Source organism: Pseudoalteromonas sp. HM-SA03 (genome assembly GCF_002289345.1).
Classification (GTDB): Bacteria; Pseudomonadota; Gammaproteobacteria; order Enterobacterales; family Alteromonadaceae; genus Pseudoalteromonas.
Genome location: NZ_NSDG01000076.1, coordinates 1 through 57,671 on the forward strand (window position 1 = coordinate 1; position 57,671 = coordinate 57,671).

The window sequence follows — 57,671 nt, forward strand, 5'->3', positions numbered from 1 at the left end:
ATTGAGATCAGAGCTGTACTTTATAGGCTGAGCGTATTCAGTAGCTAGGTGTGGTTCAGGCGACGCTTACAGTACTCTGTTCTTTTTTCTGAGTGATGACGTAAATTCTGCGTGATAAATAACATATTTTGCAAAGAGGGGGATGCTGTTAGATCTTTTATCTGTGACCATAAATTGCGCGCTGAGACTCTGGCAAAGTTTAAAGTTTTGTTTTTTAATTCAATTGGAGAAAAAGTAAACGCTAGCATTCCGCTTTCTGGATGCCTCACTTTATTCAGTTTTATATCTCTTCTTTTTAAATAAGAAGACATAACTGATCTACTAGGAAAACCGCACATCTCCCATACATCAGTAACAAATAAATCATTACCTTCGGTTAGACTGGGAAAAAAATCATGCTCTCCTTTCAGGCATTCGACAATTGTTTCTCTGACTGGTTGAAGCCCATTCTTAGCAGTATTAAGCCCCTTCTGCAATATGGGAACCTGTGACTCTGCAATATCTTTTGTACGGTAGCCACCTCCTTTTCTCGCCTTATAAGTCAATTCATGAACTTTAAACGTCTGCGTATAACCTGTTAAAACATTTACTTCTTCAACTTCTTTTTCTTTTAGGCAGTCAACTTCTAATGTTATTAGCTCATCAAACCTCAATCCTGTAGCAAACATAATTTCTGCCATTGACTGGAAGATCTCATCATCCTGATTCATCTCTGTATTAGATAATGTAGCTAGAGCTATTAGGCTTTGCTTACTAGGAAGCTTTTTATTTCTGATAGTCACAGATTCTGTATCAATTCTACTGTCACTATTACTATGGTTATCACTTCTTTTGGCTGTTTTTTTGTATTTAGTACGTTGATATATTGTAATAAAGACACCCATAATTATTTGTCATCAAAGCCGCACTATCCATACACAACCTAATACGATTTGCATTGGCTTAATCGCAAAACAAAAATGATTTCTGTCCAGAAGTGAGTTACAACGAGTATGATACTTTAATATTCAGTTGTAGCTTGATTCGGACTTGATAGTAGCAATTAGTATAAAACTTTATTCCTCTCTCACATGTTTTCTGTGGCTTAGGATGAGGCTATATTCCTAAGTCACACAATAATTGCAACGGCTTTTTTGCTGGCATTTTGGCCTAATAGTGTCTAATTTGGATAGCCGTCTAACCTAATGCGTCGCGAACTTTGGGCATGATCCTGCGACTAACTGGGACTTCGTCACCTGTCGATAAATGTAAAATGCCAGTTCCTGATGCGCTTCTGGATAATGATGTTATGAACTGAGTATTCACTATATACGAGCGATGAACCCGTAAAAAAGTGGCAGGAAGTGTACTTTCGAGTTCAGACAAGCTGTTGTGGTGCAATACACTTCCCCTATTATTAATAACCAGTTCAACATAATCTCTTGCCCCCTTACAAAAACAAATTTCTTCGCAAGATATAAAGTCTGTTTTTCCAGCATGGCTGATTTTTATTTTAGTTGGCTGTTCCCGTTCTTTATGTTCGTCCAATATGCGCTGTAATCGATCTGCCCGATCTTGCTCAAACCGCTTTTTTCCTGTTCTTTTTTATAATCAATAGCATGTTGAGCAAAAAAGAAGACGAAAAGCAAAGCAATACAATAGTAGTAGTAAATATCCAAAAACTGGTCTGGGCTACTAGCAGTCAATAGAACAAACGCAAACAGTGCAACGCTATGTGGCAGAGCACCAAACAATACTGACAGCCACTACTATTTGCTTACCATGGTTATGGTAGTTTCGACTTAGCATTGTGCAAGGTTGTTCATTATTCGTATCAAAAGCGCTTCTAAAATAAGGTAGCTGTTGGTGTTTGCTTATTTTTCGACACTAAAACTAGTGTATCACGCACGACAAGGGCGCTGTAATTTGCACAGCTTGAGGGGTTATCGCTAAAGGCGTTATTTGGTTAAGCCAGCAAACGAGCACAATTTGCTAGATTTGTGCGCCGTCGTTTTTTAAGGGTTCCACAATAAGCTGTGAGTACTTGCTCTCGACCCACCGCGCCGTGGAAAACCCGAGAAAATTGTGTAGTGAGCTTCATCCAGTTATCAGGTTCGATGTTTAGTCGAGACAGAATAGGTTGAGACTCAAAGATGGCACCGCTTTTGTCGGTGCGAATACATTGACCGGTAAGCTCAACTAATTCTATATAAAACTTGAGTTCAAAAGGCAGCCCTTTTGGCATATGTTTTCGGGGGCTTCCTGCAAACCGTAATAGGCTTTTTGGTTGCTTCCCTTGCCTTGCATGGTCGATACGCTTTTTGATACTGGTAAATTCAGAGGTTTCAGGTGTTGGGGCTAATTTAGCTCGAATAGGGTTTAAGTCAACGTATGCCATACAAGCAGCTAATGCCGCTTCGTCCAACAAGGGCTGAGATTTAAATCGTCCTTCCCAGAACCGGCCTGTACACTCATCCTCTTTATTTGTTCTACGGGCAATATCCTCGTTGAGTACCCGCATAAACCAACTAATATCAGCCAGTCTTTGTCTGTATTTGGTAACATATTCACTGAGTATCAACTGCTCCGACTCGCTTAGAGGCTCTTCCTCGATAAACTTCCAAGTTACCCAATTACCTTTAAACAGCTTGTGCCAGCGTATTAAAACGGCTTTATCTGATAAGCGCTTGGCCTTTTTATCATCAACGTGCAGAACAAGGTGAGTGTGGTTACTCATCACCGCATAAGCACAGACGTCAATACAGAAGGCAGCTGCCAACATCAGGAGCTTTTCTTCAACCCAATCACGGCGATGTTCATAGGATTTTCCGGTCAATTTATCTTCACCGCATAAAAACGCGCGCCTCACGCATCGGGAGATACAGTGGTAATATTTGGTGTCGGTTAAGCTGATTTGGTTTTTACGGGCAGTAGCCATCCTTTGTTTTCCTCAATCCTTTGAGTGCAGAATTAGAGCGTAGACGACTTTTAAAAAAGGCACAAATTAGTGGTGGGTGTCTTTGGTTTATTTTTATATGGATATGATTTTGAAAAAGACAGTAGCAGTAAGTTTGATTGGTACTCAGCTCGATTTTGTTGGTAAGCGAGTGGATAGGTGGGCGCGTTGGCGGCCCAATGTAAGCCTATGTAGCCAACCTGATCTGGTCATTGATGAATTGCATTTATTACACGACAATCACAGTACACGGCTGGCCAACAATGTGGCCGTTGATATTGAAAGTGTGTCGCCAGAGTCGACAGTCACATTGCACAACCTCAACTTCAGTAACCCATGGGACTTTGAGGAGATGTATGCCAAACTTTTTGATTGGTGCCAAGCTCAAGCATTCGATACCGACAACTGTGAGTACCTGTTTCATATCACCACAGGTACTCATGTGGTACAGATCTGCAGCTTTTTATTGACTGAGAGCCGTCATTTTCCTGGCCGCTTGGTGCAAACCTCTCCTGACAACAGCAATAAAAACAAATCGGTTGGGCAAGTTCAAATAATCGATTTAGACCTATCCAAATACGACCAGCTAGCTACTCGATTCGACAGTGAGCACCTAGAGGGTAAAGCATTTTTAAAAGGTGGGATCCAAACTAAAAATGAGGCATTTAACCAGCTGATCACGCAAGTTGAAAAGGTGGCGATACGCGCTAAAGATCCCATGTTGCTAACAGGACCGACTGGTGCAGGGAAAAGCCAGTTGGCAACACGTATTTTTCAATTAAAGAAAAAGCGGGCGATGCTGGCCGGAGGACTTGTTTCGGTAAATTGCGCTACGCTCAAGGGCGAAAATGCCATGGCAGCATTGTTTGGTCATACCAAAGGTGCGTTCACAGGGGTACAACAAGCGCGAGACGGGTATTTACGCACAGCTAACCAAGGCGTGTTGTTTTTAGATGAAATCGGTGAGTTAGGTCTTGAAGAGCAGGCCATGCTATTGCATGCAATAGAAAATAAGTCGTTTCACCCAGTCGGTAGCGATCAACCCGTAACCAGTGACTTTCAGTTAATCGCAGGAACCAATCGCGACTTGTTTAAAGAGGTCAGCAAAGGCCGATTTCGAGAAGACCTGCTCGCACGGATCAATCTATGGACGTATCGATTACCAGCGCTAAAAGACCGTAAGGAAGATATTCCGGCTAATATAGATTACGAGATAGATTTGTACGCGCAAAAAATGGGTGAAAGGGTGCGCTTTAATAAAGAAGCAAAAACGTTATTTGAACGTTTTGCCTTGTCGGAGCGAGCCTTGTGGTCGGGAAACTTTCGTGATTTAAGTTCAGCTATCACGCGTTTATGCACTTTGGCGGATTCCTCTCGGATAGCGGTTAGCGACGTACAGGAAGAAATTCAACGACTTGAGCAAAATTGGTATGCAGGAGAGCAAGTTTCGGGAGATAAAAATCTAGATAGGTATTTATCCAAAGCACAACTTGCCGATTTGGATACGTTTGATATAAACCAGTTAAATTATGTACTTACTATCTGTGTTCGCCACTCAAGTATGGCGGCTGCGGGCAGAGAGTTGTTTAACGTGAGCCGCACCAAAAAGTCACAGGTGAATGACTCCACAAGACTGCAAAAATATCTCGCTAAATTTGGTTTAAGTTGGCGTCAAATACATAGTTAACGCTGAGCGCTTCTATCATTGCTTATGAAGAAGCGCTTAACTTGTTAAAAGTGCAAATTAAAGCGGTTTGATGGCAATAATATCCACCGCTTTTGCCAACCATCCTTGATACAGTGTAAATACCCGTTTGGTGTAAGCTTGCTGGTGATGAAAATCGAACGCGGCTTGATCGACGAAGCGCTCAACTAAGGTAAGCTGGGTGCGGTTTTCACTTTCATAAAGTTCAAAGCGTAAACATCCTGCTTCTGCTCGAGTGGCTGGCAAGATCTCTTGGATTGCGTTAATACAATCTTGATAGTGCTCGGTTTTAGGTGTGATATGGGCGATAAAGTTGACGTTATTGTGGCTGTTGGCCATGGTATTTCTCCATAATGCGTTTAGTAACGGCGGTAACTGGGGCTGATAAAACATAGGAGGCGATGAACGAGGCCGGCCAAGCATTGGCAAAGGCATGCGCCCATCGCGTAGTAAAGTCTGCCACTAATCCTAAATTGATGTACGTGACCCATCCAGACACCATAAACGACAGGCACAATGACAGCAGTAATGTAAAAATGAGTTTTTGCATGTTTCCTCCTCTGGCTGTTGGTATGATTGTAGGGAGTTGCCAGCCGATCAGAATGGCAAAAATGGAAAGCTAAGATTGCGGAGATAACCATGCTAGATGACTTACGACTCTTTGTTGAGGTAAGCCGCCGAGGAAGTTTTGCCAAGGCGGCAGAAGACCTTGGCATAGGCGCGCCGACCTTATCTAAGCGGATGTTAGCGCTGGAAGACAAACTCGGTTACCCGCTCTTACTGCGTAGCGCCAGAGGACTTACATTAACGAATCATGGTCAGGCGGTGGTGGATAAAATGGCGGAGTCTTTGCTCGCCTTGCAAGCGCAAAGTGAGGCGCTATCAACACTAGAAGCCTCCACTTTTCACCTGTTATGTCCGCAAAACTTAATGATTGGTCCTTTGTATAATGCGCTGCAATCGTTTCAGGCCCAGCATCCTGAGATCCAATTGCATGTGGAGCCTGCTAATAGTGTGGCCTTACTCAGCCAAAAGCGGTTTGATTTAACCGTCCGAGTTGGGGAGCTGGATGATTCAAGCGTCTATCAAAAGCGGCTGGGGCAAATTGCGGTAAGAGCGGTGGTCGCCAAGGAAATTGCGACTACACAAACCCTGTTTTTGCCCTTTAAAGCATCGCAACTGCCCGCAACCGATGCGTGGCGAGCACTGCTGGCACAGTTTAGTCACGTCTCTTATGTGGGTGATATTACCTTAGTGCGTAAATTGGTAGGCTCGGCTAACGGTGCTGGTGTCTTGCCGATGACAGAAATTGCAGCGTTGGCAGCGCAATCTGAAACCGCATTTAGCTATATCGGTGACTGCCAATTTATTCGCAGCATCTACGCACTTTGGCCAAATCAACGAACTCCACCGACTCATACCAGAGATTTTATTGAGTTACTGCAAATGCGGTGTCAGGAGCTTGATTATCTGCAAGGGGCAGCGATAGCTCTGTAATGAACACCGCACAACCGCATTTTATCCTAAGCTCAGATTGCGCTCAAAATGCACGATATCGACATCAGGCTTTAGCTTATAGAGCTGTGCTAAACGTCCGCCTGACTTGACCTTTTCATCCAGTGCTTCAAACATGTTTGAGGCTTCAATGCGTCTTACCAAGCTCTTGCGCTGAATGGGTTTGGCGATAATAGCCTCGATGGCGGTTTTGAGTTGTCCAATGGTAAATTGATCTGGCAAACAATAAACCGGGATCATGGAATATAACGCCTTTTGCTGCAGCCTTGCCTTGGCCTTTTCAATAATATGCTTATGATCAAAAGCCACGGCAAGATCTGGGATCTCGCTAAGATCCACCCATCTCACATCATCTACCGAGTCTATTTGCGTTGCCACTTGCTGAGGTGAAATCAAGGCGTAATAAACCAAGGTGACACTAAAGCCTCGCGGATCACGGTTGATCCCAGAAAAGGCCTGAAGTTGCTCTAGATATTGTGGGGCAACACTGGTTTTCTCTTTGATCTTACGCAGTGCGCTCATATCCGTGTTGTCATCCAGCTCAACATCAACAAACCCTCCAGGTAATCCCCAGCGGCCTTTAAAGGGAGCGTTAGCGCGTTTCACCAGCAGCACTTTTAAGCTGTCCTGCAAAATTGTAAATAACACGCTGTCTACCGTGAACAGTGGGTTTTGGTATTGGGTTAAATCGTAATCAGGGCTCATGATATTTTTAGTTTGTGTCTTTTAGACACAATAAACAATTGTAGTCAGTATGGCAAATATACTGAATATCCTCATGTTAAAAATAAACATTAAATGTCTTTTAGACATAAAGTTATTGATTGATCAAAAAATGTTTGATACCTTATTTGTGTCTTAGGGACATTATTAAGGAAAGGTTATGAAAGTCACGAGTTATGAATTCTCTGGAAACAAAAAAGATGTTCAATATGAAGCATTTACCTTCTCTGGTGGGGAGGAGCATATTCGTTTCAAGGCATTTGATTTCCGTGATTGCGAAAAAGTTCAAATCACAGCCAGAGTGACCAATTCTTCTCATATCATGCGTTTACTGATGGCGGTGGATGCATTGAAGCGACTTTGTTTGGCGCGGACGCCAATAGAATTAGTGTTACCCTATTTCCCCTACGCGCGCCAAGATAGAGTATGTGTAACGGGTGAGGCGCTAGGTGCAAAAGTGATGGCGTCACTTATCAATCAACTGGCGCTAGACAAAGTCACCGTGTGGGATGCACATAGCGACGTTGTACCTGCACTCCTTGAGCGAGTGGAGAATGTTGAGCAAACGACATTGATATCGCAGTGTCCGGCTTTACAGCAACAGTTGCAGTGCGGTGCACTCAGTTTAGTTTCACCAGACGCTGGAGCGAGTAAAAAAACACTGAAAATTGCGCAGCATTTTGGTGGTGAGGTTGAGGTTATCCAAGCACAAAAAGTACGAAATCTTAAAACGGGTGAAATTGTACAAACGCAGGTACTTGGTGAGGTAAAAGGTAAAGATTTACTGATCGTTGATGATATTTGCGATGGTGGTAGAACCTTCACCGAACTTGCTAAGGTACTAAAAGCACAAGGCGCTAACTCAATTGCGCTTTACGTAACACACGGTATTTTCTCTCAAGGATTAGGCGTTTTTAGTGGACTGATAGATACCGTTTACACGACTAATTCGTGCCGTGATCAAGACGACTTGGTCGAACACCACGATGTGCAACTCAACATGATTGAATTATAAGGAATATAGCCATGACAATTACCGCAGCAAGTATGCAAAAAGACGTGTACAAAGAATTTCACAGCCGCGCATATCACCCTGAAGTGACAGAGGTTTATGCAAACTTTACCTCGCGCAGCGGCAAACTAAGCAATGTTGCAAATAACGATAAAGTGGCTTTTGTGGGGCTGCAGTATTTTATCAAAAGTTACTTACAAGAAGAGTGGCAAGACTTTTTCGCAGCAGACAAGCACACCGCTGTGGCAAATCATAGACGGATCATGACAGCAATGTTGGGCTATCCGGTGGATGTGGGTTATCTCGAGGCGCTACACGACTTAGGCTATTTACCGCTGAGGATTAAAGCGCTGCCAGAAGGGACTTTAGTGCCGTATCAGGTGCCGCCCATCACTGTGGTCAATACCAAGCCTGGATTTGAATGGCTAACCAATATGATTGAGACGGTATTAAGCTGCGAAAACTGGCCAATCCAAACGAGCGCTACCACCTCAGTTGCATATTTAAAAGTGTTTCGAGAGTTTGCTCAACAAACCGGTTTACCTCAGGAGATCGTGCCGTTTCAGGGTCATGATTTTAGTTTTCGTGGCATGTTTGGTAAGCACGCTGCGGCTATGAGTGGTTTTGGTCACCTCGCGTCCGGCCTTGTAGGGACGGATACTATCCCTGCGGTACTATTTGCTGAAAAGTACTATGGCGCAGATGTCGACAAAGAGCTGGTTGGCTGCTCAGTAGATGCAACCGAGCACTCAGTAACCTGTTCTTGGATCCAAGAAGGTGAAATCGAGTTTTTCCAATATTTGATGCGTGAGCAGTCACCGACAGGGATCCTCAGTGTGGTCTCTGATACTTGGGATTTTTGGAAGCTAGTCACTGAGTATTTACCAGCATTAAAAGCAGAGATCATGGCGCGTGATGGCACTGTGGTGATCCGTCCAGACTCCGGGGATCCGGTGAAAATCCTGACTGGGTATTGTGTCTCACCAGTATCAGAATATAGCGAGTTGGTTGACTCTCAGCAGCAAGCGCAAGAAATGGCGATGACAGATGGCTTTGAAGCGTATCGTTGGCAGGGAAATTACTATTCAGTCGAACCACACCCAACGCTGCTGCAGGAGTGTGAAGTAAAAGGACTGATTGAATGTCTCTGGGATACCTTTGGTGGCACTGTGACTGATAAAGGCTTTAAATTGCTAGATGAGCATATTGGCGCAATATATGGCGATGCAATTACCCTTGAGCGTCAGCGTCAAATTCTACAGCGACTGATGGATAAAGGATTTGCGTCCAAAGTGGTGCTTGGCATTGGCTCATACAGTTACCAATATGTCACCCGCGATACCCATGGCTCTGCGGTAAAAGCAACTAGTGTGGTTAAAAATAACCAGCGTGTGGCAATTTTTAAAGAGCCAAAAACCGACAGCAAAAAGCGCTCAGCAAAGGGGCTGCTGAAAGTAGAACGCGTAAACGGTGAGTTGATCTGCAAGGACAATGTGACCGAGGAAGAAGAAAAGCAAGGCTTATTAGAAGTGGTTTTTGAAGATGGACAGCTACTAAAAGAAACCACCTTGAGTGAGATCAGAGCTTTGATAAGCGCGCAAATTAGTTAGATCCCATTGTTGTTCTCATCGTCTTTTGGTCGCGATAGGTTCCAGCCATCGCGACTTTTGTACTTCACAATTGTACATCTAATAATTACAATCAGTACAAAAAGCGCCTCCCTATGTCTAACCAATATACAGTTTTATATGTAGAAGATGACCCAAGCAGTGCCGAGATCTTACGCTTATATCTGGCACAAGCGGATATGCAGGTTGTCCATTTCGATAATGCCTCAGATGCCCACCGAGCCCTACAGAACCTAACATTTCAACTCGCTATTTTAGATGTCATGCTACCCGGTGGTGATGGCCGTGAGTTACTTAAAGAAGCCGTTGCACGCAACATTCCTACCATTATGGTGACCGCCAAAGTGTCTGAAACCGACCGTCTTGAGGGGTTTGAGCTAGGTGCGGACGATTATGTGTGCAAGCCTTACAGCCCACGAGAGGTCATCTCACGAGCAAAAGCACTATGTAAACGTAGCTATCGTGGTCAGCAGAGTGCCGCTTTGTTGTTTGATGGCTTAAGTATCAACCTTGAGAGCAAATCGGTGACGGTAACACAGCAAACACCAGCGTTAACGGCGGTGGAGTTCGAGTTATTACTGGCTATGGCCAAGCAGCCGCAACAAGTATTTAGCCGGGCGCAATTAATCGAACAAGTATGGGGAAGTGATGCGCCTATTACGGATCGGGCAGTCGATACTCACTTAGCAAACCTTCGTAAAAAACTAGGTGACAGTAAGGCTGAGCCCAAGTTTATCGCCACTCGTTACGGGCAAGGCTATCAATTTATCGCGCGTAAGGTGTCTTCATGAAGCTAAAAACCAAGTTTACCTTACTTGTGGCGCTTTGTACCTTTGCGCTACTCGGGAGCTTCTATCAACTATCTAAAAACTCAGCCGAGCGCACTTTTTTAGCATTTAATAAGCAAAGTGCGGTAACGTTTGGTCATTCATTGCTTGATGATGACTTAGTGGAAGAAGCATTGGCTGGCAACACCTTTGCGAGCCCAGAAGCGACGTTAACGTTTTTAGCATCAACCTTTCCTGAGCAGCTATTTATTTGGCGAGATGCTAACTCAACAGCGGATGTAAAGATCCTCAACCCCGATCTCAGCATAGACTATGAGCAGGTCAAATCCGGTCATCAATTTTCTATCCATCACCCCGGTGTCGCGGCGTTTGTGGTGCAATTTAATGAGGCGCAATATGTGTTATCACCACTGGGTGAGTTGTTTTGGTTACCTGAGGTATTGCTAGATAGGTCGTTTGAAAAGGAGGCGCTGCAGCAAGCGATGTTGGATGATTTTATGCTTACTTTAGTCATCTTATCGATTATTGCTGCATTACTTGCTTGGTTGGGGTCGTGGTACTTTTTGTCGCCACTTAAACAGCTCAAACGTAGCTTCAAGGCGATAGAGTCGGGCGAGTTAGACACCCGCTTAGCGCTAAAACGTCATGATGAAGTGGGTGAAATCATCAGTAGTTTCAATAATCTTGCGGCTTGGCTACAAGGTTTGCATCAGCAATATAAACAAATGAATTCCGACTTATCTCATGAGCTTAGAACACCACTTAACGGCATTCGTTCGCGCTTGGAGGCGATGGAAGACGGTATAGTCCCGATGGATAAGGCTCAGTTAGCGGTGATCAGCCAAGACCTTCACAACGTCAATCGTATTATCGACGACTTATGTTTGTTGTCATTAACCGAGTCAAAGCAGCTGACGTTGTCATCAACACGAGTAAATCTCTCTGAGCTGTTAACATCGACCTTAGTGCGTTACCAAGCACAGGCCGAAGCGCGAGGCGTGAAATTGGACGCAGATATTCAAGAAGGTGTGATCGTGACGCTTGATGCCGGAAGAGTCAGACAGATAGTGGTGAACTTATTAGATAATGCCTTTAAATATGGTGCTGATGGTGGCGTTGTGACCTTAAAGCTCAGTTATCAAGACGATGAACTGGTGATTACGGTTGCTGACTGCGGCCAAGGTATGTCGTGTAATCAACTCGAGCAGGTGTTTGAGCGCTTTTATCGTGCGCAGGGGTCGCGCCATGACACATCCAGTTTGGGGCTCGGCTTACCAATTTGCCGTCAACTTGCCGAGTTGATGGGCGCGACATTGACCGTGACCAGTACTGAAAATCAAGGCGCAAGCTTTTCGCTGAGGTTTTCTCGACTAACTTGATAATTGCTTGACAATTGCTCGGCATAGTTAGCTCAACAACGACATCAACAGTTTGAGAGCAAGATTATGAGAGCAATTATTTTATCAGCATTGGCATGTACCACCGTTGGTTGTGGGATCACCGCGTCTACCGCGCCACAATCGCTCACCTTACCGATGAAATATACCGAGAAAGGTCATGCCTATGTAATGGCAACGCTTAACCATACGGTTACCCATCCTATGATTTTAGACAGTGCTGCGAATGTTGGTATTTTACCGGTTAATCTGAAAGCAGCACTTGCCTTGTCAGAAGATAAGCTAAGCAAAATGGATGTACAAGGCGCAAGTGGCAGCTCAGAGCTAGTGTTGGCAACAATAGACCACACCAGCGTCGGTCATTTAGCAGCAGAGTCGCTTCCTTATGTATTTAAAGATATGACCCGCTTAGATGTGGAAGGTGTCTTGCCTGGAATTTTGGGGCATGGATATATGTCGCAATATTGTAATGTGTTTGATTTTAATAATAATGAGCTGAGTTTGTATCAAGGGGCTTGCCCAAGTAGCGTGACACAAGGCTTGGAGAGTGAAAGTTTTAAAATAGATAACAATTTCATTAAGCTGACAGCAAGTTTTAATGGCGAAGAGGTGGACGCCGTGCTTGATACTGGCGCCCCAACCAACTACATCAACTCACACTTGGCCAATAAACTAACATTAACGCTGGGCGAAGAAGACATCAGCCGAGGGTTAAACGACCAAGCGACTAAAAAGGTGGCCATAGAATCACTGCGTTTTAGCTTAGGTGACAAGGAAATCATCAATACCAAAAGTCACTTATCGGATATGCCTGTGTTTGAAGTGCTTGGATATAAAGGCGAGCCATTTATCCTACTTGGTTTAAGTAACTTTAACGATGACAAGCTAGTTATCGACTACTTTGAGAACAAAATTTACTTTTGATTTGTCGAATAAAGTCTAGAAGCGATAGACACTGTGTTCAAAGTGGCTGTTTTGTGTCTACTGGAATGACCGATGGACGCGTAAGGATATAGCTAAGTACTCCCGCTTCGGTTATCGCGACAGACCACACTACCCAAACAGGTGCGCTACTAAAGCTCAGAGCTAGTAAGCCAACACTCATGCCAATTGCCGCGCCAACTTTGCCTTTTATGGGGATCACCTGATGTTGTCGCCATGCAACCAGACTCGGGCCAAATTTTGGGTGGGTAAGCAGCCAGTTTTCTAACGTAGGAGAAGAGCGGGTAAAGCATGCAAGGGCGAGGATAAAAAAGATGGTGGTAGGCATAACTGGCAGTGCCATGCCGATAAAGCCAAGACCAACAAAGACGATGCCAGCAACATGCAACCAAAAACAACGATTGAATAAGGGAATTTTTTTACGCATAGGCATCCTCATATTTCGAGAGTTCTGAACTGACAGCGTATCACAATGGCCTGAGGCAGCATTGTTAACCAGAAGCCAGTTATTAAAAGCATATCACAGCGGCTGAAATTCGCGAATCTTCAACTAAGCTAAAGCAAAGAGATTATCAGTCGGACGTCAGTGTTTAAAATAGCGAATCTGATCCCAGGTTCAGGGAAGTAGTGCGACTGAAACGTTGAGGGGCAAAGTATGCAAGTAAATTTAGAACGTCTTAAGTCTACCTTATTTGCGCTCGCGGAGTTCGGCTATAACCATGAGGATAAGGGAATTTATCGCCAAGGTTTTAGTAGTGAGGATTTTGCAGCGCGTAACTGGCTGATGGAATGCGCACAAAGCGAAGGATTTGTGAGTCGCATGGATGGCGCTGGCAATGTGATTATTGAAATGACCAGCCCAGATATTGCAGTAAAACCCGCAGTGATAATTGGCTCTCATCTCGATAGTGTACCAGCGGGAGGTATGTTTGATGGAACCTTGGGCGTCATTGCGGGGTTTGAGTGTATTCGTATTTTGAAAGAGCACAATGTGCAATTAGATAGGCCGATTTGGGTCATCGGTACCAGTGAAGAAGAGGGGCGCTTTGGCGGCATGATAGGGGCGCAAGCGCTTACTGGAAAATTAACGCCTCACCAATTACTCACAAGTCATGATGCAGATGGTTGTATGCTTAGCGATGCTATGCGTGCGCAGGGGTTAGACCCTATGGATGCACTGAATGCAAGACTAGAACCTGAGCAAATAAATAGTTTTTTTGAATTACATATTGAACAGGGACCAGTACTTGATCAAAAAGGCATTCAGATTGGTGTGGTAGAAGGGATTTCTGGGGTATTTAAATGGATAGTCAAATTGATTGGGAAGGCCGACCATGCAGGTACTGCGCCCATGGAGATGCGTAGCGACGCCTTTATGGGACTGGCTGATTTTGCCTACCAGTTAGATCGCATTATTGCAGAAGATGGTACGGATACCACGAGGATTACCGTCGGTAAGGCAGAATTAAAGCCGGGTTTTGCACATACGATTGCTGGAGAAGTGGATTTCACCATCGTCGCACGTGATATGGACGAAACGGTGATGGAGAACCTTGAAATTGCCTGTCGTAAAGCGCTTTCAGCCATCGCTCGAAAGCATCATTTAATGTTTGAATACGAGCAGGTGAGTTGGTTGTCTCCAATGAAGTGCACACCTGAGATGGTGGAATTTATTAGTCAGCAGGCAGAGAGCTTGTCCTTGAATTATCAAATCATGCCAAGTGGTGCTGGTCACGATAGCCAGTTTTTTTCAGAAGTGTGTCCCACGGGGCTGATATTTATTCCATCACTTAACGGCGTTAGCCATGCGCCAGACGAATGGAGTCATTGGCATGATGTTGAAGCTGGGAGTAATTTACTGCTGCAATGTGTTCAAAAAAGAGCAATAAAAACAAAAGAATAAATGTAAAGTGAGGAACAAATTGAGTGTCGGTTTACTAGACAAATTTGATCCTTGGGCTAGTCTTTGTTACTACTAGAATAACGTGGATAGCAAAACTTGCGGCGAATTCAGGCTTGGATAACCGTAGTTAGGGATTATGAGGATGTGGATCGCCCGAGTAGTAACCTTAGTCTTAGTTGCTGCAAGCTTTAATGGGCTTGCCGCCTCGCTGAGGGTGAGCGATGAGGTCGTGACTGCTGGGTTTATTACGCTACACATTGAGCGTACAGGTCCCCCTCTACAGCAATCAACTCAGCTATCCATTCAACGTCTTTCAGAACCTTACTCCCTTTCCCTTTCGCTTAAGCCGACTCAACAAGCGGTAACCATTAGTGGCTTGGCTGATGGTGATTATCTTGCAACCTTAGATAACCCTTCAGCTAATTCGGCACAAACGTCGGTCTCATTTACAGTCAAACATCATCAGTTAACGTTGGCGCTTGCACTGTTTGTACTGGGCTTGTGCTTATTTGTGCTGCTTGTAGGGATGATTGTGGTAGGCAATAAGCAAGCGCACGATAAGGAAAGCGTATGATAAATGCTTCATTGGCGCTCGGTCTCGCCCTAGCGTTTGCTTTGCTATGGGTATTTTTTGGCTGGTGGATTGGCAGGCGCGTGCAGTCACATAATGAATTTGCGCTGGCCGGTAGGAATGTCGGATTGGCTTTTGCTTGCGCCACTGCGATGGCAACTTGGGTCACCAGTAACACCACTTTAGTTGCGCCACAGCTCACTTATCAGTTTGGTATTTGGGGCATGATAGGCTACGCCTGTGCTGCATTCGGATTGCTGCTATTTGCGCCGCTGAGCCAACGCATCAAAACTTTACTACCCCACGGCTACACCAGTGGCGACTTTATGCGGTTGCGGTTTGGGCGTTTCTCTTGGTGGATTTTTTTGCTGATCTCTTTCGTGTATGCCATGAGCTGGCTCGTTAGCCTAGGCATGGCCGGTGGCATTTTGCTACACACCCTAAGTGGCTTAGATTATTACCTTGGTATGTCAATAATTCTACTGATGTGTGTGGTCTACACGCTCTTTGGCGGTCTAAAAGCGGTGATCGCCACGGACTTTCTACAGGCCATTATTATTTTGGCCGGTGTCGTCGGAATTGCCATTGTCGTGGCGATGAATGTTGGGCTTGAACCAATTCACCAAAAACTCAGTAGCGACCACCCCAAGCTACTCGACCTGCTTTTTCCTGCCGCTGTGATGTTTTTATTCAACAATATCTTTTTTGGTTTAGGAGAAATTTTTCACAGCAACGTATGGTGGTCAAGGGCGTTTGCATTTAAAGGTGGGGTGGGCAAAAAGGCGTATTTTATCGCAGGACTACTGTGGCTACCGATCCCCATCGTGACAGGGTTTATTGCGCTGGCAGCGCCGAGTTTAGGTTTGTATCCCGCTAGCGCCGATATGGTGGGACCCTTAGTTGCAAGCCAAGTGCTCGGCTATACCGGCTCGATCATTCTGTTCATTGTGGTGTTCTCCGCGCTGGCATCGAGTTTGGACTCCTTGCTTGCTGCAACGTCAGATCTCATCAATCAAGATATTTATCTACAATACATCAAACCAAAGGCGAGCGATAGTGAACGCTTAAAAAGTGCTAAGTGGATCATTGTCATCTTAGGTGTAGTAACTTGGCTTTTGTGTTTACCAAAAATCGCCACGCTGGGTGCCTTGTTGAACTTCGCTGGTGCCTTCGTCGCCAGCACCATTTGGCCTATCGTATTTGGTTTGTACTTTGCGCGAATGACGGGAAATAGCGCTGGCTGGGCTATGTTGCTTGGCACGCTATCTGGCTTTATTGGGTATTTTTATATTGGCTTTTATGTCGCTGCATTAGTTTCTTGTGCGGTGTCGTTATTAATTTGTGTGATTGCTTGGCGTTTTAGTCAGCAATCATTCCATTGGCAAGCGTTGGGCACGCAAAGCAAAGTGGAGGATGTATGATCTCATTGGGCGCATTTTCTAGTTTAATTTGGCTGGCCATAGTGCTCAGTTGTTTATGTCCTGTTGTCCTTGTCGTTATGTTCCTTATTGATTTTAAAAAGAGGCAGTTATGGTAAGTGCGCAGCAAGTAGAGTTTAATCGAGCGCAGCCGGATGTTTACGGGGATGCGCATCCCAAAGCATTACTCAGAGCGATACAAGAAGACGGGGACAGGCTGCATTGTTTGGAGAATAAGCACATTATCAGTGTCGACCACCTTGACCGAGACGTGCTGATCCAGCTATTCCGCCTCGCCGCGAAATATGAAAGTAACCCTGCAAGGTTCAGCTCGCCGCTTAGTGGCAAAATTTTGATCAGTGCGTTTTATGAACCCAGCACTCGCACCCGTCTGTCGTTTGAAAGTGCATGGCACCGCCTGGGGGGCGATATTATGTCGATCACCGATCGCTCCTCAACGGGCATTGCGAAAGGGGAGTCGCTGCAAGATGTCGCCGAGATGTTCAATAATTATGGCGATTGTGTCGTTTTACGTGACACCTCTGTGGAGTCTATTGAAGAGATGATCCACAGCCTACGGATCCCAATTATCAACGCTGGTAATGGCATTGATGAGCACCCAACACAAGCAATGTCTGATCTCTACACTATCTTCAAATGGCGGCCGTCGTTATTACTCCCTGACAGCGAAGCCTTTAGTCCTATAAAAATTGGCGTGATTGGCGTGCCGAGCCAAATGCGTACGGTGCGTAGCCTGCTGAAAATGTTTACGCATTTTCCGCGCATTGTGGACGAAATATTCCTGCTCTACGACGAGAGTGTCGAGGAAGCAGTGTCGAGCGAGCAATTAGCCCAGCTAGAGGAGGTGGGGGTTAAGGTATCTATTGGCCATGACTTGAACGCCGTTTTACCTGAGCTTGATGTGGTGTATATCAATTCCATCGCATGGGTTGGTGAAAGCTTCGAAACCTATGGAAAGTCGTTTAAATTGAGCGCAGATTCCTCCTTTAAGCCCGATGCGATAGTGCTTCATCCTCTGGCTCGAGGTGAAGAGCTGTGTACCAGTTTAGATGCCACGCCACACAATTGGTATTTTAGTCAGGCACGTGGTGCCGTCTTTTTACGCCAAGCCTTATTGACCTGTATGGTGCAGCGCGCCAGTACTGTGATGGATGTGATTTAGGGAGATATTATGTGCGGAATTGCTGGTATTTTTTCAACGCAAGCGCAAACACAAATAGATAATCAATTATTAGTAAACATGGCAGCCATTCAACATCATCGTGGCCCAGATGGTTTTGGCTATAAACAAATGGCTGGCGTGGGATTTAGTCACGCCAGACTGTCGATAATCGACCTCGACGAGCAACGAGGGCGGCAGCCCTTTATTAGTTCTGATAAGCGTCTAATGTTGGCGCACAACGGTGAGTTTTACGATTACGCGCGGATCCGAGCTGAGCTGGTAGCAAAAGGGGCAAGGTTCCAAAGTAAAAGCGACTCAGAAATTGCTATGCACTTATATCAGCAGCTTGGCCTAGATGAGATGCTGACGCATCTGCGCGGTGAGTTTGCGTTTGCGTTGTATGACCAACAAACTGATACGTTGCACTTGGTGAGAGACCGCTTTGGTATTAAACCTTTGTACTACACTCAAACAAAAGACGAAATTGTGTTTGGCTCAGAGCTGAAGGTGCTGTTTGCCAATCCTAAAGTTAAGCGCCGATTCTCAAGTGAAGGTCTATTTCATCAACTGATCCAAGTCATGGTACCCGGCAGCACGGCGTTTGCGAATGTACATCAAATCAAACCTGGACATGTTGTTAGCATCACCAGAAGCGAACAAGGTTTTAGCATTGAAGATAGACCTTATTGGGATGTTCACTTTCCAACGGCGCAAGCGTATTTAAATAGCAAAGATGAAGCATACTACATTGATGGCGTGCGCAAACAGCTGTTAGAAGCGGTGCAGTTGAGACTCTCCGCGGACGTCCCGGTAGGTTGTTACTTAAGTGGTGGCATAGACTCGTGCGCTATTTTGGGTTTGTCTTCAGCTGCGGCACAAGCACCAATTAAGGCCTTTACCATAGGCTTTGATAGTGCTGAGTACGACGAAACGCCGATTGCAAAACAGATGGCGCAAGCCACCAAGGCCGATCATCATATTATGTCGTTAAGCGGTGACGAGCTATATGGCCATTTCGAGCGAACTTTATGGCATACCGAACGAACCATTTATAACACGCTTGGTGTTGCGAAATACTTGATGAGTCAGCAAGTTAATGAGTCTAATTATAAAGTTGTGATGACCGGAGAAGGCTCCGATGAGCTTTTTGCGGGTTATCCAGCATTTAGAAAAGACCTGTTTTTATATGGCTTAGATGAACTTGATGACACCGAAAAAGCCCAGTGGCAAACTATGCTGGAAGACAGCAATAAGTTGTTTAAGGGGGCTATGCTTTCCCGTGAGCAATACGATAGTGCAGCATTAGATGAGGTGGTTGGTTTCACACCAAGTTGTTTGCAGCCTTGGCTGTCATGCAGTCACTTTGCCCATCAACTCATAGCCGCCGAACACAGAGAAATACTCACGGGTTATGACGCAGGCAAAGCAATCGCTGAGACTTTAGATGATGCCATGTTAGAGTCCCGCCATCCACTCGACAAAGCCCAGTATGTGTGGATTAAAACCATGCTTGAGGGGCAAATATTAACTTGGGGCGGTGATAGGGTCGACATGGCCAATTCGATGGAGGCAAGGCCTGCCTTTTTAGATCATCACCTCGCAGAGTTTGCCTTTACCATTCCCCCGCAATATCGCATTAAAGATCGTAAAGAAAAGTATGTGTTACGTGAAGCGATGAAAGGGCTGCTGCCAGAAGTACTGTATGAACGAGAAAAGTTTGCTTTTATGGCACCACCGGCGCACTCGGATGAGAAGAAGTGGGCAGCAATGCGCGTGCTGGCCGATAAATACTTGTCTAGACAAGCTGTAGAAGCCGCTGGTTTATTAGACTTTGAAGCGGTAAATGCGCTATTTGAGTTACATGAATCGCCAGACGCCGATGATTCACTCAAAGTGCAACTCGATGCTGTGATCAATCACTTGCTTGGTGTGCAAATACTGCACAAACAATTTATCGCCGCAGACTTACCTCAATTTGCCGCCGCTGAAGCGGAGCGCCTTGGTTGGAGGGCAACCACAGAGTAAAGGCTGATCTTATTGGTATTTCAGAAAGTAAGGTAATAAAAAGGCGATGCGCCAACAAGCGCATCGCCTTTTTGATTTAATACCTAAGATTAATCCCTTAGATTAAAAGTAATAACCGAAGTTAATGTTGAAGCGACGCTCGCTTTCGTCACTATCGCCTGCGATTGAACCACCAATAAACGGCTGGTTTTTCGCGTGAACTAAATCAACATAGGTGAAGAATGCCCCCGCAGCGAGTGACACACCAGTGACATTCATCCAAGTGTCTTCAGTGTTATCGGATTTGTCGTAAATAATACCGAAGTCGTTATAAAATTGCAGATCGGTAATTGGACCGAACTCAACTGGCAGGTTGTACGCTACATTAAAGTTCGACATGGTGGCTTCTGCTGCGATGGAATCATAAAACGCATAAGCACCTACCGCCATACGGTTTACGTCATCAATATCGTAATGATATTCACCGTGTTGTAGCTGTAAGTTCCAAGGGCCAACGTTGCTATTTAAATGCAGTGCCCACGCGTTGTAATCACCTGCTCGGTCGTTACCATCGTGAAGGCCACCGGCAAGACCAGAGACGCCAATTTCAGTTGTGCCGCCGTTGTGCTCGATATGATACGCGTAACGACCAACAAAGGTGTTGTATTCGCCGATTGGTTGCGTTGGGTCGTCATAAACGCCATCGCCCGCTTTACGGAAACCCACCACGTCATAAGAGTAACGATCACTGCGATTATCCACGTAACCATCGACACCACCTAGCTCATCGTTTTTGAAAAAGCCAAGGTCAAGCTGCCAGTTGTCCGCCACTTTACGTTTAAATACCACCCCCATGTCGTGGTCGTCTTCAAGACCAATATAATAGGTAGTGTTAAAGAACCAGTTGTGTGAATTGTAAGGTGAGTTACCAAAAGGTACTTTAGTCATACCAACCTGAGCTTGCCAATGGTCGGCAAAGTCATAGTCTAGGTAAGCATATTTTACCGCAGTCATATAGTCGAAAAAGCGGATTTCAGCATTTAAGCCAAAGCCACCGACATTGCCAGAAAAGTTCAATCTGAAAATATCGAAGTCAAAATCGCCACCACGGTTTTTGTTGTCATCGTCATAAGACGTATGGCTGTAGTTTGTTCTGATCGCGCCACCGACTTTGATGGCCGGTTTTGTTTCAGCTGCTGCAACTTGAGTTTTAGTTTCAGCTTTTGCTTCGGCTTTTTCAGCCTTAGCGATTTTTTCCTGTTGTGCTCGCGCCTGCTCTTTTTGTTCTAGCTGCGTGAGTTTCTTCTGAAGTTCAGCCAATTGGCGCTTTAATGCGTCAATTTCTGAGTTTTCGGCAAGCACTGAATTAGAGCAAAGTACTAGACCTAATCCGAGTGAGATGGTTGAAAGTTTTAACATAGTTGTCCCGTTGTTAAATGGTTGAGCGCAAAAACCTCTTACAAATTGTAGACCACCAAATCTATCATTGCAGAAAGCAGATAAATTTTATGGTCCTTGATTGAATTATCCATAGTAACACTGTGGCCTATCTGACCTCAAAGTTACCCGATATTTAACCATACCTAAGATGAATATAAGACGAACAAGTGATCACATTTGTATGTCATTCTTGCCCAATAGCCTATCCCTCACTATATTTTTACTATCTGTGAAATGGTGTTTATTCATGAATATATCGCAAAAATTAAAGTTGTCTTTCGCAACGGCAATCGCGCTTCCTTTGTTAATCATCGCGGGGCTTATTATCAGTCAAACACGGCAGCAGGGGGTAGAGACCTTCTCGGAGTTAAGTGATCGAGAGGCGCTACAGATTGAGAATGGTATCCAGATGTTTTTTGATGAAATTGCAAAAAACGTAGACTATTTAGCAACCCATGCACAGGTATTGAGTGCGCAGCAAGACGTGAAAACTTATATGGATTCAACCAGCACCACTCGACTAAATTCGAAAGCAGGAAGCAAAACAGAGCAAGCAGCCTATTCGCTATTTGAGCACTTTGGTAACACGCACCCCGGTATTGCCTATATCTATATGGGAAATCAGCAAGGTGGCTATATTCAATGGCCCATAGGTGAAGTGAATGCAAACTATGACCCTAGGGAGCGTCCTTGGTATCAAACAGGACAATCAGGAAATGGCGAGGCGATCCGTACTAGTGCCTATTATTGGTCCGCGGATGATATGGTGATTATGTCGACGGTAAAAGCGGTAACGGCCAATGGCCAAACTGTGGGTGTCCAGGGGATGGATGTGTCACTGCAAGGGCTGACCAAAATCATTCGTAATATCAAATTAGGCGAGACTGGTTATTTGATGCTGGTAGAAGACACCGGAAATGTGCTGGTCGATGCCAAGTTCTCCGAGCATAGATTTAAAAAGTTGGCAGACATTGCTAACGGCCGATATCGTGAATTGGCTCAAAATAAAGACGGGCTATTTGAGCTCGAAATTAACGGGCAAGACTATTTTGCCAACATCTATACAGCCCCTAAATTAGGTTGGAAGTTTATTGGTTTAGTTGAAAAAGGTGAGGTAATGGCCGCAGCTAATGCGATGACACTGACGATATTGATTCTAAGTGCCGTCCTGATCACTGTATTTTTGATACTAGCAAGTTATATTTCTAAGTTGATTTCAGCGCCCATTGTAGAAGTGAGTGACGGTTTAACTGAAATTTCGCAAGGCGGTGGTGATTTAACGCAGCGTTTAGACATTAAAGCTCAGGATGAAACAGGCAAACTGGCGACGAGCTTTAATTTGTTTTTAAATCTCATTGCTGAGTTGGTGACGCAAATCAATGAGTGTGCGCAGCAAGTTAATGAAACCTCACGACAAACCGCTTTGCAGTCTGATCAGCTCACGGGCGCTACCAGTCAACAACAACAAGCGCTTGAAATGGCTGCCACCGCAATTAATGAGATGGCGGCAACCGCAAACGAAGTGGCGGCAAGCTGCGCCAATGCGGCTGAGCTGGCCGGACAAACTCAGCAAGCTTCTGAGCTGGGCCAAAGGGTGATCACAGAGTCAGTCGAGAGCGTCACAACATTATCTGAAGTGATCAATAAGGCAACCGCAGATATCATGCAGCTCGACACCGAAAGCGAAAATATTATGTCGATACTCAGCGTGATCCGAGGCATAGCGGAACAAACTAATCTTTTAGCGTTAAATGCGGCAATAGAGGCGGCACGCGCAGGTGAACATGGCCGTGGCTTTGCCGTTGTGGCCGATGAAGTACGAGCGTTGTCGCAGCGTACTTCTGAATCGACGGAAGAAATCGCTTCTCAGCTTGATAAGCTTAGAAAGATGACAGAAATGGTATCGGGAGAAATGAAGCGCAGCCTAACGCGAACGGAGCAAACGGTTGAACTGACAAACTCAGCGCAACAACAATTTAGTGAAATTACCCAAGCGATTGTCAATATTAGCGACCTTAACACGCAAATCGCCACGGCAGCTGAAGAGCAGCAACATGTTGCTGAAGACATTAATCGCAACGTGGTGGAAATTAAAAATGCTGCGGATAGCGTGAGTGATATCGCTGTGAATACCAATCAAAATGGCGTGAGATTACATTCATTGTCGAGCACACTCACAGAGCTTGTGGGCAAATTTAAAGTGTAACTTTAGCCCGATCTTTAAGTTCCATAAACCGTGAGAGCAACACTCTCACGGTGCTACTGCATTGGTATAATTGAATAAGTTTCAAATTGGATGGATAACAGTTTACTCATAGTATTTAAGTGGTAAGGTAGGCATATCATTGAGTTGACGTAGGAATCACCATGGAATTATCACCTTCAGTTTCAATTGAGCGCACCGAGTCCGGACTTGAATATATTTGGGTCGACAGTGCATTTTGCCAAGCGAAGATCTTTTTGCAGGGCGCGCAACTTACCGAGTTTACACCAGCAGGAAAAGGCAATTTAATTTGGGTTTCTGAGGCGGAAGATTACCTTGAAGGCAAGCCAGTACGCGGTGGTATTCCAATCTGTTGGCCTTGGTTTGGTGTCCATAGCAAAGTGGATTGGCCAATTCATGGGGTTGCTCGCAAGCTACTTTGGCGTGCGCACAGCGTTGAAGAAAAAAGCGATGAAATTACCGTTAAACTCACACTACCGATGACCTTAGTTGAAGCGCAATACTGGCCACACACGTCACAATTAGAGGTCGAGTTTGTGTTATCGGACAAGCTTGAAGTGCGACTGACGAATATCAATACTGGTGATGCGTCATTTACGCTAACGCAAGCCTTACATACGTATTTCCCAACGCCAGAAGTAAGTAATACCACGGTAGACGGGTTACAAGGCGCGAAATATATCGAGTTTGATGAAGGTCCATTTGAGCAAACCGAAGTAGTTGGCTTTGCCCGCGAAACCGATATGGTATACACCCAAGCAAGCCCAGTGCAAACCATCAACACGCCTGCGGGCATTATTGAAGTAAAACGTGAAAACTCAACTTCTTGTGTGCTTTGGAACCCATGGATTGAAAAGTCACAGCGTTTAAGCAACTTTAATGATGATGAATACCACAAGATGTTGTGCTTAGAGGCTTGTAACGTAATGGACGATGCAGTGCAACTTGCACCGGGTGAAAGTCACACGTTAAGTACAATCATCCGTTGGTTATAATTTTATATTCGCGGAGCACACTATGCTCCGCCGAAACTCTATAACAATAAAAATTCTCCCTATGGAAAAGCCCACAATTCTGGTTATCGATGATAACGCCGAAGTACGCCTTAGCGCCGTATTCTTTTTAGAAGATCAAGGTTTCAATGTAATTGAGGCGGCAACCCTTGAACTTGCCAAGCCGCTGCTCACCGCAAAGCAAGTGTCATTGGCCTTACTCGATATGAACTTCTCCCGAGATACCACCTCAGGTAATGAAGGGCTGGACTTTTTGCGCTGGCTACGTGACTCTAATCTTAATGTGCCTGTGATCTGTATTACCGGTTGGGGAAATGTTGCGTTAGCGGTGTCTGCAATGCAGCTTGGTGCGAGCGACTTTATCGAAAAGCCGTGGGACAATCAGCAGCTGCTGCAAGCCGTGCAGCAACAACTCAAAATATCATTAAAGCAAGCGAATATCGTAGCAAAACACAGCGAGCGCGGCGCGTTTCAATGGCGCTCTCAGGTGATGCAATCTTTATATAAGCAGCTTGCCAAAGTAGCAAAAACCGACGCTCGGGTGCTGCTTACTGGTCCAAGTGGCGCGGGAAAAAGTCATTTAGCTCAATGGTTACACCAACAATCTACTCGTTCAGCAGGACCTTGGGTTGAAGTGAATATGGGCGCGGTGCCAGAATCATTATTCGAAAGTGAGATGTTTGGTCACAGCAAAGGGGCGTTTACAGATGCAAAGCAGCATCGTGTTGGTCGTTTTGCGATGGCGAAGCAGGGTACGCTATTTCTGGATGAAGTTGCGACTATTCCACTTCCTCTACAAGCAAAATTACTGCGGGTGCTGGAAAATGGCAGTTATGAAGTTGTGGGTAGTAGTCAGACGCAACAAGCGGATTGCCGACTTATTTGCGCAACGAACACCGATCTTGACGATTTAGTGAAAGCGGGTGAGTTTCGAGAAGATTTGTTATATCGCATCAACACGATTGTGATTGAAGTGCCGAGGCTCGCCGAGCGTTTTGGTGATATCGTGCCGTTGGCTGAGTATTTTGTCGCTAAATTTTGTGCGCAGTATGGTGAGCCAATTCGTGAACTTAGCCCTGCGGTTAAAACTGCGTTGATTGAACACGCTTGGCCCGGCAATGTGCGTGAGTTAAGTCACGTCATGGAGCGTGCCGTGTTAATGGCGGAGGGCTTGCAGATTGAGCTTAGTGATTGCCAACTACGCTTTACCACTGCACCTAAAGTGACCAGTGATATGCCAACCAAGACCTTGCAACAAGTGGAGCAGGAAATGGTGGAGCAAGCGATGCAACGGGCCCAAGGCAATGTCGCTGAAGCCGCTAAAATACTTGGACTCACGGCCTCTTCTCTTTATCGGCGTTTGGAAAAATATGGCCTTAAAACATCTGGCTAGCGCCGAGTGGCGGCTTGGGGCTTACTGTACGCTGTTAACCATTAGCTGTACGGTTTTACTAACTTTACTGCTTCTGCAATTACAGCTTGAGGTAACGTGGGTAGCTGCCGTATCGGTGAGTGTGTTGGGGTTATTGGGCGGGTTACAAAAAATACTGTTGTCTCACCTTAAACGCATTGCCATGCGTGCTAATTGGCAGCTAGAAGCGATTGCACAAAGTGATTTTACTCAAACTATTAAGCCACATTATACAGCGGGCGTGGTAGCCGAATTTGAACAGCGCTTGCTGGCCTTAAGTGCACAGCTGCACAATCAAAAGCGCCGCTATCATAGTCAGCAGTTTATCATTTATCAGCTAATAGACAGCCTTAATACGCCTATTATGATGTTTGATGATAAGCTTAAACTTGCTTATGCCAATGGTGCATTTGAGTCGCTTTATCATCGCCCTTGGTTAGAGTGTAAGGGAATAAGCGCGGCTCAGTTTGGGCTGGTGCAACAAGATAATCACTGGCATTTTGCAGATACAGCACAGCAATCTCGGTGGCAACTACAAAGTAGTGAATTCTTTCAAGAGGATAAGCAGTTTTCTTTACTTGTCGCACTCGATATCACTAAGGCATTACGTAAAAAGGAGCTGGCTGCTTGGCAACACTTAATCCGAGTAATAAGTCATGAGATCCACAACAGTTTGACGCCCGTAAGCTCCCTAGCGCAAACCTTATTAGCAAGAGCAAAGGACGAAAAAGAGCAGCATGCGCTAAGTGTTATTGGTCAGCGTTGCCAGCATTTACAACAATTTGTGAGCCAATACGCCAAGGTTACGCAAACCCCAAGGCTAGATCGGGAGTCAGTCTCTATCATGCTGTTACTGTCTTCTGTTGCGGCGCTATTTGAGGATACCGAGATCCAAGTAAATTGCACCGTGAATACGCTCAATCTCGATAAAGCCTTAATTGAGCAAGTGCTGATTAACTTAGTTAAAAATGCCATTGAGGCCTGTGATAAAAATACTGAGTTGACGCTACATGCTTATTATCAGCAGCAACAAGCGGTGATTGATATGCAAGACAATGGCCCGGGCTTTGCCAACCTAGATAACATGCTTACTCCTTTCTATTCCACCAAAGAAAGTGGGCAGGGAATAGGTTTAACCTTCAGTCGCACCATTGTGGAGTTACATGATGGACAACTGAGTTGTCACAACACAGACTCAGGTGGATTAATAAAAATTACTTTGCCTTATTGATAATAATTATCATTAGCATATAATTAAAGTTCCTTCAAAACCTTGGCAAGGAGCTACCATGTTAGTCACTTATCTGTTGGCCTGCGGCTTTATCTTTATGGCGTATAGCTACTCCAAATCATTCAAACCACATGCACATACCAAGGCAAAGTTGGCGGTGTTATTGAGCGCGGGTTTAATCGCCGCGGCAAAATGGCAGGCGGGGTTGAGTTCAACCGTGGTATTTTTTGTTTTTGCAGTGTCTCTTGGGGTACTTAGCTTGTTTATCACCCTTGCACAGCCACAAAATCACTGAAAAATTACGCGCATTTAGAGCAACGCAGATCTTGTTTGCCTCAAAATAGGCGCTTTAAGGTATAACGTGCGCAAGAAATTGTTACTAAAAAGCACACTTTTTCTTTACATCTCTTGTTAAGCTAGCGCAACTGGATTTATTTAGGAAAGGTAATGCGAGCGCTACTGATAATTTTTGTTGCTTTTACTAGCTTTGGTTTACAGGCTAAGTGGCAAACCATCAAAACCGAAAACTTCAATGTGCATTATCCTCAGGCGCTTCAGCAATGGGCGTATTCTGCAGCAAATGAGTTGGAGGTAGTGCGAGATAAGGTGCTGGCACAACAAGGTAGAGCCTTGAGTGAGCGTGCTGATGTGATTATTTACGACCCAGAAAATGCGGCCAATGGCTTTGCACTACCCAGTACTGATAAACCAATGATGGCACTGCAAGCGACGCCGCCTCAAGCTGATTCCATCATCGCAAATAACACCAGTTGGCAGCAGTTGCTCATTTTGCACGAATATATTCATCTCGTTCATCTATCACAGCCTAGCCGTAATCAATGGCGACAGCACCTCAGAGATTGGCACGATATTACCGACTTGCTCGATGCGGTATTACCGCGTTGGGTCAGCGAAGGCTATGCTACCTTGCTGGAGTCTAGATTAACGGGACGAGGACGTTTATACGACAACTACAGTGAGAGCATTGTGCGTTATTACGCGCAGCAAGGTGCATTACCGACCTATAGCGCTTTAGATAATGGCGACAAGTCTTACCTTTCCAATTCCATGGCATACTTAGTAGGCGTACGTTTTCTAGCATGGCTTGAGGATAATTACGGCGCACAGACGTTAGATGCAGTGTGGACAAGAGTGCAGGCGGTGGAATCTCGCAGTTTTGAAACCGCATTTAGTGGTGCTTTTGGAGCGCCAGCCAGCCAGTTATATCGTCGCTTTATTGTTGAATATAGCTACCAGGCCATGCAGCAAGAGCTAGCCTTAGTTCCGACACAGAGTGAGCTTTGGCAGCGGTTCGCGTATGCTGCTAGAGATATCGCGTTTTCTCCGGATGGCAGTCAGTTTTTGGTGGTAGAGCAAAACCGTAAACGCCAAGTCACACTTAATATCTACGAAAACAAAGAAAATGTAGAAGCCATTGAGCAATTTAATAAGCGCAACGAAGCGATATTAAATGCCGATCCTAAAGATATTGTGGATATCGCACCTGAAGTCTTTCCAAAAAAGCGACTTGCGCAGCTTGATGCTCACAATTTTGCTGGTATCTATTACCCCCAATGGCTGAATGACAACCATATTTACTTCGTTGCAAAAACGCCGGCTGCAGACGATACCTTTATCAATGATTTGTTTGTCTGGAAAATCGGTACTGGAAAGCCTAAACAACTAACCGAAGGCGCGGGTATTCGTCGCTTTAGTATTGTTGATGCTAATACCGTTATTGCGGAGGTGTCCCGTTTGGGTTATTCACAGCTAGTGACTATGGAGTTGGGCTCAGGCAAACAAACGCCGATCACTACAAGTAAGCTTGGTGATGTCCATGACTTTCCGGTGCTCTCTAATAAAAAGACGACATTAGCCTATGTGCATGTTACTCCTAACAAACGCTGGCAACTTGTCGTTAAAGATCTTAGCCATGATGCAACCGAAATCGTCTACTTACCCAAGTCACATCAATACCTTTCGGGGTTAACTTGGTCTCATGATGATGACAAGCTGTACTTTATTTCTGGAGTCGCAGGCCACTTAGCGGTGATGCGTTATGACATGGCGAGTAAAATACTTGAAACCTTACCTGTGAGTGCTAAACCGCTTGAGCAAATTATTACCCATTCACAGCAGTTACTGGTGAGCTATGCGACCCCTGAAGGGGTCAAGGTTAACAAAATAGTTGCTCCGGCTTGGCGCACCGTGAGCGTGTTGGAGCAAGTGGATGAGGCGGAACAAAAAGAGCTGCATCCCCATCAATTACCTGCGGCTAAGATAGATCAAACCGCGCTGCCCAGTTCTGATTATTCTATGTTCGAACAGTCTTATTCTGTCGCCTTATCAGGCGCATTAAATAGCGCCTCTTTTGATAGTTTGGGCGTGGCATTAAAAGGGCAGGATGTGCTGCGGCAACTTGCTTGGCAGCTTGGAGCCGAGAAAAGCATCAATAATGGCGCGTTGATGGGCGCATTTGCCCAACTTGAATATCGTCATGAAAACTGGAAAACGACGTTTGATGCTGGATATCAAGAGCTAGAAGCGGATAAGCAGTCTCGCTCGCCACAAGCAAATACCCAGAATAAAAGCAGCTTTAAGCAATTTGCCTTGTCATCTAGCTATCGTTTTGGTGAAGCATTGAATTTCCTCGCTCCCGAATTGGGGGTTATTCGTGTGCAACATGGTGAAAAAGCATGGAGCGGCGGGCGTTACGGCTTTAACGGTCGTGCAATGTGGGATACGCAGCAGCATGGTGTAGCACTGCAAGTCTCTGCAGCTCAGTGGCTAGGTGAATTAGATGGTTTTGATTATCAGCTGAGCTTGTTTGCTAAAGCATGGCAAATTCCATTCTATGCATCGGTCGATAGCCGCTACAGCAGCAAATTGCCTCTATCTGTGGGTGGTGGAGCGCTTACCAGCACTAGTATTAGTAATAGTTTACACGCTGTCAGCGAACCTATGTTGCCGCATCTATTTGCAACGGGAAGCCGCTATTTAGGCTATGAGTTTGCAACTTCATGGCAGCAGGGCAAACCTAAGTTATTTTATAAGCAGCATCAGTTAGATGGAGAAGTGATTGGGCAAAATTACGGTATTAAGATGCGCTTACCTTTGTCTCGAGTGATATTAGATGAGGCCGCTGATTTTGCTCCTGCCGGATTAACCGATCTACAGTTTAGTGCTGGAGTTGGTCGTATAGAGGGGCGCAACATGACCAATGAAAACCGTGTTTGGTTTAGTGTTTGGTATGAGTTGTAGATAATCGCATAAGATTGCTATCAAATAAGCGGGGGCTAGCCCCCGCATATTATTTGGTGTGGTATACAGCGCCGAGATTAATTATGGTTCGCTATAATCTGTAAGCCTGAGTAAGCATTGTAACCGCGGATCATCACCCAATAACGCCCAGCCCCTTCATTTAGGCTGCAAGACTCAGTATTACCAGAGCGATAAGGACGACAAGTCCAATTATTGGTTGTAGGCTCTGCGCCTTTTAGCACGTACATATCAGCATCACCAGTGCCACCGCTTGTATTGAATGTCACTGTATTCGTGCCTGCAGGGGCATCATAATAGAAGAATACCTCACTGTTTCTTGCTCCAGAAAGCCTCGTTTTTGCAACTCCCTTGATAAGCTTTTGCTCTTCACCTGGCAGCGTCACGGTGACTTGTTGTGTTGTTGACGCAGTGTCACCATTACTATCTGTCACGGTGAGCTCTACGGTATAGCTGCCAGAGTTTGTGAAGCTATGTGAAGCCTGCGTGCCTGAAGCGGATGCGCCGTCACCAAACTGCCAGCTGTGTTGTGAAATAGAACCATTTGGTGAACTAGAGCCTGAGCCATCGAAGCTGCAGCTTAGGTCATTACAGCTGTAAGTAAATAACGCAACAGGCAATGGATCGGTAGTGCCGTTATCACCAACAGGGATTTGGCCACCAAAGTGAGTAGAAACCTGAGGCCAAATTAAGCTAATTTTAGCACCTTTATTGGTACAGCCACCTAAGTGGTGTAGCGCAACAACATTATTGGTCGAGGCTGCAAGTACTGGTGAACCTGATGAGCCACCAATAGTGTCGCAGTAATAGCCTATATCTGTACCAGTACCTCGGCCATTCGCCGTTGCTTGGTTAACAGAGCATAGTCCATTGGTGTCTTGATCAGACTCAATCGACAGCTCTTTAGGGTTACCTGAACCATGTTGAGGAATGTAAATACGCTCGCCCTGCGATGGATTACGCACGTCTAAGCCAAAATAACCAAACGGTTGGGCCTTAGCGAAATCATTGATGGTAAACAGCGTATAATCTAGTGTGTAATCTGTTTTAAGGAAGTCTTTACCTGTGACCTTAACCACCGTCTCGCGCTGGCTGCCGTTACAGCTCGTACTTTGATAGTTAAACCATACCTCAGTATTCGCCAGCTCCGATGCTGATCCCACACAGTGATTATTGGTAAACATGCGGTTATCTGCACCAACACGCCAACCCGTACATAAACCACTACCGTTCATAAGCAGTCTGGCGACTGGACGCGAGCGCTCGAATTCTACCGGATGCGATTGCGCCCAGCACTGCACGTCTTTACGTTCCATTGCGCCACAAGTTGACATAGGCGTTACATCGGTCAAGCCCTCAACAGTTGCTTGCCCTTCAGTACCATGATAGTAAAAATCGATTTCTGGTGTTTTACCTACATTATCTTGGCCTGGAGTATATTCAATGATGACTTTATCAGCAGAGACGGACATAGCAGAAAACTGTTTAACGCCGTCATCGCCGAGGCTTGGATCAACAGTTGCTGCGCGGAGGTTTGCTTGGGTGTATTCATAGCGCTCGCCACTATCCTCCGAGCGAACAACGAGTTTACCGCCGTTTGCAAGAGTGAGGTTTTTAAAGTGTAGTTTGATGTAGCTTGCATCTGGGTGTGAAACTGTTTGCACAATAGTTTGTGTAGACGTTGAGGTGCTTGTAGCACTGTTTTGAGTAATAAGTGGAAGGTTTAGATCGTACTTTTTACCAATCATTGCTTTGCTAGCTTTGCTGGTATATTCCATCATCTGAGCTTCCGTTAGTGGCGCTTGTGCCATCGCGATACCAGATGCTAAACCTAATGCTGTGACAAGAATGTGTCGTTTCATTGTTATTCCTTTTGAGTGTGTGGTTATCCAACTTGAGATAAAAAGTTGGGCGTCGTTCAATACCGAACCAAGCCTTGGGTGCACTGTAGAGCACGACCAGTTGGTGGTATTTTTTTTGAACATACACACCAAAATAGAAACAATAACGTATTTTGTAAAGTTTTATATATGTTATTTTAACATAAGTTTTACTTAACTTATGTCATTCCTTGTTTTGTGACTTATTTTATATCCTCATTACGAACCAATAATTGGTTCAACATGTTTTGCTTGGCGGTGTAGAGGTCTTTTTTGTATTGCTCTTTGGACTTAATGACTGCTTGCTCAAAATATTCAAACGCGGTTTGGTATCTTTGCTCTAAATACGCAATTTTTCCAAGCTCGACATAAACTTCCGGCAAGTAATGATAATTCAATAATAAAGGTTCAATAAGCTCTTTGGCTTTTTTATAGCGCTGTTGTTTTATATAGCTCGAAGCCAACGAGAGGGTGTCGAAAGGAGAGGTCGGGCTTTGTTCAAGCTCCGCGAGGATCATATTCTTGAGCTTAGGTTGGCTGCTGGGAATATAGTTAAGGTAATTGAGTAACAAGTTGGTGCTGGTGAGATGATTCTTGAAAGCATAATCGTATATGCGTTTTGCACCGTTTTTATCACCAATATGCTTATGTAAAAGTGCGGAGATATTGATAGCTTCAGGGTCTTTTGGAGCGTATTTTAACGCCGCTGATAACAACGAATAACTCATATCATAGTCAGCTTCTAGCAAGGCAGAAACAGCTAAGTTGGTATAAAACTTGGCGACTAAATCTTGATATCGTGCATTGCCTGAGAACACGCTATCTTGCTCAGGGAAGTAATCAACAACAGTTCCGCTAAAGAAAAGTCTGTTATTTAGAGTTGCTAATTCTTCCTTTGGTGTAATTAGTTTTGTCTTAAAATGGCTTGATGTGAGTACGAAATGTTGATTTTTTTGATAGATTGGAAAGCTATCGACTTTGGCGTAACTCGTTTCAATACCGAGAATATTGGCATAGGCCTGAGATAAGACAGCTAGAGAAATGCAGTTTCCAGATTGTTGATTTAGCGAATCACTAGCTATCAATGTTTCGCCGTCGTAAGAAAAATGACCAATTTTTGCCTGAAGGAAATTACCAAGAATTTTGTCTTTGGTTACATTTTTACCTCTGAACCGCTCAGCATACGTTAATAAGGCTTCTGCTTCTTGCTTAGGTAAAGTAAAGATTTGTTGTTCTGAAGGGATTGGCTTTAGTGTAAAAAGAGCATGGTTGAATTGAGCAGTTACATCGACCTTCCGTTGTATTTCTGTTTTAGCAGTTTGAGTGGAATTGCAACCGCTCAAACCAATGCTTGTAAGTATAACGAGTAGCCACTTCATCCTAATTCCTTGTATTTATTTATATACAGCTGTATTCCAGTCTTGCCATCTTTTCAAAGCTGGATGTTAGGCATCCAGTTGTATTTTAAAACTTAGCTCTTAAAATGCGCGCCTTCAAAAATAAAAACCTTAAAAATCATAATTTTACAAAGTGTTTTTAAGGGTTTTACAGCACTTTAACTTAGCAACAATTTAGACATTTGGAGTTGGCATTGAGCGAGTATTTACCGATCGTTTCTTCTTTCGTTTTGATTTTAAGCTTTGTTCCTTTGATTAGGAAGATCCGTAAAAATCGTAGTGTATCAGGTGTCTCACTGTTAATGATGAGTTTTGGCGTTGCACAAAGCTCTTATTTTATTGCTTACAACGTCTTCTTTGAGCGTTTTTTTATGGTGCTGCCTTTCGCGATTACCGGCTCTTTAAGCGCACTTATTTTATATTATTTTATTCGCTACAACGCAAGTTCGAAGCAGCGTAATCAATTAGCACTCTTACTTGGTTTGTCGACGCTGCCATTTGGACTTTTATTGGCTAAAAATATTGAAGCTGCCGCGTTGCTCAATGCGTTAACTTACTTAGGGCTAGTGATGAGTTCAATTCGAGTTATGCCGCAGACCTATAAAACAATTAAAAGCGGTGACGTCTCTAACTTAAGCGCTAGGTATTTCTCACTGCAGTTTTTAGCCGGAGGAATTGGATTGGCTGCTGAACTGAGCTTAGCTCATGTGAGTGTCGCTCACGTGTTGATGTTTGTGATGATTTTACTGACTAATGCCGCACAATTAGGCTGTATTCAGTACTATCGCTCTAAACCCGCTTTAGCTTAGTGATATAGACAGACAAAACGTTAAGGGCTAGCAAATTGCTAGCCCTTAACGTTTTCGCTCATTTCACTCGCGTAATACAAAAATTTTCGAGTTACGCTTCCAGCGCTTTTGTGATCATACGATCAATATACGCTTTATGTGCCTTAGTTGCCTGATCGGCACCCCAAGCTGTGCTCTTATCCAAAATACTCTGCAGTTGGAATAGTGCAGCGGCTTTTGCCAAATTGTCGTATTTGCTCGCTTTGCTCAATCCTGCAACATTAATTAAGCGAGACACGTACTCAATTTGTAGGTTCTGGCTTAAGGTAGTTGCATTCTTATCAGCAACGAAAATAGCGGCAGTCAGGTCGTTCATCACCTCGTTTAGGCTGTATTCGTTACCATAGTACGTAGAGTCGCTGATACGTTGTAATACATTCGCGTGTAGTACTTGGTCTAGTACCGACTTTTGCATGCCAAGTACCATCTTATGGACTTTAGGATCTTCGTTCTTACCATAATGGTTAAAGCCACGGCGCTGTGCTTGCATGTAGTTATAAAGAGGCTGCATATTTTCAAGCACGGTCGGTGCGAAAACCATCTCCTTGAGTGCGGTCATTGCTGCTTTTTGGCGCGCAAGTGGTACTGGTGTAAATGGTTTCGTTTCACCTTCTGTGCCTACTACGCTGCGCTCAACGTATACACCGCCAATTTGGCGTGAAATCACAGTTGCTTGAGCACGGTATTGACCAAACAGCATATTCGCAGAGGTTAATAACTGTTGGTTAGACTGACCTTCAACACGCGCTTTGTCTTTTAGTTCGGTGAATAAATGGTTGACCAGAGTCATGCGGTCAACGCCGTATGTCACCGGATCGGATGATAAGTCGCCAATCATCACGCGAGGATCAATATGACGGCCCGGCGCTCGCATGTCGTCGGCATCGTTGCCAAACGCTAAACCATGTTCGCCAGAACGAGATAAGATCTTTTCAAGGCGCTGTTGCTCTTGGGTGTCATCGTTAAGTGCCGTGCTGTAGCCAAATTCTATCGCCCAATCATCGTATGGACCTGGTTTAGTTTGGAAGATATCACCTTGTTTAACGCCTTGAGGGGCGATGTTAGCTGGCGCGTAGTCCATCACAGAGCCGGTTACGATACCTTGTGTTTTGGACTTGTCGTGTACTTCTTTGGGGCCCCACAAAATTGAAGACTTCATGTTGTGGTTTAGGCCTAAGGTGTGTCCTACTTCGTGAAGAACCAACTGTACTAAGCCCTGTCGTAGCATTTCTTTGCGTTCGATGTCAGCACCTGTTGCAAGGCTTGCCGTCATCAATTGACCTTGCATTTCATGTCCAAGCGAACAGTGTAGTGTATCGCTTGATGCCTCAGCGCCGTGGCTCATTTGACCTTGAGAGTAGAGCGAGTCATACATCCAGCGGTTACGCATAAATACATACTCTAGCATGATGTCGGAACCAAGAATTTGGCCGGTAAGCGGGTTGGCAGTTGCCGGACCATAGCCGCCAAACGGTGGGCGAGGTGATGAAGTCCAGCGTAGGACATTGTAGTTGATATCGCCCGCATCCCAAGTGGCGTCGTCAGGCTGTACTTTCACCACAATGGCATTCTTAAAGCCGATTTTTTCAAATGCGCTATTCCAGCCTAGTACACCGTCACGAACCGTGTCACGCCATTCGACTGGTGTGGTATTTTCAATCCACCATACGATTGGTTCAACAGGTTCAGAAAGCGCTGCACTTGGGTCCTTTTTTACTAAGTTCCAACGTTTAATAACGTCTTTATATGGCGTCCAATCTGGTGAAGTTTGCACGTCGAACTGATTAGTGAAATAACCGATACGTGCGTCATCGTAGCGAGGTTGGTAGCTATTGTCTGGCAGAGCGACAAAGCTGTGTTGTACTTTTAGCGAAACAAAACGTGAATCAGTCACCGCATTGGAGCCAGCAACTTTTGGGTCTGGGTTACTAAAAACGTAATCAACAACGATATCTAAGTTGTTGCTGTAAGGGCGGTGTTTAACGATGCGAGATTTCTTGTCGTCTAATTTACCAAGGGCAAAACGTTTGCTTGCGTTTTTGTCGTCTGCACGTTTCCAAGGAGACACTTTATGTAGTGACTCACTTAAAAATAGCTTATCCGCTTTGAATAAAATTTTACCGTCTTCGGCTTTTTCAATTTCGATACTGGCGAGTACGGCTTCACTGATGTTGGCATCGCTCGCGTTGGCGATGGCTGAGTTTTCATCAAAAATAAAACGTGGTGTTTTGCTGATAATATCAATGCGGTCAAAGTGTTTTCTAAACTCAATTAGTTTAGTTTCGCGGTAGTTACCTCGAAAATGACCGGCATCGGTAACGCCATCAACAGTATGTGCGAAGTATAAAAATGGCGTGTCGAGTTGCGCCTCATTGAGTTGCATTAAATACTCACCACTTTCTTTATCTTGATAAAGTGGGAACAGGCCATCAACACTGGTTTTATTTTCGATAAGTGAAGCGATGGTTTTTTCTTCTTCTTTTTTGTCTTTTTTAGCAAAACTCGGGGCGCTTGCGAAGGTGAGCGCGAGGGCAATGCTTAATGCCGTTTTCTTCATGATGTTGACTCAAAATGGTAAAAATCAGAGTGTACCCAAAACAATTGGGCCTGTCAGAAACTCAAGGCAAAAGGAGTGTAACAAAAGATAAGCTGCATCTACTGCCGTTACTCTCCGCTCCCGGAGTCAATGCTTCGATTTCGGAATATCAGCTGACTTTTTCAGTTATGTGATTTTTAACGTGCTGAAATATAATGCTATTTCAAATTGGCATAGTTCTCGCTCTTAGCACTTAGTTAGTGAGGAGGGAAAATGGATCTAGTCAAACCAGCGAAGCCAAAAAAGACCACACATTATATTGTGGTTGTCTGTTTAATGGTGGTGATAGTTTTTTATCTGCTGTGGCAACAATGGGTGTCTCATTCTGGTGTGATGCGTGCTGAAATACTGGTGGCGGAAGTGAAACAAGGTCCGCTTACCTTATCAGTAGATAGCTTTGGGGAGTTACGCAGTGCTGAGCAGTTTTTATTAAACGCGCAAAGTTCGGCTATCGTTAAAACTATTCACCACAAAGCGGGTGCAATTGTGCACAAAGGTGAAGTGATAGCCGAGCTTGTGAGCCCAGATCTGGTGTTGCAGGTTCAGCAAGCCAAACAAGCTCTGCGACAGTCGCGGACAATAAAAGAGCAGCAGCTACTCACTCAGCAAAGAGAACTGTTAAATGAACAAGCACTGCTGATGCAAAAACAAGGCGAGCTAAAAACCTTAGTATTGCGTCACCGCGCCGAGCAAAACCTCGTACAACAAGGCATTATTTCCGCGCTTAACTTTGCTCAAACTGAAACCCGTTTGAGTACCTTGCAACATGAAATTACTATGCTAGAGCAGCAAGCTAAACAGTTGCAAGCACTACATAGTTCGGCGTTTACTCTTGCCAACGAGGAAATCAATATTCGTGAACAAGAACTCAATAACTTACTAGAGAAACAACAACAACTGGAGATTAAAGCCAGCACTTCAGGGATCATTGAGCGCATGCCTCTGGCGCTTGGGCAGCGAGTCAATATTGGTGACGAATTAGCATTGATTGGCTCTAACCAATCGTTGATGGCGGTATTGTCTGTGCCACAATCCCAAGTGCGCTGGGTTGAAACAGGGCAAGACGTGATGGTGAACATGCAGACCAACAAAGTAGAAGGCAAAGTGCTCCGAGTTGACCCCGTGGTGACAAACAATAGCGTGGAAGTCGAGGTGAGTTTACCAAATGCTTTACCTAAGCAGGCGCGAGCGCAGCTGAGCATCTCTGCCAGCATCGCCATTAAGCATCTTGCCAATGCCACCTATGTTCAGCGCCCCGCCAATGCCAAAGAAAATCAAACGCAGACCTTATTTGCCCTGAATAATGATGATAGTGCTACGCCGCTAGCAATCACTTTTGGTGCTTCAACTGGGAAATATATTGTTATAGATTCTGGCGTTGAAGCTGGGAGACGATTAATCATTTCTGATCTAGCCTATCTTGCCAGTCTAGATGAGACAATCTTATTAAAGTAGGAATATCAAAATGATAGTGCTTAAAAATATCAATAAAGTGTTCGAAACCGAAGAACTACAAACACACGCACTGAGAAATATTTCACTGGAAATAGCAAAAGGCGATTTTATTTCGATCTCTGGCCCATCTGGATGCGGTAAATCTACTTTGCTATCCATCATTGGTTTAATTGACCAAGCAACAAGTGGTAGTTATAAGATTGGTGCACATGATGTGACAACCCTGACGCTTGATCAGGCCGCTGAGCTTCGCAATGAGCATATTGGGTTTGTCTTTCAGGCTTTTAATCTCATTGATGAAATTTCAGTATTTGATAACGTCGCGTTACCCCTAAAGTATCGCTCTGAAAAGCTGAGTAAGGTTGAAGTAAAGCTCCGAGTCGAGTCTTGTTTACAACAGGTTGGACTGTCTCATCGCGTTCAACACAAGCCAAATCAGCTATCAGGCGGGCAGCAGCAGCGTGTCGCGATTGCTCGTGCTTTGGTGACCGAACCAAGCATTCTACTGGTGGACGAACCGACGGGTAACTTAGATTCGAAAAGTGGCGATCAGGTGATGCAATTAATCGCTGAATTGCATCAACAAGGCACCACAGTTTGTATGGTGACGCACGATCCACGTTATGCCGATATGGCTCCAAGGCAGGTGAAATTGTTTGATGGTGAGCTGTTAGGCACCGTCGCTTCTGCTCAATCTGTTAGTCAACGAGCATAGAGAGGGCACCATGCAAGTGTTCAACTTAGGCCGTGCAAATATTTACCATGTTAGTGTGGTGACTACGCTGAGCTGCGTATTCGTTGTGATGCTGGTCGCAATGGGGATGTTACATAGCCTGTATTTCTCACCGCTACCATACCCGGATTCAGAACGTATTGTTAAACTTGAATACCCGATGTTTGATGAAAATGGCAACGAGAGCAGCGAAGCCTTTAACTATCCATCATTGATGTATTTATACGAGCATAAACCTGCCGCAATGGAGCAACTGGCGATGGTGCATTATGCCGAGCAACTGCTTACTTCGGATGCCGATGCGCCTCAAGTTGAATCGGCTTATGTCTCGCCCGAGTGGTTTAGTATTTTTGATATGCCGCTTGCGATGGGGCGGGTTATTACCGAACCTGTCGATGAGAGCAGCCCTGTCGCTGTGCTGAGCTATCAAGCTTGGCAAAGTCACTTCAATGGTGACCCTGATATTTTAAATAAAACGCTGCGTCTGGATGAGCGGGAGTTTACGATTGTCGGTGTCGCAGCAGAGCAATTTTATGAGCCCAACTTAAAAAAGCTCACACACAACACTGCGGTTTGGCTACCTTGGCAATACAACCTAACCTCAGAGGAAGCTAAACCTTACTGGTGGAACCGTTATGCGCTTAACTTGATGGTGGGTAAACTGGCTACAGGGGGGGAGCATGAACAAGTCAGCCTCTCGCTTTCCAACGAAATGAACACACTTTGGCGCAGCAAAGTGAGCGACAGTGAGTATTTTGCGAAGTGGCATATTGGCATTCGTGCGGTGTCGCTGAAATCAATTATGCTCGGTAAGTCTCCCTTATTGTTATTTGGAATGTTTGTGGTATCGCTTGGTTTACTCGGTATAGCACTCCTAAATATCAGTAACTTATACCTTGCTAGACTCAGCCAGATCCAGCGCCGGCTGGCAATTCAAGCGGTGGTGGGAGCAAAAATAAGCGATATTGCGCTGATGCAGTGGTTACCGTTGCTAGCACTTTGCTTCGTATCACTCGTGGTTGCAATTGGCGCATCTTATGTTATTTGCCTGTGGCTACAGACAGAGCTAGTGGGACTGTTGCCGCAAGCGCAGCTGATTTCGTTAACCTGGCAAAGTGTGCTTGCACTGGGATTGGTCGCTTTATTGACGAGCTGGCTATTGTTGTTAGCAGGAATGTCTGCAATACGCTTTCGTCACTTAACGCACATGCTAAAACAAAGTGGCAAGGGCACTGCTGTTGTTGTGAGTGCGCGAGTGCAACGGATCATGGCAGTGAGTCAGCTAAGTATTTCTATTATGTTGCTCTCCTTCTGCTTTAATGTCGGTGTTGCTGCCATATCTCATCTCAACAATGCTTATGCGGTAGATCTCAAGAATAAATACGAAATCACGTTTTATGCTCCTGACACAATGCCGAGAGACGAATACCGAGAAGTCATGCGTCAAGCCAGTGAAGCCCTAGGGAATACCGCAGAAGTAATCGCGGTGAGTCGAAGCCGTTCACCCATCGGGCAAGGCGTTGGCACTTGGTCATTGCAAGAAGTCGAGACGCTCAAACGAGTGCATCCGGTTGGCCGAGTTGTGGATAGTGGTTATCTTGAGTTTTTTTCTTTGCCGTTACTACAAGGTCAGTTTTTCGATACTGAAGCGGTACGCCGCGGTGAGCAGCAGTTAATTATCAATAAAACCTTTGCTGAGCAGCTAGGTGGAGAGGAAAAGGCACTAGGCAAGCGTCTTAGCTTTAACATTACCGATGAAGATGCGGCATTTGAAATTATTGGCGTCGTTGCTGATCTAGCCGTGCCAGGCGAACCCGCACTGCCCCATGTGTATCGAGCGGTACAAGGTAATAATACGGTGTTAATTAAGACTCAGCAGCCAGTTACTAAATCCCATTTTGCAGCGCTGCTGACGCAAGTTCATCCAACATTGAAAATCTTTAGTTTTAAATCACTTACTGCACAGCGGGAGCAATACTTGTTAACCGACACCTTGGTCACCTATGGAGCATTGTTTATCTTTGCGTTGGCGTTGCTGCTCGTGATTATTGGCCTGTTTGGTGTCTTTCGTTATAGCCAATCACTCAAAGCTTCTTATTACGGTACGAAAATGGTGCTGGGTGCCAAACACAGCGATCTCACTCGAGAGGATCTTATCACCCACTTTAAGCACATAGGTATTGCGTTAATGATCTCCCTGACAGGTTGCTTATTATTGTCGCCATACTTTCAGCAAACATTTAATGTGGCAGAGTTTTCGATTGCGGCTGTGGGGATAATGTTGGTGTCGAGTTCGTGTTTGTACTTTTCACTACAACAAATACTGCGCAGGCCACTCAATGCATTAATCAACCCATCTGAATTTGAGAAGGGATAAGCATGACATTGTGGCGTAAGCTATTGAGGCGATTGAGGTATAGGCTTAGGTTAAGTCTGATGTTAGTCGTGTTATTGAGCGGCGCTTTCGCCGCTACGATGATGAGTATTGGCTTATCATGGCAGGCTTATCAGCCGCTACCTTAATCCGCGAAGCGATAAACTTGTTTGGCTGCAAGGGGATATGTTAGATGAACATGACAAGGCGATTATGGAAAATGCTATCTCTACGCCCGTTGCGTGGCAGCTAGCTCAAGACAAGCAATTGTTTGATAAAGCCTTTGCAGTATTGTATAGCCACAGCTTATTACGTGGTCGAACTGAGGATTGAGACAACTTACGTCAGTGATGATTTCTTTTCGCTCTTTACCATAGTATAGCTGGGCTGATGATCGCACTGACGATGTTGATACAGGTAGTTGCAGGTATGTATGGTTTGCTCGGCTACCTCGCCATACTGAGTGCACCAGTCTTTAATATTAAGCGTCTAAGGTACGCGATGTTTTTATTGAGCAGTGTTGGAGCAGGGCTTCTCTCGTATTAGTTGCGGTGATTATTGCTGTTTTCTGGTCTTTAGTTGTGGCGAGTATGTTTGGCATCTTGAGTCCGCTGCTTGGGATCTATCTGTTGTTCGCTATCGTATTGATAGGCTGTATAGTTCTAGCGCTTGAGCTTCACCATGTCACTAAGCAGAACTAGGGTGATAAATGTGACAAAAAGCCGAAAAAATTGTTGTGTAACTCACAAAAAACGTACTTAAAAAGACCTTTATAAATCAAAGGTTTTGGTGCTTAATTGTTTGAAATTACTTTGTAATTCCCGCTGTTTTTCGATAGTTATAAAAAGTTGTTCTAAAGGTGTAACAGATTCTTACAAATGTCACATCCGAGAACGCGCTAAACTTGGTACTATACGGTCAGGAAATTATCAATAGGTACTGTCATGCAAGCTAAAACTTTAAAATGGATTCTACCCTTTACCGTGCTTATAGTGGGTGTTGTCGGATTTATGTTCGTCAATGCCGTTGCTAAGAGTGAACCTGAGAAGCAAGAAGTCGATTCTCGTCCTGTTGTTGAAGTTGAAACTCTCGCTGCGCAAGATCACCAAGTTGTGATCCAAAGCTATGGCGAAGTAAAACCGCTAGAAAGTACACAACTTTCTATTCAAGTATCGGGCGAAGTTGAATACTGGCACCCTAACTTTGTTGAAGGCGGTGTGGTACAAAAAGGCGAAGTGTTACTGCGTATTGAGCAAGATAACTACGAAGCCGCGTTACTACAAGCAGAAGCAGAACTTGCCAGAGCTCAGGCGCAGCTTATCGAAGAGCAAGCACAAGCGGATGTAGCTGCTGATGAAGCAAGAAGATTTCCAAATAAAAAGCATACCGACCTATTTTTACGTAAACCGCAGGTCATGAGTGCCAAAGCCTCAGTAAAATCTGCAAAAGCTGCACTGCAGCGTGCAAAGCGAGATCTAGAAAACTGCGAAGTTATCGCGCCTTATAACGCGCTGGTGGTGAAAAAAGACGTTGGTCTTGGCCAGTTCGTTTCTATGGGGAGCTCAGTTGGTACAGTCAATAACATCGAAACTGCCGAAGTGATTATTCCTATCGCGGGTTTTGATTCTGTATTTTTACCTGAGCGAGTGTCGGGGCTTGCAGCCACGGTTTATCAGCGTGGTGTAAATGCCTTTACTCGTGAAGCGGTAATTGATAGAGATTTAGGTACTGTTGACCAACAAACGCGTATGAACAATCTAGTGGTACGTATCAATGACCCGTATGGTCTTACAACGCGCCAGCCAGCGATAAAATACGGTACGTATGTACAAGTTAGCTTTGCCGGTAAAACGTTAAAACAAATCTATCGTCTACCTCAAGATATCGTGAACAATCAGTCGGTTTGGTTGCTTAATCAAGATAACCAGCTTGAGCCACGAAAAGTGCAAGTTATCCGCGAAGAGGGTGAGTTCTTCTTAATCGGAGATGGCATCACAAGTCGCGATAAAGTGGTCATGACACCACCTGAATATCCACAAAAAGGCATGGAAGTTAAAGTTGCTGGCACGGACTCCTCATCAAAGCCAAGTAGTCAGCCGGAAAAGCTGTAACAGCAAGGAGCGACCATGAGTGATATAGAAAATACATCGCAGCGCGGTATTATCGCTTATTTTGCGAATAATACGGTAGCGGCAAACTTGTTGATGGTCTTCATACTGATAATGGGTTTTATCAGTTATATGACTATCCAAAGGCAAATGTTTCCAAACTTTGAGATCAATTATGTGACGGTGTCAGCCGTATATCCCGGCGCGTCTCCTCAGGAAATTGAAGAAGGGATCTTGATCAAAATCGAAGAAGCATTAAAAGACGTTACAGAAATCAAAAAAGGGGTTTACCGTGCCGCTAGAGGTAGCGGTAGTGCGCAACTTGAAATCTATAAAGATGAAGACCTAACGGAAGTAGAAGATAAAATTCGCTCGCGTGTGAATAGTATCGCGACCTTCCCAGCGTCCATGGAGCCTGTGCAGGTTCAGCTTATAGAATTTCGTCAAGACGTGGTGAACATCGCGCTGGCAGGTAATCTACCGTTGAATGCCCTCAAGCCAATTGCCAAAGAAATCGAGGATGAATTACTAGAAATATCAACGATTTCACTGGTTGACCGTTCAACCCCGGATTACGAGATTGGGATTGAAGTTGATCCTGATGCTCTGCGTCGTTACAACTTAACGATTAGTGATGTAAGTAGCGCAATTAGACGTTATTCAACCAACATCTCAGCGGGTCAAATCAGAACTGAATCTGGCATTATTGCCGTGCGTGTTGAAAATCAAATGTACCGCGGTAATGAGTTTAGAAACATCCCTGTTAAGGTCGGTGATAACGGTGCCAAAATTTATCTTCAAGATATCGCAGAAATTAAAGATGGTCTAACTGAAGGTGAATATTACTTCCGTTTGAATGGTGAAAATGCGGTATTCCTGTCGGTTAAAGCGACCAAAGATCAAAATATGATCCCAATCGCGAAAGCGGTACATAAATATATCGAGGAGAAAAACGCTAAATTACCCGCAGGCTTAAGATTAGAACCAATCGTTGATATGACGTACTACCTAAATGCTCGACTCGAGATGATGAAGAGCAATATGTTACAAGGTGCGTTACTCGTTGCGATCATGCTGACTATTTTCCTACGCTTCAAATTAGCGCTATGGGTAATGATTGGCCTGCCAGTGTGTTTCCTTGGTGCGTTCCTATTTATGCCAGCACTTGGGGTCAGCATTAATATTGTATCGCTGTTTGCCTTTATCATGGTGCTTGGGATAGTGGTAGATGACGCCATCGTCATAGGGGAATCCGCCTACTCCGAAATTGAACGCAAAGGCCACAGCGTTAAGAATGTGGTGATCGGCGCTAAGCGTGTTGCAACGCCAGCAACTTTCGGCGTATTAACAACCATTGCTGTGTTTGCACCTATGTTGTTCTCATCTGGTCCTGAAAGTGCATTCTTTAAGTCAATCTCGGGCGTTATTATTCTGTGTTTGGTATTCAGTTTGATTGAATCCAAATGGATTTTGCCAGCGCACATTGCTCACACTAAGATTAAACCATTGCGTCCAAACAGTCGTCGAGCTGCATTTAACAAGAAGTTCTTCGCTTTTGTGAACGGACCATACCGACGCTTTATTCAGCGCTGTGTTGACTGGCGCTGGACTGTATTATTAACTTTTGTGGCGATGCTGGTATTTAGCTTTAGCTTGGTGACTTCGAATTTAGTGCGCTTTATTCCATTCCCGAAAGTGCCAGAGGATTATCCAAAGATCGAAATTACCATGAACGACAATGTGTCAGACGATCAAACCATTACAGCGATGCAGTCTATTGAGCTGATGATACGTAATGTCGATAAAGAGATTGCCCAAGAGTTCGGTCAAGGCATGATTAAGGATGTATATTCTTGGAACCAAAGCCGCACTCAGGGTGCTGTATTATCGACGTTAGTTGACGAAGAGCAAAGACCATTTACGGCTTTTGAACTTGCACGCCGTTGGCGCGAAGCAATGCCAGAGATCACAGCTGTGAAATCAATCATTGTGTATGACAGTGTTGGCGATCAAAGTGGTGGTGAGGGTGAATTTGGTTATCGCTTGCTAGGTTCTGATATCGAGACCCTTAATGCAGCGGGCAGACAGCTTATTTCAATGTTGCAGCAGCAGCCCGGGTTATTTGATATCAGCTCGAGTATTGACCCTGCGAGTAAGGAAATGCAGATCGCGCTTAAGCCAGTGGCTTATGAGCTTGGCTTGCAACTTGCTGATGTTGCGATTCAGGTTGGTAATAGCTTCTATGGTGGTGAAGCACAGCGTGTTATTCGTGATGGCGAAGAGATCAAAGTGATGGTGCGTTATCCTGAACTTGATCGTAAAGCCCTAGCCTCACTGAAACGTACTATCATCACAACGCCAAAAGGCAAAGAAGTGATGCTAGGCGATGTTGTAGAGTTTACCGAGAAGCCGGGTATCAATTATATTCGTCGTGAAGATGGCTTTAGAACGGTATATGTATACGGTAGCATCGATGAAGAGCTGATCGAGCCAGATGCCGTGGTTAAGAATATTGAAGAAAATATCTTACCAGAGCTACTTAAGCAGTTCCCAGACGTAAAAACTAAGCTAGGTGGTAGTGTCGAAGAGCGCCAAGCGCAAACCAGTGAGCAGATCTTATTCTTTGCTGCTGGTATGTTGATGGTTTATATCCTATTGGCTGTACCGCTTAAGAGTTACGCGCAACCGCTTATCGTGATGTCGGTAATTCCGTTTAGCTTAGTTGGCGCGCTATGGGGTCACTTAGTGTTTGGCTTAGATATGAGTACGATGTCTATGTTTGGATTGGTAGCCGCTGCTGGGGTTGTGATCAATGACTCCTTGGTAATGACGGATTATATCAACCAAGCGCGCGCCGAGGGCGTTAAGCTTAAAGAAGCGGTTATTGAAGCGGGTTGTGCACGCTTTAGGGCAATCACGCTAACCTCTATCACGACGTTTGCCGGTGTCATGCCAATCATCTTTGAAACGAGTCTACAAGCAAGGTTTGTTATTCCGATGGCGGTATCACTTGGCTTTGCAGTGCTATTCGCAACGCTTATCACGCTTGTGTTAGTGCCAGCCCTATACATCATCTTAACGGATGTGCAGGGGGCGGGTTCACGCTTAAAAGCGAAGATCAGACGCAAGCCTAAATCTGACGATAACCAACTAGAGAAAGCAGAAGCTTAGAAACACTCTTTTACACTCAATAATATAAAGGCCGCGCAGTGATGCTCGGCCTTTTTCTTTGCGCGCTGGTATGGCTCTTGAATCATGATACACTGGTGAAAAATAACGAATTTAGGATGACCACTTGGTGATGGAAAAAACTCAACCACTAGCCAAAAAGCAGCCGAAATCCTTGCTGCACCATAACCATGAGCGTATCGACAACTACTACTGGATGCGTGACGATGAGCGTAAAAATGCTGATGTGTTGGCACACCTCGAAGCAGAGAATGATTACTGTGAAGCCCAAATGGCACCTCACCAAGTGCTGCAAACCCAGCTGTTTGAAGAAATGAAAGGCCGTATCGTAAAAGATGATAGCTCTGTGCCCGCAAAAGATGGCAACTATTGGTATGTGAGTGAAGTGAGTGGTGATGAGGAATATGCTAAGTATTATCGCGCATCACAAGAAGATCTGTCGGATAAAAAACTTCTTTTAGACATTAATCAGTTAGCCGCGGGCAACGAGTTTTATGACATCGGTGATATTACTGTAAGCCCAGATGAGCAACTGCTTGCCTATAGTGAAGACACCGACGGCCGTCGAATTTACACCATCAAGTTTCTCGATTTAAACACCAATACATTGCTACAAGACGTGCTGCATAACACGGAAGGCCAAGTAATTTGGGCAAACGACAATAAAACCGTATTTTATGTCAAAAAAGACGAGCAGACGTTGCTCGGCTTCCAAGTGTATCGCCATGTGTTGGGAACGCCACAAAGCGATGATATTTTGGTGTTTGAAGAGCAAGATCGCCAATTTTATATGGGATTGGGTAAAAGCCGTGATGAAAGCACTATTTTTATCTATCTTGCTGCGACGGAAACGAGCGATCAGTTAATACTGGATGCAAACGACCCTTGTGGTGAGTTTAGCACTCTTATCCCAAGAGAAACTGGCCATGAATATGGCCTTGAAAAAATGGGAGAGTTTTTTTACATCCTTAGTAATAAAGACGCTAAAAATTTCCGTTTGATGCGTGCAACAGCGGCAACGATTGGTGATGTAGCGCAATGGGAAGAGTTAGTTGCTCATCGCGACCATGTATTATTAGAAGGTTTGGAGCTGTTCAACAGTCACTTTGTGCTGACTGAGCGTGAACAAGGGCAGATCCGCTTTGTTGTTCATGATTATCAAGGGCAGAGCTATCACCTTGGATTTGATGATGCTTGTTACTTTGCCACGGTAGGAAATAACCCCGAGCCAAGTTCAAGTAATATTCGTATTCACTATTCGAGCATGACAACTCCAAGCTCAGTGTACGATTGTGACTTAACCACAGGTAAGAAGGTGCTTAAAAAGCAACAGCAAGTGTTAGGTGATTTTAAACCCGAATATTATCACTCTGAACGTTTGCATATAACCGCAAGAGATGGCGTTAAAGTCCCTGTATCTTTGGTGTATCGAAAAGATAAGTTTAATCAAGACGGTAGTAATCCATTATTGCAGTATGGTTATGGTTCTTATGGCATTACTATTGATCCTAACTTCTCTAGTCAAATTCTAAGTCTGTTAGATAGAGGGTTTGTATACGCGATTGCGCATATTCGAGGCTCTGAGATGCTTGGTCGTGAATGGTATGAGCAAGGCAAAAAAGCCCATAAGCAAAATACCTTCAACGACTTTATTGATGTTACCAAGGCCTTGGTTGAACAGGGTTACGGCCATAAAGACAAAGTGTTTGCATCAGGTGGAAGTGCCGGTGGCCTGTTAATGGGTGCAATTGCAAACCAAGCTCCAGCGCTGTATTTAGGGTTAGGCTGCCATGTGCCTTTCTTGGATGTGTTAACTACCATGTTGGATGAGTCAATTCCATTAACCACCAACGAGTATGATGAATGGGGTAATCCGAATAATGAAGCGGACTACCAGAATATTTTAGCGTATTCGCCGTATGACAATATTGAAGCCAAAGCCTATCCAAATATTCTAGTCACCACAGGTCTGCACGACTCGCAAGTGCAGTATTGGGAGCCCATGAAGTGGGTTGCTAAGCTTAGAGAATATAAAACGGATGATAATGTGCTGCTCTTTAAAACCGACTTGGAGGCGGGTCACGGTGGGGCATCAGGCCGGTTTAAAAGCCTACATGAAAGAGCGCTAGAAATGGCATTCTTTATCAGCTTATTGGATGGTAGGTCGTAGCTTTAGCTCGACTTACATCCTAACTTTAGTTCGACAACAAGGAGATAAAAGATCGCGAGGTGAACTCGCTCCTACCAGAAAAGAACCTGAGTAGGAGTTGGTTCGTCTGTAGGTCGTAGCTTTAGCTCGACTCGTACACCCTAGCTTTAGCTCGACCTATCGGTCTATCTTAGTTTAAATACGCTTTAAGCATCCACACTAACTTTTCTTGCTCTTTGATGTAGTCGCTCATTAGCGCTGCTGTCCCTTCATCTTCGGCTTCACCCGCCTGTGCTAAAATTTCACGCTGCATAGAAATAAGTGTTGTGTAGCCATCAAGCAAGGTTTCTAGTGCTTGTGTACCATTGCTGATCCCTTTTGCTTCTTGAATTTTACTGGTTTCCAAATAATCAGAAAACGCATGCAATGGGTTGCCTTCAATCGTCAAAATACGCTCTGCGATTTCGTCGACTTTCTCAAGCAATAGCGTATAAATTTCTTCAAATTTTAGGTGTAGTTCAAAAAACTCACGACCTTTGATGTTCCAGTGAAAACCACGGGCATTCATATATTGAATTTGGTAGCTACTTAGTAGTGTATTAAGTGACGTTACTAGCGCTTGGCTCTTTGCTTTGTCTAAACCGATAGAATTAATGTTTGTCATGCGATGCTCCTTGTTGATTATAGTCAGTATGGCGCAACCGTAGGTAATTGCCCAATGATTAAAATCAAAGTGTTTAATCGGAAAAATCAATCAATAAAATAAAAACATATCAAATATTAATACAATATGACATTGGGATGAGCGTGGTAAAAAACAAGATAGAACCCCAAGAAGCGCTCAAAAATAACAAGGTGACATGAATACTCGGCAGGAATAAAGCTTGCCAACTTTTCCCTAAACCTTACCAGAGCGCATAGTTTTTGATCTAAAACAAGTGTTTAATCTCGTTCGTATTTCGGTGGTTTGAAACTTGATTTAGGTCAAAATATCACCGCACTATAAGCGCATAATCATTTCATCAAGACACAAAAAACCAGTGTCTACTACTTGAGGAAATGAGTATGAAAGGCAAAACAAAATCAGAACATAAAATGGAACTCGTCGTCGTTGTTATCGCTTTAGTAGCATTTGTTGTTGGGCTAGTGGGCCACTTAGCTGGTGCAAGTATCGCAAACTCAGACACCTTTGGTTATATCGCGGCACCAGTGCCGCTAGTAGTTGGTTTGATCGCTGTGATTGCTTACAAAGTGGCTGCAAGCGCAGAGCACTAAGGCCTCTCTAACAACTCGCAGATATAGTCCATTACCGCACGGGAATATATTAAGCTGGTATGGCTGAGATGAAATATTTTGTGCTCAGCCATGCCGTTGAGCTTGGTTTCTTCTAACAACACGGTACCATCCGACTGGCTACCCTTTTGTAGTAGTGGCATTAATCCAATGGGCAAGTCGCCGGCAATACTGTAAAGCTTGGCGTCGAAAGGCCAATCTTGATTGTTAGATAATAAAAATTCCACACTGTTTTTTAACAGTAACTCCAGTCCTTTGTCGTGCATATGCTTGGCAATGGCGCTGCCTTTATGTGGTGTCCCCAAGGTCACCACTTTCTTTACTTGCTTGCTCGTTTCAGAACCTCGCTCTAAATACGCCCTTGCAACTAAGCCTCCCATGGAGTGGCAAACGAGTGCGGCAGGGCGGTCGCCAACAAAAGTATCAATAGCGGCGCAAATCTCATCAATATTTGGCGTTAAGGTGTTATAGCTTAAATTGAGAATACGGTAGCCCGATTTACCTAAGCGAGCGCTAAGCGGTCGCATCACAAACCCGGACATGTACAAGCCATGCAGCACTACGATGCTTTCGATTTTGGCGCTCACGGTAATATTGAGTGGAATAGGAGAGTGGTTCATGCCGCCTCTTTAAACTTGAATACTTCTAAGTCTTGTGCGAGTGTACCACCCTCACTTGAATACTTGATGTATGAATCAATCCAAATTAGAAATTATTATTCTAACTAATCAAATTGCCACTCTTGCTTGTAATCGTACCTAAAGCCTATGGAAATGGAATCCATATCCACTTGATTATCAAAGGACTTGTTCAAATACTCCAAGTGTACTCTGAGCGGCGGTGTTGGTAACCACTCAAGTGTAACATTGTAGCCATCAAAGCTCTGATTTAGCGGATCGTGANACCCATCATCAAAATCAAAATATCCGGTCTTGAGCTTATAGTGTTTTGCGAGTTGATAGGCTAGAGAAAGATCAAAGGTGTGGCCTTGTCGAGAATCAAGGGCGTTCACGCGTTGATAGTCTTTGTCCTGATACGCCATGGCAGCGTAAAAGCGGGAGGTAAATTGATAAGCCAGCGCACCAGACCAAAGTTGGTTTTCGCCAATATGCTGCTCGTTATCGTACACATCGTTTTGTTGATAAGTAATCGCCGCATGTAAACCCGCGTTATCGTAACTTAACCCAGTGTTGAGTAAATCCGTTTGATTATCGCCCTTATCACCATTAAATTGGCCTGCGGCGATAAACGTCATTGGCCCCAATTCGTAGCGGTAAGTAACTAAATTATCAACGAAAAAAATACTCTCTGGATCGTAAGCAAACGGACTGCTAGAGTGATTAAAAATATCAACGTATTCGGCAATGAACAGATACTGTGCTGGCCTTTGCTTGCCGATACCAAATCGGCCATACGGCGTACCTAGCGCAGTATAAGCACGGCGCGATTTGCCAAAATTTCCTTCATTGGCAAGATCGATGCCCCATTCTCCATGAAGCTCGGCCTGCCAGCCCGGCATAAATTCATGAGTCACTTTAATCCCTGCGTGGGATAAGGCGTCACGAACATCCCAGTTACTTGCATCATCTTGATTAATTATGCCAAATGTCGGACGTATTGTGGCATAGGTTTTGAGCGTGGTTGAGGGCTCGGTAGGTGGTTTTACGGGGTCACTTTGTGGTGTTGATTTTGCCACTGGAGCTGCGGCCTTTGGTTCGCTATTTTGCGTCATAAACCGATCTTTTAACTCAGCCAATTGCCGCTCAAGATTTTCAATATCGGCCATGGTAACAGGTCGAACGGCTGCTAAAGCTGCTGAGGAAGTCAGTAAACAGGCTAGGCCAATCAGTGCGGTTGAGTTGCTCAAAGTAAAATTCATGGTTTTTACATCGCTCAGTTGCCAATAATCGAATTATAGACAACACTTTTGATATTCGAGCACTTTTTTATTCAGGCTGTTGAATATGAAGATCCGCACTAAGTTCTCTGTGACTTCTGCCATAGTGATCTTATTGATCATCACCACGACGACGCTTTCTACTTACTGGTTTGTTAGCGATTCGGTAAAAACAAAAACCCATGCCTATGTAACAGATAGCACGCAATTGCTGGCCGTGAGCATAGAGAATTGGCTGGCCGGTAAAGCAACGCAAATTAATGTGATAAAAAGTCAGTTAGAGCAAAACTTTAGCGATGATAACTTTCAACAAGCACTGAATACCCCGTTGTTTAAAAGCGAGTTTCTGCTTACTTTTGGCACTTTGGTTAATGAGGAAGGGCTCAGATCGAACAACCCCGCTCGCAAAAATCCTCCGGGCGTAGATTTTAGAGAGCGAGCTTGGTATCAGCTTGGTAAAAACCAAAATAAAACCGTTTATACCAGTCCATATACAGACGCGGCGACAGGTGAATTATTGCTGTCGGTGGTGTCTCCCATCATAGTGAACGGTAATTTTAAAGGGGTAATAGGGGGAGATTTAAGCCTAAAAACCATCGCCAATAGTGTCAATCAGGTTAACTTTGATAACACGGGCTATGCCTTTTTGGTCGACAAGTCTGGTAATGTCATTTCTCATCAAAACGCCGAATTTAATGGTAAAAAGCTGCAACAGGTATACCCAGCTTTACGCTTAGATAGTGTAGATGAGTTGCAAGAAGTGAATACCAAAGAAGGCAAACGGCTGTTTTACTTATATTCGCTCGATAACACTTTTGGTACGGACTGGTATTTGGCGGTATTAATCGATAAATCAAAAGCCTATAAAACATTAACTGAAATCACTATAAATTCTTTGCTCATTGCCATTTTAGCCATTGCTATCGGAGTATTCTGCGTACGGACTTTAGCAATTCATTTACTCCAACCATTACGGGATTTGGAATCTGCGATCACCGACATGGCAGGTGGAGGCGGTGACTTAACTAAGCGCTTAAAAATCGTTAACGAAGATGAGTGCGGCACGGTAGCGCAACAATTTAATTTGTTCTTAGGCTTTTTGCATGGGTTGGTAAGTAATGTAAAAGAACGTGCAGACGACGTGGTGATCAACAGTGATGCCGCCAAAGAGCTGTCGACGCATTCCTCACAGAAACTTGACCAACAAGTTAGCCTAATTGAAAACCTCGCTACCGCGATGAATGAAATGAGTACTACCTCGACCGAAATCGCGGGTAACGCGCAGCAAGCTGCAAGTTCAATCACCTCTGTAAATGAAAAGACCTCCGAAGGGCAAGAGATATTCTTTAAAGCGCGAAACCAAATTAATGCATTGGCTGATGATATTACCGCATCGTACGAGCTAAGTACGCAACTTGCGGAATATAGTCAAAATATTGAGAATATTCTTTCGGTCATCAATGGCATTGCTGAACAAACCAATCTACTGGCACTTAACGCTGCAATTGAAGCCGCACGTGCCGGAGAGCAAGGTCGAGGTTTTGCGGTTGTGGCCGACGAAGTACGTTCTTTAGCATCAAAAACGCAGGAATCTACCACCGAAATAAAGTCTATGATCGACCAGATCCAAGCCTCATCCATACAAGTTCAACAATCTATGGGAAGTAGTCGAGATAAAACTCAGCAGTGTGTTTCACAAACCGAGCAAGCGACACATATGCTAGAAGAAATCTCAGAAGCAGTAAAAGAGCTTATGGATCGCAATATTCAAATCGCAACCGCCATCGAAGAGCAAAGCGTGGTGATTGAAGAGATCAATAAAAATACAATACATATCAACGATATTAGCGTCGAAGTTGGCAGCTTTTCAGGCAAGCAATACAGCGCCAGCGAAGAGCTCGCTAAAAACGCCCATGAACAAGAAGCACTGCTGTCTAAGTTTACGTTGTGAGCTTGAAATAACGGATCACAACGCATGATCGTTGTTATAGCGGCAGCGCCATTCTGTTGGTGAACAGCCTGCATAGCGCTTGAATGCAATGCGAAAATTCACAACAGTACCAAAGCCACTCAGTTCAGATATCACATTGATATTAAAAGTGGTTGTTTCGAGTAAGATTTGCGCCCGCTGCACTCGCAATTCTCGAAGCCACCTCATGGGAGATTGGCCAACGTATTTATTGAAGTTTCTAGTGAGTGCTCGGCTTGTCATACAGGCGTGCTCAGCTATTTCAGCGAGCGTAAGCGGTTTATGATAGTTGTGTGAGAGCCATAATTGCACCCGTTGAATGTCATTTAAGACATTATATACAGGTCGATATAATTGAGGGTGTGAAAAACTGCGCTCAAGAGGCATTACAAAACGTTCCGCAACTTTGTTCGCAAGCGCTGCTCCAAAATCACATTTAATGATGTGTAGACATAGGTCTTGTCCGGCAGAAAGGCCGGCCGATGTGATAACTTGTCCTTCGTCAACGTATAATACGTCACGCAATATATCGACCGCCGTGTGGTGTTGCTCAAACTCTGAAAAGACATCCCAATGCGAGGTAGCCCGTTTTCCATCTAAGACACCTGATTTTGCTAAAAGTACTGAGCCATTACAGATAGAAACGATGCGAGAGCCTTGTTGATACGCGGTGCGAATTGCACGGAGAACATTTTCATCATCATAGGCAGTCGGTGTATATAAGCCCGGAACAATTAATGTGTCATTAGCGCCGATAATTGATAAAGGCTGTACATTCTCAATGGTAAAACTATCGCTTTGAACTTGCCCTTGGCTACCTACAAATTGGATATTATAGCTTGGTTGCTCGCATTCTTTTGTTGCAACAAAAAACATTTGGTAAGTCACGGCTAAATCATATGGTACAAAGCCATCGACAACTAAAATATGAAGATTAATCAGAGTGGATTCACAACTCATAACGACCACTTAGCTTATGATGATATATTAATAGTTAGCACAATATTAATGGTAAAGGGAACTCTAGGACATTGATGTTGACTTTTTTCGATGTTAATTAGTCCTTGTTCGTTCCTACTTCATTCATTGTTTATTCTAAACTTTTAAATAAAAGGACTTATTGTTTTTATCAAAGAGAAAAACAATAGAGTGTAGACCTTTGGCCTACTATTTTGGTTGCAGCTTCAATTTCAATACTGCTGCGGTGATTAATCAATGAAGCTAGAGGTAGGTGTCGTTATGTTTCATTTGGTGCATACGGTTGGGTTGACGCTATATTTATTTTTGTTGGTATTGTTACTTGCTACCAGAACCGTGCCCAGAACACCTTCCGGAGCTGGGTTTTGGTCGAGCGCTATCTTGTTTGCAATTGCTTCACGAGTTTGTATTTTGCTAGGCGAACTTGTTATTTCAACAGAGCTAAGTAGTAACTTTTATCTCGTACTTAACCTTTTTGAGAAGCCAATCCTATTAGTTGGAGTATGCCGATTCTTTAAATTGAATTGCGTAAAAAGAAGAGTTATTCAATTATTTAGTTGTGTGCTTGGTACGCTGTTTATAATTTCAATCTTAAACTTATCTCCTTGGTACTTTAAGATCCTCTGTGCAGTGGTTAACTTTTCTTTTTTATTTTATATATTTATGCTTTTTTTTGGAAAGAAAAAGCCATATTTTACCTGTGTGTATCGGTTTATCTCCCTTGCAGCCCTTATTCTCTCGATACATTGGTTGGTTTCTTACCCAATAATCTATTATTTCCCTGACTGGGGAATCTATGGTTTTATTCTAGGTACTATGGTGAATTTGGTGCTCTATTTAGCTTTATTGGCATCAGTACTTATTACTTTCCAACGCCGCCTGCTCAAGGCTGAAAAGCATGCACTGAAACTTGCTTATCATGATGCACTTACTGGGCTTAAGAATAAGCGTTATCTGACTAACTTTTTTAATCAGGCGAACATTTTTGCCAATCGCCCACATCAGTTAACCGCGGTATTTTACATTGATTTGGATAACTTTAAGCCCATTAATGATAGCGGTGGTCATAAAGTTGGTGACGAAGTGCTCAGATGCATAGCAACAAGACTAATCGCTAGTACACGAAGTACCGATATATGTGCTCGAATTGGAGGTGATGAATTTATTGTAATCGCAACACAGCTAGACTCAAAAGAACAAGCAGAGATTATCGCTAGAAAGTTACTCATCAGTATCACACAAGAGGTTGAAGTTGAACATCAGGTGTATAAAGTTGGGGGGAGTATTGGTATTAGCTTTTTCCCTACTCAAGGAGACTGCATCGAATCATTGATCGAAAAAGCTGATAAAGCAATGTATGCCGTTAAGTCTTCTGGCAAGTGTGGTTATAAGTTATTTAACCACAATTAGTGGTGTTTTGTGTTGCTGACAGTTGGTATTCATACTCTTTTATTGTTTCCTGTAGTATGGAGAACCAATGTTTTGTAAAAGTAAAAGAGACTTCTTCTCTGAATTGGATAGGCTAAGTTGAAAGGTTATGAGATTTAACGGAATAAACTTTAAGAAATATATTATTGTTCTGCTAGCGATAAGTGTTATTTTTATTGTTGTGATTGCAATTATACAGCCAGTGTTAATCAAAGCTGTATGGGCTAAATATAAGTCTACGGATCACTTTTTAACTCTCCAGATTGATAGACGTATCAGATACGAAGCTTCAGCAGAAAGCAATGCCTTTCGTGTAAGTAAAGCTTTGAGTGAGAGTCAGTATGTAGTAGAGCATGTACTCAAGGCGAAATTTAGAAAGCCAATCGCGGTTTATGTGTGTGCTAGTCAAAACTCTTTCAATGAATATGTATTTTTATCCAAAAATGTTGTTGGTGCAGTATATTGGGGTAAATTATTTTTATCGCCAAATGCATTTCATAGCAGTTCGATTGGGAGGTTACTTAATCATGAGTTAACACACTACCTTTTTTACACCCATCTTGGGGATAAGGCCCATGTTGAAAAAGTACCTTTATGGTTCAGAGAAGGGGTCGCTGAGTTCGTTGCAAATGGAGGGCAAGATTATACTAAAGGCAAAGAGATTTTCGAGCTAATGAATGAAAATGAGGTAAATACCTATTTGTCGGGAGAGTTGAATTATTGGTTTTTATCACAGGATGCAAGTGATGCTGTAACAAAAAATGGGGTGGTTAACCGGGTGTCGTACAGGGTTGGTGGGTTATTTGTGCATTTCATCTATGACCTAAGCCCTAAACAATTTAACGAATTAATACAGTTATTATTAACAGGAATTGAGTTTAGTGATGCGCTTCAAAGTACTTATGAAAAAAGTACTCATTCTCTACTTAAGGAATTTTCTCATTACCTAACTCAGGAAAGCGGTTTATCTGATTAAATCAATCGTTACATAAACGCTACCTTGCAAGGGTTATCTTGGTATTTCTAGAACATTACCGACTAAAACTAATTCAAAG

At 44.2% G+C, this 57,671-nt stretch carries 45 protein-coding genes; 30 read left to right on the top strand and 15 right to left on the bottom strand.

The features are described from left to right. Positions 1-44: 44 nt before the first annotated feature. The 3 genes from CKO50_RS14655 to CKO50_RS14665 all read right to left on the bottom strand — a co-directional run bounded on the left by CKO50_RS14655 (position 45) and on the right by CKO50_RS14665 (position 2,917). Complete coding sequence (locus CKO50_RS14655; protein ID WP_095728757.1) at positions 45-884, bottom strand: hypothetical protein; 840 nt, start codon at positions 882-884, stop codon at positions 45-47. A 292-nt stretch (positions 885-1,176) separates the two neighbouring features. Continuing rightward, positions 1,177-1,527 (bottom strand): LytTR family DNA-binding domain-containing protein, encoded by a 351-nt coding sequence (locus tag CKO50_RS25155; RefSeq protein ID WP_176474678.1) that lies wholly within the window; start codon positions 1,525-1,527, stop codon positions 1,177-1,179. A 418-nt stretch (positions 1,528-1,945) separates the two neighbouring features. Continuing rightward, complete coding sequence (locus CKO50_RS14665) at positions 1,946-2,917, bottom strand: transposase (RefSeq protein WP_095728759.1); 972 nt, start codon at positions 2,915-2,917, stop codon at positions 1,946-1,948. 103 nt (positions 2,918-3,020) lie between these two features. On the opposite strand from CKO50_RS14665, the gene rtcR reads away from it, so the two are divergent. Then, positions 3,021-4,622 carry an RNA repair transcriptional activator RtcR gene (gene rtcR, locus CKO50_RS14670; RefSeq protein ID WP_255229977.1) on the top strand — a complete coding sequence of 534 codons (1,602 nt, stop codon included), beginning with the start codon at positions 3,021-3,023 and terminating at the stop codon, positions 4,620-4,622. Between the two features lie 57 nt (positions 4,623-4,679). Here rtcR and CKO50_RS14675 read toward each other — a convergent pair whose 3' ends face one another. Together CKO50_RS14675 and CKO50_RS14680 are read right to left on the bottom strand one after the other, a co-directional pair. Continuing rightward, positions 4,680-4,979 (bottom strand): putative quinol monooxygenase, encoded by a 300-nt coding sequence (locus CKO50_RS14675; RefSeq protein ID WP_095728761.1) that lies wholly within the window; start codon positions 4,977-4,979, stop codon positions 4,680-4,682. Next, positions 4,960-5,190 carry a DUF2798 domain-containing protein gene (locus CKO50_RS14680; RefSeq protein WP_095728762.1) on the bottom strand — a complete coding sequence of 77 codons (231 nt, stop codon included), beginning with the start codon at positions 5,188-5,190 and terminating at the stop codon, positions 4,960-4,962. The genes CKO50_RS14675 and CKO50_RS14680 overlap by 20 nt, the downstream gene beginning before the upstream one ends. Positions 5,191-5,279: 89 nt before the next feature. Between CKO50_RS14680 and CKO50_RS14685 the strand changes: the two genes are divergently transcribed. Continuing rightward, positions 5,280-6,137: a LysR family transcriptional regulator gene (locus CKO50_RS14685; protein ID WP_095728763.1), complete on the top strand. Its 858-nt coding sequence runs from the start codon at positions 5,280-5,282 to the stop codon at positions 6,135-6,137. A gap of 21 nt (positions 6,138-6,158) precedes the next feature. Here CKO50_RS14685 and CKO50_RS14690 read toward each other — a convergent pair whose 3' ends face one another. After that, complete coding sequence (locus CKO50_RS14690; protein ID WP_010376576.1) at positions 6,159-6,860, bottom strand: NUDIX domain-containing protein; 702 nt, start codon at positions 6,858-6,860, stop codon at positions 6,159-6,161. 178 nt (positions 6,861-7,038) lie between these two features. On the opposite strand from CKO50_RS14690, the gene prs reads away from it, so the two are divergent. From prs to CKO50_RS14715, 5 genes are all read left to right on the top strand, one after another. Continuing rightward, positions 7,039-7,893: a ribose-phosphate diphosphokinase gene (gene prs, locus CKO50_RS14695; protein WP_045987642.1), complete on the top strand. Its 855-nt coding sequence runs from the start codon at positions 7,039-7,041 to the stop codon at positions 7,891-7,893. Between the two features lie 11 nt (positions 7,894-7,904). Next, positions 7,905-9,500: a nicotinate phosphoribosyltransferase gene (locus tag CKO50_RS14700; RefSeq protein ID WP_095728764.1), complete on the top strand. Its 1,596-nt coding sequence runs from the start codon at positions 7,905-7,907 to the stop codon at positions 9,498-9,500. 113 nt (positions 9,501-9,613) lie between these two features. After that, positions 9,614-10,309 (top strand): response regulator transcription factor, encoded by a 696-nt coding sequence (locus tag CKO50_RS14705; protein ID WP_095728765.1) that lies wholly within the window; start codon positions 9,614-9,616, stop codon positions 10,307-10,309. Then, the gene (locus tag CKO50_RS14710) at positions 10,306-11,685 is read left to right on the top strand and encodes a HAMP domain-containing sensor histidine kinase (RefSeq protein ID WP_095728766.1); all 1,380 of its coding nucleotides are present in this window, start codon (positions 10,306-10,308) and stop codon (positions 11,683-11,685) included. Before CKO50_RS14705 ends, CKO50_RS14710 begins: the two co-directional genes overlap by 4 nt. 66 nt (positions 11,686-11,751) lie before the next feature. Next, positions 11,752-12,627: a retropepsin-like aspartic protease gene (locus tag CKO50_RS14715; RefSeq protein WP_095728767.1), complete on the top strand. Its 876-nt coding sequence runs from the start codon at positions 11,752-11,754 to the stop codon at positions 12,625-12,627. Positions 12,628-12,664: 37 nt separating this feature from the next. Here CKO50_RS14715 and CKO50_RS14720 read toward each other — a convergent pair whose 3' ends face one another. After that, entirely contained in the window at positions 12,665-13,072 is a 408-nt protein-coding gene (locus CKO50_RS14720) for a YbaN family protein (protein ID WP_095728768.1), read from the bottom strand. A gap of 228 nt (positions 13,073-13,300) precedes the next feature. Here CKO50_RS14720 and CKO50_RS14725 point away from each other — a divergent pair, with 228 nt between their 5' ends. The 5 genes from CKO50_RS14725 (at position 13,301) to asnB (ending at position 19,745) form a co-directional block, all read left to right on the top strand. After that, on the top strand, positions 13,301-14,548 hold the full coding sequence (locus CKO50_RS14725) for a Zn-dependent hydrolase (RefSeq protein WP_095728769.1): 1,248 nt from the start codon (positions 13,301-13,303) through the stop codon (positions 14,546-14,548). Between the two features lie 142 nt (positions 14,549-14,690). Then, positions 14,691-15,122 carry a hypothetical protein gene (locus CKO50_RS14730; protein WP_095728770.1) on the top strand — a complete coding sequence of 144 codons (432 nt, stop codon included), beginning with the start codon at positions 14,691-14,693 and terminating at the stop codon, positions 15,120-15,122. Then, entirely contained in the window at positions 15,119-16,540 is a 1,422-nt protein-coding gene (locus CKO50_RS14735; RefSeq protein ID WP_095728771.1) for a sodium:solute symporter family protein, read from the top strand. Before CKO50_RS14730 ends, CKO50_RS14735 begins: the two co-directional genes overlap by 4 nt. A 109-nt stretch (positions 16,541-16,649) precedes the next feature. Further along, positions 16,650-17,720, top strand: a complete 1,071-nt coding sequence (locus tag CKO50_RS14740) for an aspartate carbamoyltransferase (RefSeq protein WP_095728772.1) — start codon at positions 16,650-16,652, stop codon at positions 17,718-17,720. A gap of 9 nt (positions 17,721-17,729) precedes the next feature. Then, complete coding sequence (gene asnB / locus CKO50_RS14745) at positions 17,730-19,745, top strand: asparagine synthase (glutamine-hydrolyzing) (protein ID WP_095728773.1); 2,016 nt, start codon at positions 17,730-17,732, stop codon at positions 19,743-19,745. Between the two features lie 102 nt (positions 19,746-19,847). On the opposite strand, the gene CKO50_RS14750 is transcribed toward asnB, so the two are convergent. Further along, entirely contained in the window at positions 19,848-21,143 is a 1,296-nt protein-coding gene (locus CKO50_RS14750; RefSeq protein WP_095728774.1) for a porin, read from the bottom strand. A gap of 268 nt (positions 21,144-21,411) precedes the next feature. On the opposite strand from CKO50_RS14750, the gene CKO50_RS14755 reads away from it, so the two are divergent. From CKO50_RS14755 to CKO50_RS14780, 6 genes are all read left to right on the top strand, one after another. Next, positions 21,412-23,370: a methyl-accepting chemotaxis protein gene (locus CKO50_RS14755; protein ID WP_095728775.1), complete on the top strand. Its 1,959-nt coding sequence runs from the start codon at positions 21,412-21,414 to the stop codon at positions 23,368-23,370. 161 nt (positions 23,371-23,531) lie between these two features. Further along, entirely contained in the window at positions 23,532-24,383 is an 852-nt protein-coding gene (locus CKO50_RS14760; protein WP_095728776.1) for a D-hexose-6-phosphate mutarotase, read from the top strand. Positions 24,384-24,444: 61 nt separating this feature from the next. Continuing rightward, the gene (locus tag CKO50_RS14765) at positions 24,445-25,794 is read left to right on the top strand and encodes a sigma-54 dependent transcriptional regulator (RefSeq protein ID WP_095728777.1); all 1,350 of its coding nucleotides are present in this window, start codon (positions 24,445-24,447) and stop codon (positions 25,792-25,794) included. Further along, complete coding sequence (locus CKO50_RS14770) at positions 25,772-27,043, top strand: PAS domain-containing sensor histidine kinase (RefSeq protein WP_095728778.1); 1,272 nt, start codon at positions 25,772-25,774, stop codon at positions 27,041-27,043. The genes CKO50_RS14765 and CKO50_RS14770 overlap by 23 nt, the downstream gene beginning before the upstream one ends. A 58-nt stretch (positions 27,044-27,101) precedes the next feature. Further along, the gene (locus tag CKO50_RS14775; RefSeq protein ID WP_095728779.1) at positions 27,102-27,338 is read left to right on the top strand and encodes a hypothetical protein; all 237 of its coding nucleotides are present in this window, start codon (positions 27,102-27,104) and stop codon (positions 27,336-27,338) included. A 152-nt stretch (positions 27,339-27,490) separates the two neighbouring features. Continuing rightward, positions 27,491-30,304 (top strand): hypothetical protein, encoded by a 2,814-nt coding sequence (locus CKO50_RS14780; protein ID WP_095728780.1) that lies wholly within the window; start codon positions 27,491-27,493, stop codon positions 30,302-30,304. A gap of 77 nt (positions 30,305-30,381) precedes the next feature. Here CKO50_RS14780 and CKO50_RS14785 read toward each other — a convergent pair whose 3' ends face one another. Beyond that, complete coding sequence (locus tag CKO50_RS14785; RefSeq protein ID WP_095728781.1) at positions 30,382-32,184, bottom strand: PKD domain-containing protein; 1,803 nt, start codon at positions 32,182-32,184, stop codon at positions 30,382-30,384. Positions 32,185-32,405: 221 nt separating this feature from the next. Further along, on the bottom strand, positions 32,406-33,581 hold the full coding sequence (locus CKO50_RS14790; protein ID WP_095728782.1) for a lipopolysaccharide assembly protein LapB: 1,176 nt from the start codon (positions 33,579-33,581) through the stop codon (positions 32,406-32,408). A 212-nt stretch (positions 33,582-33,793) separates the two neighbouring features. On the opposite strand from CKO50_RS14790, the gene CKO50_RS14795 reads away from it, so the two are divergent. Then, on the top strand, positions 33,794-34,408 hold the full coding sequence (locus CKO50_RS14795; RefSeq protein WP_095728783.1) for a PQ-loop repeat-containing protein: 615 nt from the start codon (positions 33,794-33,796) through the stop codon (positions 34,406-34,408). A 91-nt stretch (positions 34,409-34,499) separates the two neighbouring features. Here the strand turns inward: CKO50_RS14795 and CKO50_RS14800 are convergent, their stop codons facing one another. Beyond that, positions 34,500-37,004 carry a zinc-dependent metalloprotease gene (locus CKO50_RS14800; RefSeq protein ID WP_095728784.1) on the bottom strand — a complete coding sequence of 835 codons (2,505 nt, stop codon included), beginning with the start codon at positions 37,002-37,004 and terminating at the stop codon, positions 34,500-34,502. A gap of 252 nt (positions 37,005-37,256) precedes the next feature. Here CKO50_RS14800 and CKO50_RS14805 point away from each other — a divergent pair, with 252 nt between their 5' ends. The 7 genes from CKO50_RS14805 to CKO50_RS14835 all read left to right on the top strand — a co-directional run bounded on the left by CKO50_RS14805 (position 37,257) and on the right by CKO50_RS14835 (position 49,072). Continuing rightward, positions 37,257-38,498 carry an efflux RND transporter periplasmic adaptor subunit gene (locus tag CKO50_RS14805; protein WP_095728785.1) on the top strand — a complete coding sequence of 414 codons (1,242 nt, stop codon included), beginning with the start codon at positions 37,257-37,259 and terminating at the stop codon, positions 38,496-38,498. Positions 38,499-38,508: 10 nt separating this feature from the next. Further along, positions 38,509-39,213, top strand: a complete 705-nt coding sequence (locus tag CKO50_RS14810) for an ABC transporter ATP-binding protein (RefSeq protein ID WP_095728786.1) — start codon at positions 38,509-38,511, stop codon at positions 39,211-39,213. Between the two features lie 10 nt (positions 39,214-39,223). Beyond that, positions 39,224-41,608, top strand: coding sequence for an ABC transporter permease (locus CKO50_RS14815; protein ID WP_095728787.1), 2,385 nt, complete (start codon positions 39,224-39,226; stop codon positions 41,606-41,608). 108 nt (positions 41,609-41,716) lie between these two features. Further along, positions 41,717-41,938 (top strand): hypothetical protein, encoded by a 222-nt coding sequence (locus tag CKO50_RS24030; RefSeq protein ID WP_176474680.1) that lies wholly within the window; start codon positions 41,717-41,719, stop codon positions 41,936-41,938. A 611-nt stretch (positions 41,939-42,549) separates the two neighbouring features. Next, the gene (locus tag CKO50_RS14825; protein WP_095728788.1) at positions 42,550-43,716 is read left to right on the top strand and encodes an efflux RND transporter periplasmic adaptor subunit; all 1,167 of its coding nucleotides are present in this window, start codon (positions 42,550-42,552) and stop codon (positions 43,714-43,716) included. Positions 43,717-43,731: 15 nt separating this feature from the next. After that, positions 43,732-46,884: an efflux RND transporter permease subunit gene (locus CKO50_RS14830; protein WP_095728789.1), complete on the top strand. Its 3,153-nt coding sequence runs from the start codon at positions 43,732-43,734 to the stop codon at positions 46,882-46,884. Positions 46,885-47,014: 130 nt separating this feature from the next. Beyond that, positions 47,015-49,072: a S9 family peptidase gene (locus tag CKO50_RS14835; protein WP_095728790.1), complete on the top strand. Its 2,058-nt coding sequence runs from the start codon at positions 47,015-47,017 to the stop codon at positions 49,070-49,072. A 169-nt stretch (positions 49,073-49,241) separates the two neighbouring features. On the opposite strand, the gene CKO50_RS14840 is transcribed toward CKO50_RS14835, so the two are convergent. After that, positions 49,242-49,715, bottom strand: coding sequence for a Dps family protein (locus tag CKO50_RS14840; protein ID WP_010376518.1), 474 nt, complete (start codon positions 49,713-49,715; stop codon positions 49,242-49,244). A 401-nt stretch (positions 49,716-50,116) separates the two neighbouring features. On the opposite strand from CKO50_RS14840, the gene CKO50_RS14845 reads away from it, so the two are divergent. Beyond that, a complete protein-coding gene (locus tag CKO50_RS14845) occupies positions 50,117-50,326 on the top strand; it encodes a hypothetical protein (RefSeq protein WP_095728791.1) in 210 nt (69 codons plus the stop codon). On the opposite strand, the gene CKO50_RS14850 is transcribed toward CKO50_RS14845, so the two are convergent. Both CKO50_RS14850 and CKO50_RS14855 read right to left on the bottom strand, forming a co-directional pair. Further along, a complete protein-coding gene (locus CKO50_RS14850; RefSeq protein WP_095728792.1) occupies positions 50,323-50,964 on the bottom strand; it encodes an alpha/beta fold hydrolase in 642 nt (213 codons plus the stop codon). The genes CKO50_RS14845 and CKO50_RS14850 overlap by 4 nt on opposite strands. A gap of 104 nt (positions 50,965-51,068) precedes the next feature. Further along, positions 51,069-52,223 (bottom strand): porin, encoded by a 1,155-nt coding sequence (locus CKO50_RS14855; protein WP_095728793.1) that lies wholly within the window; start codon positions 52,221-52,223, stop codon positions 51,069-51,071. Between the two features lie 85 nt (positions 52,224-52,308). On the opposite strand from CKO50_RS14855, the gene CKO50_RS14860 reads away from it, so the two are divergent. After that, positions 52,309-54,192: a methyl-accepting chemotaxis protein gene (locus CKO50_RS14860; protein WP_095728794.1), complete on the top strand. Its 1,884-nt coding sequence runs from the start codon at positions 52,309-52,311 to the stop codon at positions 54,190-54,192. A 15-nt stretch (positions 54,193-54,207) separates the two neighbouring features. On the opposite strand, the gene CKO50_RS14865 is transcribed toward CKO50_RS14860, so the two are convergent. Then, positions 54,208-55,170, bottom strand: coding sequence for a GlxA family transcriptional regulator (locus tag CKO50_RS14865; RefSeq protein WP_095728795.1), 963 nt, complete (start codon positions 55,168-55,170; stop codon positions 54,208-54,210). Positions 55,171-56,016: 846 nt separating this feature from the next. On the opposite strand from CKO50_RS14865, the gene CKO50_RS24035 reads away from it, so the two are divergent. After that, a complete protein-coding gene (locus CKO50_RS24035; RefSeq protein ID WP_176474681.1) occupies positions 56,017-56,598 on the top strand; it encodes a GGDEF domain-containing protein in 582 nt (193 codons plus the stop codon). A 127-nt stretch (positions 56,599-56,725) separates the two neighbouring features. Then, positions 56,726-57,592 (top strand): hypothetical protein, encoded by an 867-nt coding sequence (locus tag CKO50_RS14875; RefSeq protein WP_095728797.1) that lies wholly within the window; start codon positions 56,726-56,728, stop codon positions 57,590-57,592. Positions 57,593-57,671: the final 79 nt, after the last annotated feature.

Coding starts and splice junctions, on each gene's coding strand:
- CKO50_RS14655 (WP_095728757.1), bottom strand. CDS start 884: ATGGGTGTCTTTATTACAATATATCAACGTACTAAATACAAAAAAACA.
- CKO50_RS14665 (WP_095728759.1), bottom strand. CDS start 2,917: ATGGCTACTGCCCGTAAAAACCAAATCAGCTTAACCGACACCAAATAT.
- rtcR (WP_255229977.1), top strand. CDS start 3,021: ATGATTTTGAAAAAGACAGTAGCAGTAAGTTTGATTGGTACTCAGCTC.
- CKO50_RS14675 (WP_095728761.1), bottom strand. CDS start 4,979: ATGGCCAACAGCCACAATAACGTCAACTTTATCGCCCATATCACACCT.
- CKO50_RS14680 (WP_095728762.1), bottom strand. CDS start 5,190: ATGCAAAAACTCATTTTTACATTACTGCTGTCATTGTGCCTGTCGTTT.
- CKO50_RS14685 (WP_095728763.1), top strand. CDS start 5,280: ATGCTAGATGACTTACGACTCTTTGTTGAGGTAAGCCGCCGAGGAAGT.
- CKO50_RS14690 (WP_010376576.1), bottom strand. CDS start 6,860: ATGAGCCCTGATTACGATTTAACCCAATACCAAAACCCACTGTTCACG.
- prs (WP_045987642.1), top strand. CDS start 7,039: ATGAAAGTCACGAGTTATGAATTCTCTGGAAACAAAAAAGATGTTCAA.
- CKO50_RS14700 (WP_095728764.1), top strand. CDS start 7,905: ATGACAATTACCGCAGCAAGTATGCAAAAAGACGTGTACAAAGAATTT.
- CKO50_RS14705 (WP_095728765.1), top strand. CDS start 9,614: ATGTCTAACCAATATACAGTTTTATATGTAGAAGATGACCCAAGCAGT.
- CKO50_RS14710 (WP_095728766.1), top strand. CDS start 10,306: ATGAAGCTAAAAACCAAGTTTACCTTACTTGTGGCGCTTTGTACCTTT.
- CKO50_RS14715 (WP_095728767.1), top strand. CDS start 11,752: ATGAGAGCAATTATTTTATCAGCATTGGCATGTACCACCGTTGGTTGT.
- CKO50_RS14720 (WP_095728768.1), bottom strand. CDS start 13,072: ATGCGTAAAAAAATTCCCTTATTCAATCGTTGTTTTTGGTTGCATGTT.
- CKO50_RS14725 (WP_095728769.1), top strand. CDS start 13,301: ATGCAAGTAAATTTAGAACGTCTTAAGTCTACCTTATTTGCGCTCGCG.
- CKO50_RS14730 (WP_095728770.1), top strand. CDS start 14,691: ATGTGGATCGCCCGAGTAGTAACCTTAGTCTTAGTTGCTGCAAGCTTT.
- CKO50_RS14735 (WP_095728771.1), top strand. CDS start 15,119: ATGATAAATGCTTCATTGGCGCTCGGTCTCGCCCTAGCGTTTGCTTTG.
- CKO50_RS14740 (WP_095728772.1), top strand. CDS start 16,650: ATGGTAAGTGCGCAGCAAGTAGAGTTTAATCGAGCGCAGCCGGATGTT.
- asnB (WP_095728773.1), top strand. CDS start 17,730: ATGTGCGGAATTGCTGGTATTTTTTCAACGCAAGCGCAAACACAAATA.
- CKO50_RS14750 (WP_095728774.1), bottom strand. CDS start 21,143: ATGTTAAAACTTTCAACCATCTCACTCGGATTAGGTCTAGTACTTTGC.
- CKO50_RS14755 (WP_095728775.1), top strand. CDS start 21,412: ATGAATATATCGCAAAAATTAAAGTTGTCTTTCGCAACGGCAATCGCG.
- CKO50_RS14760 (WP_095728776.1), top strand. CDS start 23,532: ATGGAATTATCACCTTCAGTTTCAATTGAGCGCACCGAGTCCGGACTT.
- CKO50_RS14765 (WP_095728777.1), top strand. CDS start 24,445: ATGGAAAAGCCCACAATTCTGGTTATCGATGATAACGCCGAAGTACGC.
- CKO50_RS14770 (WP_095728778.1), top strand. CDS start 25,772: ATGGCCTTAAAACATCTGGCTAGCGCCGAGTGGCGGCTTGGGGCTTAC.
- CKO50_RS14775 (WP_095728779.1), top strand. CDS start 27,102: ATGTTAGTCACTTATCTGTTGGCCTGCGGCTTTATCTTTATGGCGTAT.
- CKO50_RS14780 (WP_095728780.1), top strand. CDS start 27,491: ATGCGAGCGCTACTGATAATTTTTGTTGCTTTTACTAGCTTTGGTTTA.
- CKO50_RS14785 (WP_095728781.1), bottom strand. CDS start 32,184: ATGAAACGACACATTCTTGTCACAGCATTAGGTTTAGCATCTGGTATC.
- CKO50_RS14790 (WP_095728782.1), bottom strand. CDS start 33,581: ATGAAGTGGCTACTCGTTATACTTACAAGCATTGGTTTGAGCGGTTGC.
- CKO50_RS14800 (WP_095728784.1), bottom strand. CDS start 37,004: ATGAAGAAAACGGCATTAAGCATTGCCCTCGCGCTCACCTTCGCAAGC.
- CKO50_RS14805 (WP_095728785.1), top strand. CDS start 37,257: ATGGATCTAGTCAAACCAGCGAAGCCAAAAAAGACCACACATTATATT.
- CKO50_RS14810 (WP_095728786.1), top strand. CDS start 38,509: ATGATAGTGCTTAAAAATATCAATAAAGTGTTCGAAACCGAAGAACTA.
- CKO50_RS14815 (WP_095728787.1), top strand. CDS start 39,224: ATGCAAGTGTTCAACTTAGGCCGTGCAAATATTTACCATGTTAGTGTG.
- CKO50_RS14825 (WP_095728788.1), top strand. CDS start 42,550: ATGCAAGCTAAAACTTTAAAATGGATTCTACCCTTTACCGTGCTTATA.
- CKO50_RS14830 (WP_095728789.1), top strand. CDS start 43,732: ATGAGTGATATAGAAAATACATCGCAGCGCGGTATTATCGCTTATTTT.
- CKO50_RS14835 (WP_095728790.1), top strand. CDS start 47,015: ATGGAAAAAACTCAACCACTAGCCAAAAAGCAGCCGAAATCCTTGCTG.
- CKO50_RS14840 (WP_010376518.1), bottom strand. CDS start 49,715: ATGACAAACATTAATTCTATCGGTTTAGACAAAGCAAAGAGCCAAGCG.
- CKO50_RS14845 (WP_095728791.1), top strand. CDS start 50,117: ATGAAAGGCAAAACAAAATCAGAACATAAAATGGAACTCGTCGTCGTT.
- CKO50_RS14850 (WP_095728792.1), bottom strand. CDS start 50,964: ATGAACCACTCTCCTATTCCACTCAATATTACCGTGAGCGCCAAAATC.
- CKO50_RS14860 (WP_095728794.1), top strand. CDS start 52,309: ATGAAGATCCGCACTAAGTTCTCTGTGACTTCTGCCATAGTGATCTTA.
- CKO50_RS14865 (WP_095728795.1), bottom strand. CDS start 55,170: ATGAGTTGTGAATCCACTCTGATTAATCTTCATATTTTAGTTGTCGAT.
- CKO50_RS14875 (WP_095728797.1), top strand. CDS start 56,726: ATGAGATTTAACGGAATAAACTTTAAGAAATATATTATTGTTCTGCTA.